Annotated in this window: 36 protein-coding genes and 2 pseudogenes; 12 read left to right on the forward strand and 26 right to left on the reverse strand. The window is 64.6% G+C overall.

The window, feature by feature from the left end; translation table 11 throughout:
* Positions 1–215: 215 nt before the first annotated feature.
* On the forward strand, positions 216–2,783 hold the full coding sequence (locus ASE31_RS29365; RefSeq protein WP_057206584.1) for an ankyrin repeat domain-containing protein: 2,568 nt from the start codon (positions 216–218) through the stop codon (positions 2,781–2,783).
* Positions 2,784–2,793: 10 nt separating this feature from the next.
* Here the strand turns inward: ASE31_RS29365 and ASE31_RS29370 are convergent, their stop codons facing one another.
* Complete coding sequence (locus ASE31_RS29370) at positions 2,794–3,981, reverse strand: hypothetical protein (protein ID WP_057206586.1); 1,188 nt, start codon at positions 3,979–3,981, stop codon at positions 2,794–2,796.
* Complete coding sequence (locus tag ASE31_RS29375) at positions 3,978–4,907, reverse strand: LysR substrate-binding domain-containing protein (RefSeq protein WP_057206588.1); 930 nt, start codon at positions 4,905–4,907, stop codon at positions 3,978–3,980. Before ASE31_RS29375 ends, ASE31_RS29370 begins: the two co-directional genes overlap by 4 nt.
* Before the next feature lie 201 nt (positions 4,908–5,108).
* Here ASE31_RS29375 and ASE31_RS29380 point away from each other — a divergent pair, with 201 nt between their 5' ends.
* The gene (locus ASE31_RS29380) at positions 5,109–5,936 is read left to right on the forward strand and encodes a sulfite exporter TauE/SafE family protein (RefSeq protein WP_057206590.1); all 828 of its coding nucleotides are present in this window, start codon (positions 5,109–5,111) and stop codon (positions 5,934–5,936) included.
* A gap of 9 nt (positions 5,937–5,945) precedes the next feature.
* Here the strand turns inward: ASE31_RS29380 and ASE31_RS29385 are convergent, their stop codons facing one another.
* The 4 genes from ASE31_RS29385 to ASE31_RS29400 form a co-directional block, all read right to left on the reverse strand.
* Positions 5,946–8,045: a UvrD-helicase domain-containing protein gene (locus ASE31_RS29385; RefSeq protein ID WP_057206593.1), complete on the reverse strand. Its 2,100-nt coding sequence runs from the start codon at positions 8,043–8,045 to the stop codon at positions 5,946–5,948.
* Between the two features lie 220 nt (positions 8,046–8,265).
* Entirely contained in the window at positions 8,266–8,757 is a 492-nt protein-coding gene (locus ASE31_RS29390; protein ID WP_057206721.1) for a nuclear transport factor 2 family protein, read from the reverse strand.
* Between the two features lie 92 nt (positions 8,758–8,849).
* Entirely contained in the window at positions 8,850–9,251 is a 402-nt protein-coding gene (locus tag ASE31_RS29395; RefSeq protein ID WP_057206596.1) for a nuclear transport factor 2 family protein, read from the reverse strand.
* 4 nt (positions 9,252–9,255) lie between these two features.
* Positions 9,256–10,077 (reverse strand): MBL fold metallo-hydrolase, encoded by an 822-nt coding sequence (locus ASE31_RS29400; protein ID WP_057206598.1) that lies wholly within the window; start codon positions 10,075–10,077, stop codon positions 9,256–9,258.
* 177 nt (positions 10,078–10,254) lie between these two features.
* Here ASE31_RS29400 and ASE31_RS29405 point away from each other — a divergent pair, with 177 nt between their 5' ends.
* Positions 10,255–11,208, forward strand: coding sequence for a LysR family transcriptional regulator (locus ASE31_RS29405; RefSeq protein WP_057206600.1), 954 nt, complete (start codon positions 10,255–10,257; stop codon positions 11,206–11,208).
* 11 nt (positions 11,209–11,219) lie between these two features.
* Here the strand turns inward: ASE31_RS29405 and ASE31_RS29410 are convergent, their stop codons facing one another.
* The 4 genes from ASE31_RS29410 to ASE31_RS29425 all read right to left on the reverse strand — a co-directional run bounded on the left by ASE31_RS29410 (position 11,220) and on the right by ASE31_RS29425 (position 15,998).
* Positions 11,220–12,584, reverse strand: coding sequence for a S9 family peptidase (locus ASE31_RS29410; RefSeq protein WP_057206602.1), 1,365 nt, complete (start codon positions 12,582–12,584; stop codon positions 11,220–11,222).
* A complete protein-coding gene (locus tag ASE31_RS29415; RefSeq protein ID WP_057206604.1) occupies positions 12,584–14,458 on the reverse strand; it encodes a hypothetical protein in 1,875 nt (624 codons plus the stop codon). The genes ASE31_RS29410 and ASE31_RS29415 overlap by 1 nt, the downstream gene beginning before the upstream one ends.
* A 204-nt stretch (positions 14,459–14,662) precedes the next feature.
* Positions 14,663–15,346 (reverse strand): TetR family transcriptional regulator, encoded by a 684-nt coding sequence (locus ASE31_RS29420; protein WP_057206607.1) that lies wholly within the window; start codon positions 15,344–15,346, stop codon positions 14,663–14,665.
* A gap of 103 nt (positions 15,347–15,449) precedes the next feature.
* The gene (locus ASE31_RS29425; protein ID WP_162261449.1) at positions 15,450–15,998 is read right to left on the reverse strand and encodes a hypothetical protein; all 549 of its coding nucleotides are present in this window, start codon (positions 15,996–15,998) and stop codon (positions 15,450–15,452) included.
* 286 nt (positions 15,999–16,284) lie between these two features.
* Between ASE31_RS29425 and ASE31_RS29430 the strand changes: the two genes are divergently transcribed.
* Complete coding sequence (locus ASE31_RS29430) at positions 16,285–17,313, forward strand: purine nucleoside permease (protein WP_057206612.1); 1,029 nt, start codon at positions 16,285–16,287, stop codon at positions 17,311–17,313.
* Positions 17,314–17,444: 131 nt separating this feature from the next.
* Here ASE31_RS29430 and ASE31_RS31345 read toward each other — a convergent pair whose 3' ends face one another.
* From ASE31_RS31345 to ASE31_RS32305, 3 genes and pseudogenes are all read right to left on the reverse strand, one after another.
* On the reverse strand, positions 17,445–18,170 hold the full coding sequence (locus ASE31_RS31345; RefSeq protein ID WP_082604430.1) for an Abi family protein: 726 nt from the start codon (positions 18,168–18,170) through the stop codon (positions 17,445–17,447).
* On the reverse strand, positions 18,148–19,329 hold the full coding sequence (locus tag ASE31_RS31350) for a DUF262 domain-containing protein (RefSeq protein WP_082604431.1): 1,182 nt from the start codon (positions 19,327–19,329) through the stop codon (positions 18,148–18,150). Before ASE31_RS31350 ends, ASE31_RS31345 begins: the two co-directional genes overlap by 23 nt.
* Positions 19,330–19,919: 590 nt before the next feature.
* Positions 19,920–20,708, reverse strand: a pseudogene (locus ASE31_RS32305) (IS5 family transposase).
* A 192-nt stretch (positions 20,709–20,900) separates the two neighbouring features.
* On the opposite strand from ASE31_RS32305, the gene ASE31_RS29435 reads away from it, so the two are divergent.
* Positions 20,901–21,806: a TIR domain-containing protein gene (locus ASE31_RS29435; RefSeq protein WP_082604433.1), complete on the forward strand. Its 906-nt coding sequence runs from the start codon at positions 20,901–20,903 to the stop codon at positions 21,804–21,806.
* Between the two features lie 102 nt (positions 21,807–21,908).
* Here the strand turns inward: ASE31_RS29435 and ASE31_RS29440 are convergent, their stop codons facing one another.
* The 7 genes from ASE31_RS29440 to cyoA form a co-directional block, all read right to left on the reverse strand.
* Positions 21,909–22,508 carry a response regulator transcription factor gene (locus ASE31_RS29440; RefSeq protein ID WP_057206613.1) on the reverse strand — a complete coding sequence of 200 codons (600 nt, stop codon included), beginning with the start codon at positions 22,506–22,508 and terminating at the stop codon, positions 21,909–21,911.
* 118 nt (positions 22,509–22,626) lie between these two features.
* Entirely contained in the window at positions 22,627–23,973 is a 1,347-nt protein-coding gene (locus tag ASE31_RS29445; RefSeq protein WP_057206616.1) for an ATP-binding protein, read from the reverse strand.
* A 9-nt stretch (positions 23,974–23,982) separates the two neighbouring features.
* Positions 23,983–24,780: an SURF1 family protein gene (locus ASE31_RS29450; protein WP_057206617.1), complete on the reverse strand. Its 798-nt coding sequence runs from the start codon at positions 24,778–24,780 to the stop codon at positions 23,983–23,985.
* Between the two features lie 123 nt (positions 24,781–24,903).
* Positions 24,904–25,353: a cytochrome o ubiquinol oxidase subunit IV gene (gene cyoD, locus ASE31_RS29455; protein WP_057206618.1), complete on the reverse strand. Its 450-nt coding sequence runs from the start codon at positions 25,351–25,353 to the stop codon at positions 24,904–24,906.
* On the reverse strand, positions 25,354–26,013 hold the full coding sequence (cyoC, locus tag ASE31_RS29460; protein ID WP_057206619.1) for a cytochrome o ubiquinol oxidase subunit III: 660 nt from the start codon (positions 26,011–26,013) through the stop codon (positions 25,354–25,356). It abuts the gene before it with no gap.
* Positions 26,006–28,015 carry a cytochrome o ubiquinol oxidase subunit I gene (cyoB, locus tag ASE31_RS29465; protein WP_057206620.1) on the reverse strand — a complete coding sequence of 670 codons (2,010 nt, stop codon included), beginning with the start codon at positions 28,013–28,015 and terminating at the stop codon, positions 26,006–26,008. The genes cyoC and cyoB overlap by 8 nt, the downstream gene beginning before the upstream one ends.
* A gap of 24 nt (positions 28,016–28,039) precedes the next feature.
* Complete coding sequence (gene cyoA / locus ASE31_RS29470; protein ID WP_057206621.1) at positions 28,040–29,104, reverse strand: ubiquinol oxidase subunit II; 1,065 nt, start codon at positions 29,102–29,104, stop codon at positions 28,040–28,042.
* A gap of 267 nt (positions 29,105–29,371) precedes the next feature.
* Here cyoA and ASE31_RS29475 point away from each other — a divergent pair, with 267 nt between their 5' ends.
* Positions 29,372–30,712 carry an MFS transporter gene (locus ASE31_RS29475; RefSeq protein WP_057206622.1) on the forward strand — a complete coding sequence of 447 codons (1,341 nt, stop codon included), beginning with the start codon at positions 29,372–29,374 and terminating at the stop codon, positions 30,710–30,712.
* Between the two features lie 237 nt (positions 30,713–30,949).
* Here the strand turns inward: ASE31_RS29475 and ASE31_RS29480 are convergent, their stop codons facing one another.
* Positions 30,950–31,813, reverse strand: coding sequence for a LysR substrate-binding domain-containing protein (locus ASE31_RS29480; protein WP_057206623.1), 864 nt, complete (start codon positions 31,811–31,813; stop codon positions 30,950–30,952).
* A gap of 165 nt (positions 31,814–31,978) precedes the next feature.
* Between ASE31_RS29480 and phnD the strand changes: the two genes are divergently transcribed.
* From phnD to phnY, 6 genes are read left to right on the forward strand one after another with little or no spacing between them, the layout of a single operon-like run.
* Positions 31,979–32,857, forward strand: coding sequence for a phosphonate ABC transporter substrate-binding protein (gene phnD, locus ASE31_RS29485; protein ID WP_057206624.1), 879 nt, complete (start codon positions 31,979–31,981; stop codon positions 32,855–32,857).
* The gene (gene phnC, locus ASE31_RS29490) at positions 32,854–33,678 is read left to right on the forward strand and encodes a phosphonate ABC transporter ATP-binding protein (protein WP_057206625.1); all 825 of its coding nucleotides are present in this window, start codon (positions 32,854–32,856) and stop codon (positions 33,676–33,678) included. The genes phnD and phnC overlap by 4 nt, the downstream gene beginning before the upstream one ends.
* Positions 33,675–34,490 carry a phosphonate ABC transporter, permease protein PhnE gene (gene phnE / locus ASE31_RS29495; protein WP_057206626.1) on the forward strand — a complete coding sequence of 272 codons (816 nt, stop codon included), beginning with the start codon at positions 33,675–33,677 and terminating at the stop codon, positions 34,488–34,490. The genes phnC and phnE overlap by 4 nt, the downstream gene beginning before the upstream one ends.
* A complete protein-coding gene (gene phnA / locus ASE31_RS29500; RefSeq protein WP_057206627.1) occupies positions 34,490–35,734 on the forward strand; it encodes a phosphonoacetate hydrolase in 1,245 nt (414 codons plus the stop codon). The genes phnE and phnA overlap by 1 nt, the downstream gene beginning before the upstream one ends.
* 12 nt (positions 35,735–35,746) lie before the next feature.
* Positions 35,747–36,856, forward strand: coding sequence for an iron-containing alcohol dehydrogenase PsrA (psrA, locus tag ASE31_RS29505; protein WP_057206628.1), 1,110 nt, complete (start codon positions 35,747–35,749; stop codon positions 36,854–36,856).
* Positions 36,853–38,298, forward strand: coding sequence for a phosphonoacetaldehyde dehydrogenase (gene phnY, locus ASE31_RS29510; protein ID WP_057206629.1), 1,446 nt, complete (start codon positions 36,853–36,855; stop codon positions 38,296–38,298). The genes psrA and phnY overlap by 4 nt, the downstream gene beginning before the upstream one ends.
* A gap of 140 nt (positions 38,299–38,438) precedes the next feature.
* Here the strand turns inward: phnY and ASE31_RS29515 are convergent.
* The 5 genes and pseudogenes from ASE31_RS29515 to ybgC all read right to left on the reverse strand — a co-directional run bounded on the left by ASE31_RS29515 (position 38,439) and on the right by ybgC (position 41,430).
* Positions 38,439–38,641, reverse strand: a pseudogene (locus tag ASE31_RS29515) (type II toxin-antitoxin system VapB family antitoxin).
* Between the two features lie 174 nt (positions 38,642–38,815).
* A complete protein-coding gene (gene tolA, locus ASE31_RS29520; protein ID WP_057206630.1) occupies positions 38,816–39,808 on the reverse strand; it encodes a cell envelope integrity protein TolA in 993 nt (330 codons plus the stop codon).
* Positions 39,809–39,873: 65 nt separating this feature from the next.
* Complete coding sequence (locus tag ASE31_RS29525; RefSeq protein ID WP_057206631.1) at positions 39,874–40,296, reverse strand: biopolymer transporter ExbD; 423 nt, start codon at positions 40,294–40,296, stop codon at positions 39,874–39,876.
* A 4-nt stretch (positions 40,297–40,300) separates the two neighbouring features.
* On the reverse strand, positions 40,301–41,005 hold the full coding sequence (tolQ, locus tag ASE31_RS29530; RefSeq protein WP_057206632.1) for a protein TolQ: 705 nt from the start codon (positions 41,003–41,005) through the stop codon (positions 40,301–40,303).
* On the reverse strand, positions 41,002–41,430 hold the full coding sequence (gene ybgC, locus ASE31_RS29535) for a tol-pal system-associated acyl-CoA thioesterase (RefSeq protein ID WP_057206633.1): 429 nt from the start codon (positions 41,428–41,430) through the stop codon (positions 41,002–41,004). The genes tolQ and ybgC overlap by 4 nt, the downstream gene beginning before the upstream one ends.
* Positions 41,431–41,534: the final 104 nt, after the last annotated feature.

The following is a 41,534-nucleotide window of genomic DNA, read 5'->3' on the forward strand; positions in this document are numbered from 1 at the left end:
GTTGAACTGTACGCCGCAGGTGATCAAAGAAAAACCACCCAGTCGCGAACTGACTGTTCCAGTATTGGAAATAGTCGAGGCTGCGGGTACGAGGTGTGCGGAAACAGGAGGGTCATGTTGCAGACATGCCATTGCCTTGTTTTTGTCATGCAAATGTCATGATGGGGGCGCATCCTCATCGCATAACAACAACAAAAAGAAATGGAGGGACATCCATGGCAAGAGAGAACAACCCCGAAAACATAGACACCCTGGCCAAGCGCCTGGGAATGCTGCTGTTTAGCGGGCTATTCGCAGCGGCCTTTGGTCTGGGCGGCTACTTCGCGGGGCTCCAGCCCCTGGCGCAGACGCTCCGGGCGGCGCTGGAGGTGCGCAGCTGGCATCCGGTGGCGGCCCAGGTGCTGGGCACCGAGCTCAAGCGCCACACGTCCAGCGATGGCACCACCTACCGGGTGCAGGCCCGCTACCGCTACGAATTCGCGGGCCGGCAGTACGAGGGCACCCGCGTGGGGCTCGACCCCGAGGCCGGTGCCGACAACATCGGCGACTGGCACCAGCACTGGCACGGGCTGCTGCAAAGCGCCCAGTCCCGTGGGCAGCCCATCACCATCATGGTCAACCCGCAGGCGCCCTCGCAGGCGCTCATCGACCCTTCCATCCGCTGGGCGCTGCAGATGTTCCGCGTGCCCTTTGCCCTGGTCTTCACGGGCGTGGGGCTGGTGGCGGCCTGGTTCTTCGTGCACATCCTGCTGGGCGGGGGCGGCAGGAAGCCGGAGGCCGAGCTGGGCGCTGCGCCCGAGCCCCTGAAAAAAGGCGCGGCCAGCAAGTCGGCGGGCGCCACCTGGTTCTTCACCGTCTTCTGGTGCGGCATCGCCTTCCCCATGGCCGCCATGCTGTGGACCAGCGGCAGCGCGCCCTGGTTCGCCAAGGCCTTCATCTCGATCTTCGTCATGGTGGGGCTGGTGCTGATCGGCCTGGCATTGCACCAGACGCGCCAGGCCTGGCGCTATGCGGGCACAGCGCTCACGGCGCTGCCAGCCCGGCCGCGCGCCGGCCACCCGGTGGAGCTGACGCTGCTGCTGCCCGAGCGCGCCGCTGCCCACCAGAACGAGAACCGCCCGCAGCTGCGCCTGGCCCAGTACCGGGTGGACGAATCGGGCTCGGGCTCGCCCGAGCGCTGCGTGGAGTCATTCACCGAAGCGGCGCGCATGCAGCGCACGGCCGATGGCGGGCTGCGGCTGGCCGCGCGCTTCGATCTGCCGGCCGATGCGCCCCCGCACGGCAGCCAGCGCTCCGGCGAGCGCGTGGACTGGCGGCTGGAGCTGCTGCACGGCCCGGACGGCTCGGTGGAGCTGACCTACGACCTGCCCGTGCAGGCCGCGCCGCGCGGCTTCGAGGGTGGCGGCGATGAACTGCCCGACCGCTTCGACCGGCGCGCCGCCTGGAAGCAAGTGGTGCCCATTGCGCCCCTGAGCGAAGCCGAGGTCGCGAACGAAGGCCCCCTGCCTTTGCCCCCGGCAGTCACGCTGCAGGAGACCCGAGAGGCATGGACCTACCAATTCAGCCAGAGCGGCTGGCGCTGGGCCGCCGGCCTGGTGCTGGCCGGCCTGGCGCTGGAGGCGGCGATCAACGGCCGCCTGAGCGCGCAGGGCCTGGTGCTGCCCCACGGGTTCTTCGCGGCGGGCGCCTGGATCGGCCTGGCCGCCTTTGCCCTGCACGCCGCCACCCGCCGTTGGAGCCTGACCGTGCAGGACGGCGGCATCACCGCGCGCCGCCACTCCTGGCTCTGGTCGCGTGCCGACACCGTGCCCGGCGATGCCAGCCGCACCCTGGCGCACAAGCTGCTGTACACCACGGGCAGCGGTGCCAGCGAGCACCGCTACCACGCCGTCTACGCGCGTGGGGCAGGGGACACGCTGGTACGACTGACCCCCGGCCTGGGTGGCGAGGCGGCGGCCACGGCCCTGGGCCATTCGCTCGCGCAGGCCTGGGCGCACCGGCGTGGCCGCTTTGCGGCCGGCATGCAGCGGCCCGCTCGGGCTCAGTATTCCCGCCCGGCCTGGGGCGCGCTGCTGGTGCTGGCCCTGGTGGTCTGGTGGGTTGTGGGGCCCAAGGTGGCTGGCATGGCGCGCCGCACGCCAGCGGCTGAGGCGGCTGAGGCGGCTGCGCCCGCCGTGTCGTACTCCGCCGTAGACGGCCGTCTGCTCGACGCCCAGAACGCCGGCGACGCCGCCGCCCTGCGCGCCGCGCTGGCGGCCGGCGCCAACCCCGACCTGCTGGCGCCCAACGGCTCCAGCGTGCTCATGCTGGCCGCGCACCGGGGGCAGATGGAGCACATCGAGGCGCTGCTTGGCGCCGGCGCCAAGCCCGACCTGCGCCAGACGCAAAAGGACAGCGAACTGGGCGACACCGCGCTGCTGCGCGCCTTCTACGGCGGCAACCTGGCTGCGGCCCAGCGCCTGGTGCAGGCCGGGGCCGGCCTGTCGGCCCGCAACCGCTGGGATTGGGGCCCCGTGCACATGGCCGCGCAAAGCGGCTGCATCGCCTGCCTGGAATGGCTGGCTGCGCAAGGCCAGCCGCTCGATGAACCCGCAATGGCCAGCCGGGGCGAAACCCCGACCATGCTGGCCGCCGGCCGGGGCCGGGTGGAGGCGCTGCAGTGGTTCGAGGCCCGGGGCATCGACCTGGCGCGCAAGGACCCCCATGGCAAGACCGCGCTGGACTGGGCGCGCTTCAAGCAGCAGGCTGAAGCGGAGCAGTGGCTCTTGGAGCGAGCGCGCTGAGCGCGGCAGCCTATGCTTTTCGCTTCACCTGCGCACGCAGGTACGCCAGCAGCCGGTCTACCCGTTGCACCATTTCCTTCTTCATGGCGGCAGGCGCCGTGCGCTCTTCATGCGCTCGTTTTTGCTGCGCCATCTCCTGGAACTGCTCGCCACCATACAGCCAGGCACTGACCAGCGCGGCGTAGCCGAAGTTCTTCTGGGTGTGTTCCGCCAGCGTCTTGTGGCCCTGGGGGTTGCCGGCCAGCGGGAACACGGTGGTGCCCGACAGGATGGCCTGCATGCCCAGCGGCGTGCGGGTCATCTCCAGAATGGGCCCCACCGGGTCCTGCACCTCTTTCACCATGCGCTGCAGGTCTGCCGAACCCTTGATGGGGAAATAGGCATAGGTGTCCTGAAAAATCCCGACATAAAAATTCAGCTGGCGCCGGAAGTACATCTCGTCATGCTCGGGAAAGACGGCCCGCAGGATGTTGGCGATTTCTTCACTGAACACATTCACGTCGATGGTCAGGCACGGCAGGTGGTTGGTGTTCGACGTCAGCAGCGTCACGCCCTGCCCACCCGCCGGGGTGGGCCGGAAATACGTCGCCTCCGCCTGGGCGTGGTAGTACGGCACCTCGATCGCCTGCCGGGGTGATATGAAGCCGTGCTGTGGCAGCATCGACGAGAGCACCGAGCGCATCTCGTCGCGCGCCGACGCAAGTGCCATGGACAGGGGCGCTCGCGCGGGCGCTGCGGCGGGCGTGGAGGCCGGTGTGGGAGTGGGGGCGGGCGTGGCCGAGTCCAGGGGCGCGTTCTCCAGCACCCGCATCGCCTGTGTCCAGAAGTCGGTGCGCTCCGGCGGCAGCACGCGGTGGGGCGCCACCAGCGCCAGGCCCACCTGGTCGTCCAACACCGTCAGGCCCAGCGCGTTGGCCCGCTTCACCACGGCGCCCAGCAGCTTCATGCGGTTCTCGGCGGGCAGGGAAAACGTCCACACGGCCTTGCGGCAGTTTTTCGCATCGTTGACCGGATCGCCGTCCCAGGGCGCCTCGCCGCAGTCCTTGTAGGCTGCCATCTGCGCGGCCAAGGCCGCGAACTTCGGGTTGGGCCCGGGCTCCAGCAGCTCCAGCCCGAACCAGTTGCGCAGGGCTTCCTCGTACGAGGTCGGAGGGGCCTGGCCGGCCGGGGGTTCCCAAACGCGAAGGTCGTAGCTCATGGTGCGGGTGTGAAAGAGGGTGGGGCGGTTTCAGAATTTTGCGCGATGGGCAGCAGATGGTGCACCAACTGCTGCGCATGCTGTGGCAAATCTTGCAGTTTGCGCAGGCACAGCACCAGTTGCCGGTCGGCCCAGGCGTCGGTCAGGCGCACGGCCTTCACATGCTGCGCGCGTGCGTGGCGCATGGCTGCCGCGCGGGGCAGTATGCCCACGCCCACCCCCAGGCCGACCAGCTGGCACACCGCCTCGAACTGGCGCAGCCGCACCCGGTAGCGCAGCCGCTGGCCCTGGCGCTGGGCGTGGCGCACCACCAGGGCCTGCAGCGCGCTGCCTTCGGCCAGGCCGATGAAGTCCAGGTGCGCCACCTCGGCCAGTGCCACGCTGCGGCGCGCGGCCAGTTCGTGCCCCTGCGGCACCACCAGCACCAGCGGGTCGGGCCGCAGCACCCGCGTGGCCAGGCCTTCCAGGTCCACGGCATCGGACACCAGGCCCATGTCGCACAGGCCCGCGCGCACCGCGTCGGCCACCTCCTGGCTGGAGCGCTCGTCCACGTCTACCGAGATGCGCGGGTGCCGCGCCAGAAAGCCCGCAATCGCCTGCGGCAGGTATTCGCTCAGGGCCGAGCTGTTGCACAGCACGCGCACATGGCCCGCCAGGCCAGCGCCGTACTCGCCCAGGTCGCCGCGCAGCTGCTCCATCTGCTGCAGCACCAGCCGTGCGTGGTGCAGCAGAGTGTGGCCCGCGGGCGTGGGCTGCACGCCGCGCTGCTCGCGCAGCAGCAGGGGCACACCCAGCGCGTCTTCCATGCCGCGTATGCGCTCGCTGGCCGATGCCAGCGCCATGTGGCTGCGCTCTGCACCGCCGGTGATGGTGCCGGCCTCGTGCACGTTCAAAAACAGCCGCAGGTCGGTCAGGTCAAAGCGCATGGGCCACAACGTACCACAACGGCCTTCGGCCCAGCCTGAGGCTGGGTGCGCCGCATTCCGCATTTTCAGGCGCGCCCGCCTTGCCAAGAATGGCGGCCATGGCCTGCTGCACCGTGCGGGCCGCCGAAGAATGTCCGCGATGAATCCAGCACAATTTCAAAATTGTCCTACATGCCAGGGCCTGCGGGCGGGGCCGCAACCATGATGGCCGGCCTGTTCGGTGGGGGCTCCTGGGCCTGGCTGGCGGGCGCGGTGGCCGTCTTTCTGGTGGCCGGCGGCGTCAAGGGCATCGTCGGCCTGGGGCTGCCCACCGTGTCGATGGCCCTGCTGGCGATGCTGATGGCGCCGGCCGAGGCAGCGGCACTGCTCGTCATGCCATCGCTGATCACCAACCTGTGGCAACTGCGCCCATGGGCCACGCTGGGGCCGCTGCTGCGGCGCCTGGGCGGCATGCAGCTGGGCATCTGCGCAGGCACCTGGCTCGGGGCCTGGGTGCTGGGGGCGCCGGCCGGTGCGTGGTCGCGTGCATTGCTGGGTGTGGCGCTCATCGCCTATGGCTGCTGGGGCCTGGTGGGTGCGCGCCTGGCGGTGCCGCCCCGGGCCGAGCGCTGGCTGTCGCCCCTGGTGGGCTTTGCCACCGGCTGGGTCACTGCCGCCACCGGCGTTTTCGTGGTGCCTGCGGTTCCTTACCTCCAGGCACTCGGCCTCCAAAGGGACGCGCTGGTGCAGGCCATGGGCATCTGCTTCACCGTCTCCACCATCGCGCTGGCGGGCGGCCTGGCGCTCAACGCCAGCTACCCGGCATCCGCCCTCGTGCTCTCGGCCTGGATGCTGCTGCCCGCGCTGCTGGGCATGGCCCTGGGCACCCGCATCCGCCAGCGCCTGTCGGCGGTGTGGTTTCGGCGCTGCCTGATGGTGGGGTTGCTGGCGCTCGGCACTTACATGGTGGTGGATGCCCTGGCATGGCACGGCTTCGCCTCGCACGATGGCGAAGGCGCACTGCGCATGGGCCGCGACAAGGCGGCGTAAAGGGCGGGCCTAAACCGGCCCCGGCCACACCGGCTTGGCCGCGCTCTCCAGCACCCACAGCGCCGCCCGCGCCCGCGTGGTGGCCACGTAGAGCATGTTGCGCTCGCGATAGGCTTCCTGGTGCGATGCGGGGCCGGGAAAGCGCCCGCGCTCCACGAAGGGCACGGCCACAAAGGTGAACTCGCGGCCCTTGCAGGCGTCCACGCTCAAGAGGCGCAGGCTGATGGGCTCCTGGCTTTGGTGCATGGCGATGCTTGTCGTCACCAGCAGGGTGAGGCGACCCAGCAGCTCCGCCACCGGCAGGCCATGCGCCAGGTGGGCCAGGCTGGCGAGGCTGGCCAGGCAGGCGCTGCGCTCCGTGCCGTTGATGGGCGCATCGGCAAAGATGCGCCGCACCAGCGGGTGCTGGCAGAAGGCGCCGGCATCGGCCAGCACGGCGGCCCGCGCCGCAGCGGGCAGGGCCATGATCTCGGCGCAGGCATCCTTGAGCTCGGGCGCATTCGGGTTCAGCGTGCCGTGCGCGATGTAGCGGCGCATGCGTGTGGCACCGCTGTACAGCGTGGCGGCCAGCTTGCTGCCCTCGTCGGCGCCGGGCAGGTCGGTCCAGCCTGCGTTGTCGAACTGGCCCTGGGCCAGCAGGTCCACGTCGGCGGCGCCGCTGCGCGCCGTGCGGCGGCCATAGTGCAACAGGCCCTCCACGGCGGCGCCCACGATGCCCGGGGTCAGGTAGCGCTCGTGGCCGTCATCGCCCTGCAACGCCCACATCAGCGCCAGCGCCAGTGCCACCTCGCGGCGCAGGTAGAAGGGGCTCATGCCCTGGCAGCCGTAGTGCACGCCCTCGTGGCCAAACACCCATTCGAGCAGGATGCTGTCCTGCGGGTTGCGCAGCACCACGTTCAGCGAGCTGTTGTGCTGTGCGCCCTTGTCCCCCTTGCTTTCCTGCAGCGCGCCCCAGCCATTGACGATCTGCCCATGCAGCTCCACCAGCTGCGCGGCGCAGTGCTCGTCGCTGTCGTAGGTGAGGTGGGCAAACGCGTCCGAGCTACCGGCCACGGGCGCAAACTCCACGCCGAACAGCGGGTTCAGCGCTGCGCAGATATCGGCGCCAAAGCGGCGCGTGGTGTTGATGGTCAGCACCTGCGTATCGGCCGGCAGGCACTCGCGCACGCGCTGCATGCCGCTGCCGAACACTGAGAACGAACCCTCGTGGATGTGCTGGTTGAAATCCCCCGCGCCCACGAAGAAGCCATTGCTGCCCTGCACCAGCTTGCGCAGCACCGTCAGCGCGCCCTCGTCCAGGTCGTGCAGCTCGTCGAACAGCACGGCGCTGTAGCGCTCTTGCAGCCATTCAAACGGCTGGTCCCAGTCCAGCGCAGAGAGCTGGCGGCACAGCTCGAAGGTGCAGTCGCCCTCGGCATAAAAGCGCGGCTCGTGGTTCATGCCCACGCGCATGCGCTCGTACTGCCCGTACAGGCGGCACAGGCCGTAATCCAGGTCGCGGTCTTCGCAAAAGGCGCGCAGGTCCAGGCCCGAGTCTTCCACCTCGCGCGCCAGCAGCCGCTTCTTGGCCAGCGCCTCAAAGGCCAGAAAGGCATCGATGTCCACGTTCTGGCCCAGCATGGCGTCGTCGATGCCATCGCTGCCGCCACCACTGTCACTGTTGCGCTCCAGCTCCAGCCGCAAGGCCTCTTGCGCCTGCAGTATGAGAAAGCGCCGCCGCACCGGGTCGTCCAGCTTCTCCACCGGGTCGCCCTGTTCCTTGAGCACCTGCTCGCACAGCTGCTCCATGGTCAGCACCTCCATGCTGCGCGGCACCGCGCCGTGCAGCTGCAGCATGCGGTCGCGTATGGCAGTCACCCCGGCGCGTGAATACGCCAGCACCAGAATGCGCGGTGGCGCCGCGTCGCGCTGGCCCTGCAGGCTGGCCAGCAGGTTGCAGGCCTTCATGCACAGCGTGGTCGTCTTGCCCGTGCCCGCCAGCGCGCTGATGATGATGGCCGGCGCCGTGGAGTCCAGCACACGCCGCTGCTCGGCGGTGGCCGTGATCCGGGCGTGGGCCCAACTGCGCGCAGGCGGCTTTGGCGGAATGGGCGAATTGTGCACAGGCATGTCCGGGAGAAAGGGGTGCCATTGTCACTGACCCGGTCAGGGCCGTTGGCGGCAGCAACCCTTGCTTCCCCCGGCGAATCGCCATCCCCAGCGCATTCCGCGCGCTACCGTAGCCTCATACGGATTGGCATTCGATCGTATGGCTAGGCGGGAGCCGCAGACAGTGCTGTGGCACGGCAAGGCGAACCAACGACGCTAGACGATTGAAGGCCAATTCGTATCACTGACGCAGGGCCGAATCCCAGTGCTCCACGATCTTCCCGTTCTCGATGCGGAACATGTCGAACCAGGTGGTGGTGTACTTCTTCGATGCGTCCTTCGGATCGGGGTACTCGCGCACGAAGCTGAGCGTCACCAGATCACGCTCGGCCGTGATCGAAACCAGGGGAGCCTTGATCCGGTCCTCCACCGGCTTGGGGCTTGCATGCCGGCTTGAAATGAAGCCAACCAGCGCGGCCCGGCCGTTGGGCACGTTGGGGTTGTGCTGGATGTAGCCCTCGGCCACGTATTTATCTACCGAGCTCACCTGGCCCGACTCAAAGACCTCACGCCAGAAGTCGTACACCAGGCGCTTGTTGGCAGCGATCTTGGGGTCGCTGCTGGCGAGCTGCGCCGCCTGGTCCGTGGCGGGGCTGACAGGCGTCTGGGCGAATGCGGGCGCCCCGAGGGTGATGGCCAGCGCGGCGATGGCAAGCAGTTTTGAATGGTGCATGGTGATGTGAATGGTTGCGATGGTGATATCTGCATGCGCCTGCCATGGCAGCCGCATGCAGGTGGTGGACTTGGCCAGCCCGGCAAAGTTTCTTACGGCGCGTTGCCCATTGCCTGGCGCACCAGCAGCGTGTCGGTGAATTGCTCGAAGGCCATGATCTGGCCGTCCTGCACCTTCCACACATGGGCCACCCGCGCCTGCATTGCCTTGCCCGTGGCGCGGAAGGTGCCGTGGTAGGTGCCCACCCCGATCACCTGGTCGCCCGCATCGATCAGGGTTTGCAGCTCGAACCGGTAGCCGATCCAGTCGCGGCCCAGCACGGCAAACACGTTCTCGGCCACCGCCTGCGGCCCCACCCAGGTGCCCGCGCACGGAAACCCGGCCATCTCGGTCCAGCGCACCTGGGGCGACACGTTGGCCATCATCTCCTGCACATTGCCCTGGGCCGACGCGGCGTAATGCGCGCGCACGATATCGATAGGTTGGGTCGTCATGGCTTCAGCCCCACTTCATTTCGCCGGTGGCCACCTTGGCGCCGATCTGCAGCGCCACGCCCATGCCGGCGTCCGGGTAGCGCTGTGTCATGGCGGCGATCAGGGCGGCACTGTCGGCCGCCTTGGCCAGCTCTTGTTCAAACGCCAGCAGGTAGTCGAGGGTGTAGGCAAGTGCCGTTGCATCGGCAGCCGCAGTGATCGCCATGTGCCCTGGCACCACCACTGCCGGCTGGCGCGCGGCCATGGCGTCGAGGTTGCTGATCCACGCGGCACGCGCATCGGCGCCCTGCGTGTCTGCCGTCCACACGTGCACGCCCGAGAACACCAGCACCCCGCCGAAGACGGCGTTGAGCGACGGCACCCAGACATAGCGGCGATTGGCCAGGCCGTCGGCATTGGCGATGTCGATGGTGTGGCCTTCCAGCGAGAGGCTTGGGCCGTCAAAGGCCTCGGGCATCACGATGTCTGCCAGCGCCTGCGGGCCGTTGTCCTTGAGCTGCGGGCCCCAGGTGGCCAGCTTCTTTTCCACATTGGCCTTGATGGCGGCAATGGTGGCCGACGCAGCGATCACCCTGGCATTCGGGAAGGCCGCCTTGATGGGCCCCAGGCTGAAGTAATAGTCCGGGTCGCTCTGGCTGATGTAGATGGTCGTGAGCTTCTTGCCGCTGGCCTTGATGGCCTCGGCCAGCGCCTTGCCATCGGGCAGCGTGAAGCCGCCGTCGATCAGCACGGCATCGCTCGTGCCAGAGATGAGCACCGGCGCGCGGAAGAATCCGTGCTCGCCAGCGGGGAAATGTTTCCACGTCAATCGGGTCGTATCAGCCATGGCGTTTCACTCCTGAAAATCAACCATCGCGACGCCTGCGGCGGTTGCATTGTGGATCACTGATTGCAGCTTGGCGCAGCTCTTTTTGCGGGCAGTTGCCGGCCCGGTGGAGAAGCGCTGGGCCCATGGTAGGCACTATCGATTGACTCTGAAATACATACATGCTAAACACAATGTATGCTAAAAACATACAATCAGGCCGACAACAGCCTGGGCGGGCTGGGCAACCTCAGGCGCCTGGCCTACTTCGTGGCGGTGGTGGAGACGGGCTCTTTCACCGCTGCAGCCGAGCGGCTGGGCATCACCAAGGCCGTGGTCAGCCAGCAGGTGGCCCGGCTGGAGAGCGAGTTTCGCACCTCGCTGCTGGTGCGCACCACGCGCAAGGTGCAGCCCACCGAGGCCGGGCAGGCCTTCTACCTGCGCTGTGCATCCATCCTGCACGAGGCCGAAGACGCCTTTGGCGAACTGGCCGAATCATCGGCAGAGCCATCGGGCACGCTGCGGCTCACGGCCCCGTTCGACTATGGCGTGGGCGTCGTCGTGCCGGCCATCGTCGCCTTCATGCAGCGCTATCCCGCCTGCAAGGTCGACGCCATCATGAGCGACCAGACGCTGAACCTCATGACCGGCAATATCGAGCTGGCCATACGCGTCGGCTGGCTCGCCGAGACGGGCCTGCAGGCCCGCAAGATCGGCGCGTTCAGGCAACTGCTGGTGGCGCCCCCTGCCATGACGCGGCAGGTGGCAACGCTCACGCAGCCGGGCGAGTTGGTGGGGCTGCCCTTCGTGGCCAACACCGCCTTGCGCGACAACCTGCGGTGGGATTTCGCGCGCGACGGGGCCGAACGCCAGGCGGTGACCATGCAGGCATCCATCTTTCTCGATGCCACCCTGGCCGTGCGCGAAGCCGTGTGCCAGGGCGCCGGGCTCTCCGTGCTGCCTGACTATGCGATTGCAGACCACCTTGCCACCGGCCGCCTCATCCAGGTGCTGCCGCAGTGGGAGCTGCCCTCGGGCGGCATCCACGCGGTGTTTCCGGCCGCGCGGTTTCGCCCGGCCAAGGTGCGCGCGTTTGTGGACCTGCTGGCGGGCAGGGAGGCGGTGCGGCAAGGCGCCAGCTCAGCTCCTTAGCAGCGCGATGCTTACCGGCACCCCGCCGCCCGCATATCCTCCGACCCGACCCGCGCCGTGCTGCCTGGCTTGGTGATCGCGCAGCGCGACTTGAAGTAGAACGACAGCCGGTCGCGCACCGGCGTGCCGCCCACCAGGTAGGGGCGGTTGCCCTTCATGACCGAATCCCCTGCCGCCGCCTTGTCGTACAGTCCCTGGCTGATGTTGTGCCGGTCGGCCGAGTCGTCGAAGGTTGGCGCCGTGAGCCGCCGGAACGCATCGGCCGCCAGCGCCGGGTCGTGCGCGCCTTTCAGGTAGCGGTCGAACCAGGCCAGCGTGTAGTAGTTGATGACCGATTCACCATACCGGCTGGCCGGCCCGCCAAACAGCGAGAAGTCCAGGTGCGTGCCCGCGCGCAGCGCCACCAGCATGGTGTCCACCCCGGCGCCCTTGAGCTCCTGGTAGCCCAGGTCCTTGGGGTGGGGCTCGGCCCCACGGCCCCGGCCGCCCTGGGTATTCGTCTTGGCGGGCTCGGGCGCTTCGGTGGTGGGGATCACCTTGAAGTAGTAGTCCGCCCCAATGCCCAGCGCCGGTGTGCGAATGGCGACGTCCGCCGGTGGGTCCATGCCGATCTTGTCGACCCAGCCGGTCTTGAGTGCCGTGAGGTTGTCCCACGACACGATGGCGCCGATGCGCTTGTCGGTTTGCCCGATCAGGCTGGCCGTGCTGCCGCCTTGCGAGTGGCCCGCAATACCCACCATGCGCGCGTCCAGCTCCTTCCCGTGCGGGAAGGCACCGCCGGCCAGCGGGGCGGATGGCGTGGCCAAAACCCAGTCCACCACGCTCTGCGCGTCGGGGCCGTGCGTGCCCATGGGGGCAGTGGTTTCCAGCGCGATCGTCATGTAGCCCGCCTCGGCCAGCACCTGTGCGGCCGAACGGTGCAGCCGTTTGGAGCTGTAGCCGCCATGCACGATCACCACCGCAGGGTAGGGCGGCTCGAAGGCCTTGAGGCCTGCCGGCATGCCCCTGCAGGTGCCTGCGGAGCAGGGCCGGTAGATCTCCACCGCAATCGGTTTGCCCGATGCGGATGGTGTGCTCGCCTCGGTGTACCGAAAGCGCTTGTCGGCATGGCTGGCCGGGTTGCGATAGGCGTCGAGCGCAGGCGTCTTGCCCGGGGTGAACAGCGAGGCGGGTTGCTGCGCAAAGTCGTCGATGCGCTGGCGTGCGCAGGCCATATTGTCGGCATCGCGCTGCTTCCACTCGGCCGAGCCGGGAGCGGGCGATTCGTGCTGCACCGGGCCCAGGCAGTCCAGCGGCGCGGGCTCTGCCGCATGGGCAGCAGCGCCCAGGCCGCCCAGGGCCAGCAGTGCTGCTGCGGCAAGGCCACTGCTGCGCATCACTTGGCACCCCCGGCGCTCGCGTTGCGCTTCATGAACGCCGCCAGCGGCCGGATCACATTGTTCGTCGCATCGTCGTCGGCCGTCACGATGTCCACGTGCGAATAGCCCTCGCTCATGTGTACCTCAAAGCCGCCTTCCACCCCGCCGTACTGGCGGTTGGCCACCAGTGTGGGCTGGCCGGCGGGCGTGCGCGCCATGCCGGCCTTGCAGCTGGCTGCGGCGCAGGGCGCAATCGCCTCGGCAAAGCCACGCCAGATGCCGGCCACGGGCGTGAGGCCATTGGTGCCGCCAAACGCGATGACGGGGATGTCGATCTTCTTCGCCTGCGTCTGGTTCACGATGTCGGCCCGGCCGCGCCCGCCCTGGCTGGTGGGCAGCGACAGGGCGCTGGTATCCAGCCCCAGGTTGGCGCCGCCGCTGCCTTCGGCATTGGCGAGCAGCAGGCCCGAGCTGGGGTAGTACCAGTCGCTGTAGGTGGTGTTGCCCACAAACAGCGCGCGCGACATGCGCTTGAGGTTGGTGGGCTCCACCTCCTTGCCCCAGGCGGGCGGGTTGGCCACCAGCGTGGCCGGCTGCGGGCCGAAGTCTCGGTAGGCCGCTGCGGGCAGCGGGTCGGTGTTGTCCAGCCAGGTGCGCAGGCCGTCGGCCCGCGCCGGGCCCAGGGCGCCCATCGACACCGAATAGAACACGGTGCGCTGCAGGTTGTCGTCGTCCATGAAGGTGCCGATGGCCGCGCCCGCCGTCACCCCGAAGTCGCGCTTGGTGAAGTCTGCCACGCGGTTGTACACGTTGTTGCCCGCCACGCCCCCCTGGTCCGCCTGCAGCAGCGCCTGCGTGCCGTTGACCGTGCCCTCAAAGGCCATCTGCATGCCCGCGATCTCGGTCGATGCGCTCACGCGCGGCGTGAGGCCCGGGCGCGACACAAACCCTGGCTCGGCCCCCGACGCCACCGCCGCATACAGCCCGCCATCGGCCGCGCGCACCACCGCATCGAGCTGCGCCGCCGTGGGCGCGCTCGTTGCCAGCGCACCGCCGGGGCCCTCAAACAGCACCAGCCCCTTGAGCTTGGCGTAGCCCGGCTGCGCAGGCCCTGTGCCCGTGAGGTTGAAGTCCGTGGCCGCATAGCGCGCCACAAAGCCCGTGCCCGCCGAATGCCCGCCCAGAAACACATTGCCATTGCGCGCCACCGTGTGCGCTGCGGTCACCACCGCATCCAGGTCCAGCGAATGCACCTGCGGCGTCCAGTCCGCCAAAAACGGGATCTCACGGCTTTCATGGAACACCGCGCGCCGGCTCAGCTTGGCCGGCAGCGGCAGCCCCAGCTCGCCGCCGTACAGAAAATTCAGGCCCAGCGCCGCATCGCGCTCGCGCTCGGCGATCTGCAGGCCCTCCATGTCCTGCAGCGCCACGGACCGGCGGTCCACCCCCCACACCTCCACCACCGCCTGGTGGTCGACCCACATGCGGCGCACCAGGTTCTCAGCCAGGATCAGGTAGCTGTGCGACGCCGCCAGCGTGCCCGGCATCGCCACCAGCACCGCATCCACCGGCTTGCCCGCATTGGCCGCCAGCCCATAGCGCGTGTAGCGCACCCGGTTCAAATCCGGCCCCGCCGCGCCGAACTGCGTGGCCAGCTTGCTGCCCGCCGTCACCGTGACGCCTGCCGTGCCCGGCGTGCGCGCCGCCTTGGCGCGGCTGGCCAGCTCGTGCGTGCTGATGGTGAACTCGCCGGAGGTGGCGCCGCCATCCACCAACGCCTGCCCGCCACCGCCGCAGGCCGTCAGCGCTGCGGCAAGGGTCAGGCTCAGCAACGTGCGGCGCAGGGGCGCGCCGACGTGGTGGTTGCCGATATCTCTTTTGTTCATCTGCATGCCTGTCTCCTTGATGGTTGTGTGAGGCGGTGGGTAAAAAATGGGCGCAAGCTAACGCTGCAGGTGCGTTGCCCAAGCAACGCACACGCGTGTCAACATCAGCAGGGAGTTAAGCGGTTAAGAAAGCCTCTCTGGCTAGGCGCTTCTGTCGCAGACAGTACGTTCAGTACGGCAAGACAGAACAACGACGCCAGGGAGGCTTTATTAGCCGCTCAACCCAGCCACCAGATAAGTCAAAAACTCTTCTTGTTCGCGCGCTTCGTTGCCAGGCATCGAAAGTTCCATGGCTCCAAAGGGCGAGCGCCGCATGTAGCTGCGGTACGAGATGCCGTAGTACACGGCGTTCATGGTCAGCAGCAGCCGAAACTGGATCGTCTCGCGCCCCACAGCGGGCATGAGCGCCTGCAGCCGCGCCAGGGTCAGCTCCAGCGTGCGGCGGTGCAGGGCGGCCGATATTTCCTGCCCCTTCTCGCCATAGTCCCACCCCAGCCGGCCGATGAAGTTGACCGCATCGCGCCCCAGCGCGGGCTCGCCCAGCATGGCGATCACGGGGCCAAAGGCCGCCTCCACCACATCGCGCACGGTGTAGCCCGGCTGGTCCGCCAGTGCCTGCAGCCGCGCACAGGCCCGCGGCTCCAGCCATTGCTGCAGAAAGTGGGTGATCGCTTCGATCAGCTCATCGCGCCCGCCAAAGTGGTAGTGCAGTGCCGAAGGGTTCTGCGCCCCCGCCGCGATCACGATGCGCCGCAGCGACACGGCGTTCATCCCCTCGCGCGCCATGAGGTGCATGGCTTCTTCGATCAGGCGGGTGCGGGTGGCCTGCGGGTCGGTGGGGGAGGGGGCTGGCGGCGAAGGATCATCGGCAGGCAATGCAAGGGCAGGCGTCATGGGGTGAATAATGCACTTGAATTAATTCATGTGCATTAGGGCTTGCCCTCACCGTGCCGCTTTGGCGGCGAATGCAGTCGATGCTCCTTCTGCAACAGGCTCCTTACGCCACTTCCTCTTGGTAGTAACCCAACAGTAGCGCTTGAAGCTCTGGGGGGAGGTGCGCATTGAATCGGTCTGCTTCATGTTTGGACAGCGAAAAGCCCTCCGCATAAAGGACCGCAATCCAGGTGGGCTCGATGCGCCTTAGCTCTGGTTCCCGCTCTTGCCCCAGTGCGTACCGCATTGCGTTGACCACTTGCTTGTTCTGCGCGATTTCCAGCAGCTTGGCACGCTGGCGGCTGGTTCCAATGGCCGATGTGAAAAGCAACGCACGAAGCTGGGTCAGGTTGTGCTTCCATGATGCGCGCAGGGCTTCATCGTCGTCCGACAGGTCGACGATGCGGGTCAGGGCGTGGGTATACCGGGTGAGGTCAGAGCGCTCTTGCAGAGCGCTGATCGATTCACGCACCAACTGCGGCTTGGCCGAAAGGAGCAGCTTGGAGCCGGCATCAAATGCAGCCCACTGGTCCCATCCCTTCCAGATGATGCAGCGGATGAATTCTTCAGCCGATTTGGGCTTCTGCAAAAATTGATCGCTGTAGGGGTGCATGTCGGGAGAACCGTGGTTGCCGCCGGGTTCGCGGCAGCACTTGGAGTCTAGCCGCATGCTGGTTTTCTTGGATCGAGATGGGGTAGCTGTTCGCTTGCCGTCGTTCCAGGGCGCCGCCGCTCTTGGAAGATTGCGGACCAAGACGGTAAAGTGATTGCCTCCATGATCGCGCGCTCCTGCCTTGCTGAGCCATCACCGAATTCAGGCCCAAAATGGCAGAGTTCTTGCGTGTCCCATGGCTTGTGCCAACGCGCAGCATGTCTTTTTCCTAGCTAAGGTGCCTTCGATGCTCTTCCCCTCTTTCCACCCCGCGCGCTGGCTCCTGCTGGCCCTTGCTGCGCTGTCCATTTCCGGCTGCGCGACATCGCCCTCGGCCACCAGCACCGCACCCATCCGCGTCAAGGTCTTCGTCGCCGCCATGTTCGAGATCGGCAAAAACACCGGCGACCGCGCGGGTGAGTTCCAGCACTGGTACGAGCGGTATTGGAAAGAGGCCACCCCCATCACCGTGCCCGGCGCGCTGGGCCCCGTGTACTGCAACGCCGACGGCGTGTGCGGCGCCGTGCTGGGCATGGGCAAGGTCAACTCGTCGTCGTCCATGCAGGCCATTCTGCTCAACCCCCAATTCGACTTTGCGCAGGCGTACTACGTGATCTCCGGCGTGGCCGGCACGCCGCCGCAGCGGGGCACCATTGGCGACGTGAGCTGGGGCACATGGCTGGTCGACTACGACCTGGGCCACCGCTGGGCGCCTGAAGAAAACAAGGCCGGCGAGCCCACCTTCATGCCGCGCAAGGGCTATGAGGAATACCGCCGCTTTCAGCTGAACCCCCTGCTGGTCGACTGGGCCATGAACCTCAGCGTCGATGCACCGCTCAAGGATTCAGAAGGCGCCCGCGTCTACCGCCAGCGCTACCCCGACGAGGCCGCCCGCCGCGGCCCCAGCGTCATCACCGGCACCCACATGACCGGCGACACGTTCTTCCACGGCCCCGGCATGTCCAAGCAGGCCCAGTACATCGCCAAGCTTTACGGGGCTGACGACTACGTGATCACCGAGATGGAAGCCGCCGCCATTGCCCTGGTGGTCAAGCGCACCCACGGCACCGACCGCCTGTTGAGCCTGCGCGGCGCGGTCAATTTTGACCAGGGCAACCCCAAGGAAACCACGCTGCAGCATCTGGACCCGGCACCGGGCGAAACGGCCGGGGGCTTTGCGGAAACGGTGGAGAACGTGGCGCTGGTGGGCACGCGGGTGGTGGACCATATCGTGCGGAATTGGGGGCAGTGGCGGGGCGGGGTGCCGGCGCGGTAGAGCCTACCCAATTTATTCGGATCTCTTTTGATACTAGAGATCTTCTGCCAGACCTCGCTTTTCGAAACCCAAGCCCAATGGAATCAACTACTTAGGCGGCTTTTCTCGAAACTTCAGAGGGCGGACCTTCCCTAATCCGCTCTCTCGTCGTTTGCCTGTAAAAATCTCCCATAGAGTTCAATGAATATTTTATCTATTAGTATCAACATGAAGAAAAATAAAAAATAATTCTCGTATTTATATTTTTCATCTAGTAAAGTCTTCAGTGTTGGCAAATTGTGTTGATAAGAAGATGTGTTGTGAGCTATTCTGTTTCTTTGTCGGTATAAGTGGTCTGTGTATAAGGATCTTAGGGCGGAGTCTGTGAAAATTTCGTTATCACTTGCGATGTGACTTGGTTTGATTGATGTAAGGATTTTCTTGAAGTCAAGAAATGCAGCCTGCGCCCAAATGGCGAGGTTAGTTTTCTCAAATGTCTCTATTATTTCTTTGGTCGCGTATTCAATCAATTCCTTTCTGTTGCTAAATACTTCATTGATCTGAAGATCATGCTTTTTTGCGATCTTTGTAAGGTCTTTGTAAATGGTATTTTTGTCTGGGTAGCTTGAGCATTCTCCCAGCGGCTTCTTGGTGAATTCATACCGGTATTCGAAATCAATGGATGCCACGTCCCAGCAAATGCACTTCATTTTTTGCTCTTGAAAGCCCGTCATTTTTATAAATATGGATTGCATGACATAGTCGCACAGGGAAAAGGTTTCAATGCCCGATCCAATTCCTGCGCTTGCTGATACAGCATCCCTGAGAATTTTTGATATGGGCGAAAATATAAAGTCAGAGTGCGTTCTTGATGGCATATTTGTTGTATAGCTTTATTGATTCATCGATTCTCAGTCGCAAATATTTTAGATGGCCCGGAGCTCTTACGTGTTGTGCATCTTTTCTAAGTTCGGTGATATTTGATTCGATATTTTCTTTCAATTCTTTGATTTTATTTTTATCAACAGTTTTGCCTAGAAAAACAGTGGTATAAATAAGTCCAAAGAAATACATGTCAAGATCAATGATGGATGAGAATTTTTCATAAATTTTCATTTCATCTATTGTGCTTTGCAGTGTTGTAAGCCGCAAGTCATATTGCTTTCCAGGGAAAATGCTGGAGAATTTTCCATATCTTCCGTCGCTGTCACTGATCGCGGAGTATATGTACTCTTCGTAATATTTCTCCATGATCTGCTTGTAGCTTCGAGCAACGTATTCTGATCCCCCATCTTTGTTGTATTGTGATAGCAAAGCCAAAAATCTTACGAAATCGATTTTTGTTTCTCCGCTGAATCCTTTGATAACGAAATTCTGTGTAAACCTTTTGGTGAAGAACTGTGTCAGGTCTTTATCCAGAAAGTACAGTGATGCCCGGCTCTCTTGGGGTAGAAGTGTTTCCCCTTGAATGTTTATGTTCCTAAAAACAGAAGAGTAGTATTTTTGTTGTATCTTCTCATCATTTGTCGATGGGACCAAATAAGAAAATCCAAGAAAATTCTCTTCAAAGAAATTTTCTTTTATATTGAGATTTGTTTTTTTGTAATTTCCATCTTGGATTTTTTTAAGGATTTCTTGTTTGCTAGATGCCTTTTCCGTTAGCTTGTGAAACGTCCACTCGAAAACGTTGTCGAGTAGCTCGCCGGGCTCACTATCATCGTTTTCACTAGCAAATATTTCAATGGTTTTTTTGTATGTCTTTTCATCCGGATACAAATCAAGATATGCTAGCAAAATACTTGTTAGTCGTTGCTGTCCGTCCAAAATGAGATTTTGACTTGTGTCGCCTATTTTAAATGCGCCAATCGTGACTGGTGGTATAAATTGCTTATTGCTAAACGCCTCAATTAAATTTGCTACCTTGTTCTCGTTCCATACGAAATAGCGCTGATATTCTGGTAGTGCGATATTTTTCTTTAAAATTAGATTTATCCAATGCTTAAGTGAGTACTGTCCGTAATAAACTCTATTTTCCAATTGTTTCTCCTATGGGATTTTGTGAGTGTTCGACGCCATTTTCTTTAGACTCGATGTGATTGATATTGAAGAAAAACTTAAAGACTAAATTGAGTTCCTCGTCGCGAATGCTTCGCGCAGTTGCAGGGTACGGCATCAAAGTGCCTCGATAGGAAGGCGATCTCTTGTCTATTCATGCGCTGGCTGGATGAAGCGGCTCATTTCTGTCATTGTCACTATCTGCAACGATCTGGCAAAGAATGCTTTGCTGCTCATGGCGTTGATGCCACAGCAAGCCTGTACTGGTGCGCTCCAATGGGCTACGTGGCCAAGCTGCTGAACTCATGGCCTCGCTGTTGCCATGCGCTATCGGCATGCGAGACCGCTTGAACGCCTATGGCGCTCCATCTCCGAGAAAGCGAACTTTGGCTCGTCTGCCAGCACCTCGTGGACCCGCTTTCGTCCCAGCGTCTTGAGAAAGCTAGATCGCTTGGTCCCGTCCACCTCGGTATCGCCCTCGCGTGTGCCAGAGGCGGACTCGATGTGATCGGCGTTGGATAGCTTGGCCAACCGCGGCAGGCACTGATCAAGCAGCTTCAGGCCAAGGGTAGCTAACACGACCTCTCAACAAGCCGCGAGCAGATGACGGCTACGGCCAATTTCATAAACGCCTCGTGGATGTCCAGTTGCCGTTCAAAGTGGATGCGCAGCTTGCCGAAACCTGCAAATCACACATGGGTTCTCTCCACTACCCAGCGATGCTTGCCCAGGCGCTTGCTGCTTTCTAGGCCCCGCTTGGCAAACCTGCTTGATATGCCGTGGCCGCGCAGGTGTGCTGTGCAGTTGGAATAGCCATCCCTTGGCGGCGTGCAGTTCGGAGGGCCAACGCCTGAGCCTGCCGCGCAGTCTTCGAACTTGTGGCAGAGAATCAATGCACTTATCGAACATCATGCGGCCGTGCCGGTTGGCGCCACTGACCAGCACTACTACTAATAGGATGCCTCGGGCATCTACGACGATGTGCCGTTTGCTTCCGAGCTTCCCTCGTCCTGTAGGGTTGGGGTCTGTTACTTCGCCCCGCCCGGGCCTGAGATCGATGCGCCATTGATGCTGGCACGACTCCTATCCATCTGATCGTGCTCGCGCAGACGCACGAGCATGGCTTGGTGCAGCTTGTCCCACACGGCTGCGGCATTCCGATCCCTGGGCCGTCGCCAGCAGGTCATGCCGCTGCCGCACCCAATAATTGAGGAAGGTCCTCCCGGGAGATGCCTGTTTGCCGCATGAACAGGATGCCTTTGAGGGTGGCTTCGCTGATGACTTTGAGGCTGCGGGGGGCGCCTATGACAAAGGGGATGCAGCTGTTGCCACAGTTTTTTGTTAACGGGGCATCGAGACATGAACTGTCAGGCGTACCTGCTTTCGATGTCGCTTTTGCAAGGCGTGTTAGCCGCTCTCGGTGGCAAGGCGGGCGCCATTTGCATCGTGCAGGCCTCGTCCCACGCAAGATCGAGAAGATGCCGGAGCAAAACAGGTGATGTTGAACACACTGGGACTACAAGAATAGGGCAATGTCAGGTACATTGCCTGACATGGATAAGCCAGCACTCTTCATAGCCTCGTCTGTCGAGGGCCTACCGGTAGCAAATGCCATCAATGAAAACCTTGATCGGGATGTGCATTGCACCATTTGGCAACATGGGACATTCAAGCTTGGCTCTGATGGCCTAGGTGATTTGATCCGAAAGTCATCTGCCGTGGACTTCGCTGTGTTTGCATTTACGCCGGATGACGTTACTACGATGCGGAAAAAAGAGGTCGCAGTGGCTCGCGACAACGTGGTGTTTGAGCTTGGTTTGTTTATTGGATCGATTGGGAAGGATCGCTGTTACGTTATCAAGCCTCGGAACGTTGAGATGCATCTTCCGTCTGATCTTGCTGGCGTGACAGCAGCCAGTTACGACGCAGACCGGCCAGATGGTGACATTGAATCAGCCCTTAACGTTGCCTGCTCCCAAGTTCGGCGCCGAATCAAGGAGTTCGGTATTTTACCCAGATCATTTAGCGAAGAGATTCGAAAGCCAGGGCAGCATTTGTCAAACCCTCCAGACTACAAGTTAAACGGTGTTGACCTTGAGTTTCTTGCCCAGTGTGTGCAAAGTCATGTGGCCTACCCTATTGGCCTTGCGTACGGAATTATAAGCAGTCGCATAAAAAAGCCAGATTACATGATTTCGTTGGCTGCGGTGAAGCTCGTAAGGCTTGGTTATATCGAGAAGTCCATAGAAAATGATGACCGTGACGGCGGGCAGTACTTTGCTTACCGGGCTACCGAAGACGGTCTGGATACTTTTCTGAAGAGCGAAGGTGAGTACGCCGAACTAACGTTGGAGGCATTGGCAAGAAATCGTACGATTCAGCGCGCACCGCCTCCTCGGGTGCCTCCCTCGATCCACGTTGATGGTTTTGATGACATGGATAAGGACATTCCTTTCTGACCCATTGAAATAGCTTCTGTCATGCTGAGGCTTGCGAAGGAGGTCCACGAGGCTACGCTCCATACCGGTACCTGGTTTGTGAGCATCGCCATTGGGTGGGTGTCAGCTCACCTGCTGCTTCTCCAACTTCCGCGCCAACGTCCTCCGGTGCATCCCCAACCGCCGCGCCGTCTCCGAAATATTGAACCCCGTCTCCGCCAGCACCTCGTGAATCCGCTCCCACTCCAGCGTCTTGAGCGAGCTGGAGCGGTTGGTCACGTCCACCTCGGTATCCCCGGCCTTCAAGCCAAACGCGGCCTCGATGTCGTCGGTGTTCGACGGCTTGGCCAGGTAGTGGCAGGCGCCCAGCTTCACAGCCTCCACCGCAGTGGCGATGCTGGCGAAGCCGGTGAGCACGACGATGAGCATGGCTTCGCTGGCGGCGTGCAGTTTTTGCACGCAGGCCAGACCGGATGCGTCGCCCTTGAGCTTCAAGTCGACCACGGCGTAGCCGGGGGTGTGCTGGGTGAGCAAGGCTTCCACCTCGGGCAGGCTGGCGGCCTGGAGCACGCGGTAGCCGCGGCGCTCGAACGAGCGGGCCAGGGTGCGGGCAAAGGCCTCGTCGTCTTCGACGATGAGCAACTGGGGCTTTTCCTTGGCATCCTTGGAGGGTGGATCTGCTGCGGGGCTGCTGCTGCTGCTGGCGGTGGTGATTTCGTCCATGGCGGTCGGGCTCGGGTTTTGTACTAGTACGAATTCAACTTTGACTGGCTACAAAAGCTGCTTGTTGGTCTGGTTGGTTGTCCAGCCAATCCATCCAACGCACGCTAATCCGTGGCCATCACACCGGCCGGTGGCCGCGCGGCATCGCCACGGCTGCCAGCGGCAGGCGAATGCTCACTTCGGCCCCGCCCTCGGGGGCGCGGTTGCGCGCCGTAACGCTGCCGCCCAGGGTGCGCGCCACGTTGACCACCAGGTACAGGCCCAGGCCGCTGCCGGGGCGCTGCTTGGTGGACTGGTAGGGCTCGCCCAGGTGGTCCAGCATGCCGGGCGCAAAGCCGGGGCCTGCGTCGTTGACGGTGATGCACAGGGCGGGCACATCGGCCTTGTCGTCGCGGGTGATGAGCAGTTCCACCCACTGGGGCGAGGCGTCCCTTGCATTGTCCAGCACATTGAAAACCATCTGCTTCAACGTGGTGTCCGACACCATGGGCGTGTCGTCGCCAAAGTCGTTGCGGTACGAAAACGCGGGTATCGACCGCGTGGTGCGCCATTCGTCGGCCAGGGCGTCGACAAACGTTCTCACGGTGGTCTGGGCCGACTCTTCGCCGCGCGCCTCGCCGGCCGACAGCAAGATGCCGCTGACAATGCTCTTGCAGCGCTGCACCTGCGTGCGCATTTCTTCGATGTCCTCGCGCAGCACTTCGTCGCCCATCAGCTCCTGGTCGTGCTGCCAGTCGCCCAGAATCACGGCCAGGGTGGACAGCGGTGTGCCCAGCTCGTGCGCGGCGCCCGATGCGAGCAGGCCCATGCGCACGATGTGCTCTTCTTCCACCCGGCGGCGGCGCGCGGCGGCCAGGCGGGCGTCGCGCTCGCGCAGGTTCAGGCTGATGCGGGTGATAAACACCACCACCAAAATCGCGTTGAGCACGAAGCACACCAACAGGCCGATGACGTACAGGCTCGACAGGCCCTGGTGCAGGTCTTGCGGCAGCTCCAGCGGCAGGTGGTGGGTGGCCAGCACGCAAAAGCACACGGTGGTGATGACCACCATGCTCCAGATGTAGGCCCCGCGCAGCAATATGGCGCCCAGCGCGATCTGCAGCAGGTACAAAAAGACAAAGGGGTTGCTGGTGCCGCCGCTCAAATACAGCTGGGTGGTGAGCACGGCCACGTCCACCAGCAGGGCCAAAAAAAGCTCCACATTGCGCACCTGCACCCCCGTGCGCAGGCGCAGCAGGCTGACCACGTTGAACACGGCCAGGCAGCCCACCACCATCAGCATCTGGTGCAGGGGGATGGTCAGGCGCAGGCTGTGGTGCGCCACCTCGATGGTGAAGACCTGGCCAATGACGGCCATCCAGCGCAGCTGAATAAGCTGCTGCAGGTTCTTGATGCCGGCGGCGGCATCGGCAGCGCGCGGGTTGCGCAAGAACTCGGCGCTCTTGGCGATGCGTAGAAGGGGCATGGTGGGAGTCTACCGGCGCCGCTCGTAGCGCACCACGAACCAGCCCGCGCCCAGCACCATGAGCGCCAGGCCGTACCAGGTGAGGGCATACACCGCATGGCTGTTGGCAAAGCGGATGGTGGTGAGCCCCGCGCGCGGCCAGGTGCTGCCCGCCGTGGTGGCAGCGGTGCCGGCCACTTCCACCGCCTCGGCGGTCGGGTTGGCCACGCCGCGCGTGGGCAGGCCGGCGTCGATGAAGAAGGGGGCGGGGCGGGGCAGTTGCAGTGCCCGGGCGATGGCCGCGACGTCGCGCGAGAACCAGCGCTGCTCGGCGGGATCGTTGCTGCGCAGGAAGCCGCCCTTGGGTTCGGTGATGCGGATGAGGCCCTGCACGGTGGGGGGGGCGGCGTCATCGACCTTGCCTGCCCACTCTGCGCGCTGGTCTTGCGGGATGAAGCCGCGGTTCACCAGCACCTGGGTGCCGTCGCCCTGCTGCAGCGCGCTGATGACCCAGAAGCCCGAGCCCAGGGCCGTGACGGCCTGGGTGAGCACGGTCTTGCCGGGCAGCCAGTGGCCGGTGATGGTGACGGGCAGGTATTCATGCCCTGCGGCGTTGATGCCGGGCCAGTCAGCGGCCGGGGGCAGGGCCACGGGGGCGGCGTGCACGCGCTGGTCCACGCGCTCGATGAGGTCGAGCTTCCACACCCGCCGCTGCACCTGCCAGGTGCCCAGGGCCACAAAGCCCAGGAAGAGGGCGATGCCCAGCACCAGCAGCACGGCGCGGCGCAGGCGCCGAGGGGCTGCGTGGTTTGCGTGGGTTGAGGTCATGGGGATTTCCTTGGCTTGGTCGATTGCACGGCCCCAAAACGGCTGCGGCCGCTGTGGGCGGCCGCTTTGCAAGGGGTTGCGCCCCGCCCCGCATCGTCGTGGGGCGTGGCGGCGCTGCACCCATCAGGGCGTGTGATGGCTGGCTGCCGCGCCGGCTTCGCTCTGGGTGGGCGGGGTAGGGGTGGGGTGGTCGGGCATCATGTTGGCGTTCATGTGGAACATGACCCAGAGCGTGCCGCTGATGGCGATGGCCACGAAGACCACGGTGAAGATGGTGGACAGCAGCGTCCAGCCGCCCTCGACCTTGCCGTTCATGTGCAGGAAGCAGACCATGTGCACCAGGATCTGCACCACCGCGAAGCCGCCGAGCACGAGGATGGCGGTGTTGCGGTCGGCAATCACCTTGGCCATGACCAGCCAGAACGGGATGGCGGTGAGGATGATGGACAGCACGAAGCCGACCATGTAGCCCGAGAAGGTGCTGTGCGGGCCCACGTCGCCATGGTGGTCGTCGTGGTGATCGTCATGGCCGTGGCCGTCGTGGGCGTTGGCGGTGTGTTGTGCGGCGCTCATTTACAGCACTCCCATCAGGTACACGAAGGTGAAGACGCCGATCCAGACGACGTCCAAGAAGTGCCAGAACATCGACAGGCACATCAGCCGGCGCTTGTTCTCGTGGATCAGGCCGTGCTTCTTGATCTGCAGCATCAGCACCACCAGCCAGATGAGGCCGAAGGTGACGTGCAGGCCGTGGGTGCCGACCAGCGTGAAGAAGGCCGACAGGAAGGCGCTGCGCTGCGGGCCCGCGCCCTGGTGGATCAGGTGGTGGAACTCATACAGCTCCAGCCCCAGAAAGCACAGGCCGAACACGCCGGTGATGGCCAGCCACAGCAGCGTGCCATTCACGTTGTTCTGCTGCTTCTTGATCATCGCGAAGCCGAAGGTGATCGACGACGCCAGCAGGAAGGCGGTGTTGATGGCCACCAGCGTCAGGTCGAACAGCTGCGCGCCGGTGGGGCCGGCGGCGTAGCTGCGGCCCAGCACGCCGTAGGTGGCGAACAGCGCAGCGAAGATGAGGCAGTCGCTCATCAGGTAGAGCCAGAAACCGAGGGCGGTGCCGTTCTCGGGATGCGGCTCGTGCGCCAGGTGGTACTCGCGGCGCGCCAGCGTGGCGCCCGTGGGGCCGCCCGCCGTGATGGCGGCGGCAGCTTGGTTGTAGGTGATATCAGACATGGCTGGCACGCAGTTGTTGGGTACGCAGGTTTTCGGTCTCCGTCACTTGCGCGGCGGGGATGTAGAAGTCACGCTTGTAGTTGAACGTGTGGATGATGGCCACCAGCACCACGCCCGCGAACGACAGGCCGGCCAGCAGCCACATGTGCCAGATGAGGGCGAAGCCCAGCACCAGCGACAGCGCCGAGATGATCACGCCCGCGCCGGTGTTGGCCGGCATGTGGATGGGCGCAAAGCCGGTGAGGGGGCGCGCGTAGGCGTGCTTCTTCATGTCCCACCAGGCATCGATCTCGTACACCTTGGGGGTGAAGGCGAAGTTGTAGTCCGGCGGGGGCGACGAAGTGGCCCACTCCAGCGTGCGGGCGTCCCATGGGTCGCCGGTGTGGTCGCGCAGCTGTTCGCGCTTCAGGTAGCTCACCACGATCTGGATCAGCAGGCAGGCGATGCCCAGGGCGATCAGGAAGGCGCCGAAGGCGGCGATGACGAACCAGATCTGCAGCGACTGGTCTTCGAAGTGATTGGCACGGCGGGTGACACCCATCAGGCCCAGGATGTACAGCGGCATGAAGGCCACGTAGAAGCCCACCACCCACAGCCAGAACGAGCACAGGCCCCAGAAGCGGTCGAGCTTGTAGCCAAAGGCCTTGGGGTACCAGTAGTTGATGCCGGCGAACAGGCCGAACAGCACGCCGCCGATGATCACGTTGTGGAAGTGGGCGATCAGGAACAGGCTGTTGTGCAGCACGAAGTCGGCCGGGGGCACGGCCAGCAGCACGCCGGTCATGCCGCCGATGGCGAAGGTGACCATGAAGGCCAGGGTCCACAGCATGGGCAGCTCGAAGCGGATGCGGCCCTTGTACATGGTGAACAGCCAGTTGAAGATCTTCGCGCCCGTGGGGATCGAGATGATCATCGTGGTGATGCCGAAGAAGGTGTTCACGCTGGCGCCGGAGCCCATGGTGAAGAAGTGGTGCAGCCACACCAGGTACGACAGGATGGTGATCACCACCGTGGCGTAGACCATGGAGGTGTAGCCGAACAGGCGCTTCTTGCAGAACGTGGCCACCACTTCGGAGAAGATGCCGAAGCAGGGCAGGATCAGGATGTACACCTCGGGGTGGCCCCAGATCCAGATCAGGTTCACGTACAGCATGGCGTTGCCGCCCAGGTCGTTGGTGAAGAAGTTGGTGCCGGCATAGCGGTCCAGCGACATCAGCACCAGCGCTGCGGTGAGCACGGGGAAGGAGGCGACGATGAGCGCGTTGGTGCACAGGGCTGTCCACGTGAAGATGGGCATGCGCATGAGGTTCATGCCGGGCGCGCGCATCTTGATGATGGTGACGATCAGGTTGATGCCCGAGAGCGTGGTGCCCACCCCGGCGATCTGCAGCGCCCAGATGTAGTAGTCAAGCCCCACCCCCGGGTTCTGCGCCCCCAGGTTCGACAATGCCAGCCAGCCGGCGGTGGAGAACTCGCCCAGGAACAGCGACACCATCACCAGGATGGCACCGGCGGTGGTCATCCAGAAGCTGAAGTTGTTGAGGAACGGGAAGGACACGTCGCGCGCGCCGATCTGCAGCGGCACGAGGTAGTTCATGAGGCCCGTGACCAGCGGCATGGCCACGAAGAAGATCATGATCACGCCGTGGGCGGTGAAGATCTGGTCGTAGTGGTGCGGCGGCAGGTAGCCCATGTTGTCGCCAAAGGCCATGGCCTGCTGCAGGCGCATCATCAGCGCGTCGGCAAAGCCGCGCAGCAGCATGACCACGCCCAGGATCATGTACATGATGCCGATCTTCTTGTGGTCGATGCTGCAGATCCAGTCGCGCCACAGGGTGCCCCACAGGCGGAACTTGGTGATGCCGGCCAGCACGGCCAGGCCACCGAGCACGACGCCGATGAAGGTGATCAGCACGATGGGCTCGTGCGCCATGGGTATCGAGTCCCAGGTGATTCGGCCCAGGGCCCAATGCGGTGGTGCGGTAACGGGTGAGGTGGACATGTTCGTCAGTCTCTTAGGCGCGGATCATTGGCGGGAAAGGGTGCGGTCATAGACCGTGGCGTGGCGCGCTTCGAGTGCCGCCACGATCTGGCCGGCGTTGTCGACTGTGCACACGTCCTGGGGCAGGTTGATGCCCATGGCCTTCATGTAGGCCTCGCCGCCGCGCTCGTCGATGGTCATCATGTGGTGCATGCACATCTTGCCTTCTTCGACGCAGCGGTTGAGCACCTTGTCGTACAGGCCGTCTTCCACGCTGGCAAAGCGCTGCACGGGGTCGCGCTCGCTGGGCTTGACGAGGTTCAGGTAGGTGGCTTTGTCCAGCGCCTTGCCTTCGGTCTTGGCCTTGGCCACCCACTGCTCGAAGTCGCCCTGGCTCAGGCCGTGGAACTTGAAGGTCATGCCCGAGAAGCCCGAGCCGCTGTAGTGCGAGGCGATACCGGGGTACACGCCGGGCTTGTTGATCACGGCGTTCAGCTCGGTCTGCATGCCGGGCATGGCGTAGATCATGCCGGCCAGGTCGGCCACGTAGAACGAGTTCATCGTGGAGGTGGCGGTGAGCTTGAACAAAATGGGGCGGTCCACCGGGGCGGCCAGCTCATTGACCGTGGCAATGCCTTGCTCGGGGTAGAAGAACAGCCATTTCCAGTCCATGGCGACCACCTGCACCACCAGGGGGGTGGCCTGCGCTTCGAGCGGCTTGGTGGCCGAGATGCGGTCCAGCGGGCGGTAGGGGTCGAGCTTGTGGGTGCCGATCCAGGTCAGCGCGCCCAGGGCGATGATGATCAGCAGGGGCACGGTCCAGATCACCAGCTCCAGCGTGGTGGAGTGGTGCCAGTCGGGGTCGTAGTCCGCTTCGGTGTTGGCGGTGTTGGACTGGCGGTACTTCCAGGCGAACCACAGCGTGAGGGCGATCACCGGGACGATGATGATCAGCATCAGCAAGGTGGCCTGCACGACCATGTGGCCTTGCTGCGAGGCGACGTCGCCTGCGGGGTTGAGGACGACAGCCTTGCTGCAGCCGGCGAGGCTGGTGGCTGTGGCCGCCAACGCAAGCCATGCCGGCCCGCGAAGTTGGGGAAGTTTGAACATGTGATGGGCCCAACAAAGGCGTTTAGGGGTAAACGCGAATGACAATTTGCCGCTCAATGTAATAGAGCAGGTAAATTTGTCCATTGGACATTTTGTCCAAGGTCAAGTTTTTGCCCCATTCCGGTGCCAACGGCGCCATGCCTTGACCCCGTCGTGAGCACACTATGGCATTTGTCCTGCAAGAGCGTCAGTGAAAGCTCACTTGCCGCCAGGGGGCCTTGGGTGTAAAACGTGGGTGTATCAGTTACACAACAAGGAATTCCGTTCATGAGCAGTCCCGCCTCTGCTATCTACCCAGCGAATGGCTTTGAAGAAGGCCACGACTCTCTTTCCCGCGCGGACACCCATGAAGACGTCACCCCCAGCGAAATCGCGGTGGGCGTGATCATCGGACGCTCGTCCGAGTATTTCGACTTCTTCGTTTTCGGGATCGCCTGCGTGCTGGTTTTCCCGTCGTTCCTGTTCCCCTTCATGTCGCGCCTGGATGGCACGCTGGCCTCCTTTGCGCTGCTGGCCGTGGCCTTCGTCGTGCGGCCCATCGGTACGGCCATCTCCATGGCCATCCAGCGGCGCTGGGGCCGGGGCACCAAGCTGACCATTGCGCTCTTCCTCTTGGGAGTGTGCACGGTGGGCATGGCCTTTTTGCCGGGCTACAAGGACCTGGGCACCACGGCCATCGTGGCGCTGCTGATTCTGCGCATCGGCCAGGGCCTGGCGCTGGGCGGCTCTTGGGACGGCCTGCCGTCGCTGCTGGCGATGTCGGTGCCCAAGCACCGCCGCGGCTGGTACGCCATGATCGGCCAGCTGGGCGCGCCCGTGGGCTTTGTGCTCGCGGCCGGCCTGTTCGCCTATCTGTACGCCAACCTCACGGTGCAGGAGTTTCTGGCCTGGGGCTGGCGCTATCCGTTCTTCGTGGCCTTTGCCGTGAACGTGGTGGCCCTGTTCGCCCGCCTGCGCCTGGTGGTGGGGCAGTCGTACACCGAGCTGCTGCAGGACCGTGAGCTGCAGCCCGTGCCCGTGCACGAGGTGATGCGCGACGAGGGCGGCAACGTGCTGCTGGGTGCCTTTGCGGCGCTGGCCAGCTTTGCGCTGTTCCACCTGGTCACCGTGTTCCCGCTGTCGTGGATCACGCTGTACACGGACCAGCCCGTCACCCAGATCCTGGGCGTGCAGATCGTCGGCGCCTTCCTGGCGGCCGGGGCCATCATGGTTTCGGGCTGGCTGTCTGACCACTTGGGCCGGCGCAAGCTGCTGGGCGGCATGGCGGTGCTGATCGGTGTGTTCAGCTTCATGGCACCCGTGCTGCTCAACAGCGGCGAGGTGGGCAGCACCATGTTCCTGCTGCTGGGCTTTGTGCTGCTGGGCCTGTCGTACGGCCAGGCCTCGGGCACGGTGACGGCCAATTTCTCGCCCAAGTACCGCTACACGGGCGCCGCCCTGTCGGCCGACCTGGCCTGGATCATCGGCGCCGCCTTTGCGCCCCTGGTGGCCCTGGGCCTGTCGGCCCAGTTCGGCCTGCTGGCCGTGACGGTGTACCTGCTGTCGGGCGTGGCCTGTACGCTGGGCGCCCTGAACCTGAACCGCCGCATGGAGCGCCGCGACCGATAAGAGCGGCTAACAAAACTCTTCTGGCGTCGTTGCAGCGTCTTGTCGTACTACCCGTACTGCCTGCGACGCTGCGCCTAGCCAGAACCGCTTCGCTGAGTTTTGTTCTCCGCTCTCACGTAGTTACATAAGAGAGAGCGAGGGGCGGGCCCACGGGAGGGCGGCCCCGCTGAGAAGCGATGCAAGAACCCGGTGGCTGCCTTGGTGGTCACCGGGTTTTTTGTTTTTCGGAACCTGTTTTCAGGACTCGCGGCCGATGATCTCGAAGAACGCCCGGATCAGGCGCATGTCCCGGCGCTCGGCCAGGCAGACCACGTGGGCGTAGGTCTTGATCTGCGCGTCGCTGATGCGCACCGCGTGCAGGCCCGCGCCGGGCACGTATTCGACCTCGGACACCGCCGCCACGCCCAGGCCCTGCAGCACGGCCTCGCGGATGATCTCGCGGCTCGCCACCTCCATCACCACCGTGGGTTGCACGCCTGCGGCCTTGAGGGCCGACTCGATGGCCTTGCGCGTGGTGGAGCCCTGCTCGCGCAGGATCAGCTTTTCGCCCTGCAGCTCGGCCGTGCGGATGCTGCGCCGGCGCGCAAAGCGGTGGTTGGCGTTGCAGAAGATCACGATGGGGTGCTCGCTGTAGGGCACCGAGACGAAGCGCTTGTCCTTGAGCACCTGTGCCAGCACGCCCACGTCGGCCGAGTAGTCGAGCAGGCGGGTCAGCACGTCTTCGGAGTTGCCGGTACCCACCGAGATGTTGATGTCCGGGTAGCGCTGGTTGAAGGCGGCCAGCATCTTCGTGACATGCGAAGGCCCCACGGCGGCCACGCGCAGGTGGCCCGAGCGCAGCTCGCCGGCATCGCGCAGCACCTGCACGGCCTCGTGCTCCAGCCCGAAGATCTGGCGCGACAGCTGCAGCAGGCGCTCTCCGATCTCCGTGGGGCGGATGCGCCGGCCGGTGCGGTGGAACAGCTCCACCTGGTACAGCTCCTCCAGTTGCTTGACCTGGGTGGTCACCGTGGGCTGGCTCACGTGCAGTGCCTGGGCCGCGCGCGTGAAGCTGCCCTCCGTGGCCACGGCGTGGAAGGACCTCAACTGTGTCAAGCGCATGACATTTTTCTCCGTGTTATCCCGGGCCAACTATAGATTGAATGAATGCAACGGTGAAAAAAGTTGAATTTGCAAGATAGTGGCGCAGCGCCGACAGTAGCGCCATGCGTCGGGCCACCGAGGCATGCGCAAAAGAGGTTCACACCCAACCCGTAGGAGACAACGATGAAATTCACGCGCCGATCCCTGCTGGCCAGCACATCCATGCTGCTGGCTCCACCGCTCCTGGGGCTGGGAGCCTCCGCCCAGACGCCCAATGTCCTGAACGTGGGGCTGATTCCCTCGGAGGACTCGCGGGCCATGATCGCCAACAGCCAGGCGATGATGGACATGCTGTCCAAGTCGCTGGGCATGCCGGTCAAGCCCTTCGTGGCGGCCGACTACAACGGCGTGATCGAAGCCCTGCGCTCCAAGCGGCTCGATGTGGCCTACCTGGGGCCCTTCTCGTACGTGATGGGCACCACGGTGGCGCCCATCGAGGCCTTTGCCGTGGCCGAGACCAAGAAGGCCGGGCGGGCCTTCTACCACGCGCTCATCGTGGCCCACAAGGACAGCGGCATCAAGACGGTGGCCGACCTCAAGGGCAAGACCTTCGCCTTCGTGGACCCGACCTCCACCTCGGGCCACCTGTTCCCCAAGGCCGGCCTGATGAAGGAGGGCTTCAACACCGACAAGGACTTCGGCCGGGTGATCTTCTCGGGCTCGCACGACTCGAACGCCGTGGCGGTGCAGAACAAGAAGATCGAGGCCGTGGCGATTGCCGACCGCATCCTGGACGCCGCCATCGCCAAGGGCCTGGCCAAGCGCGAGGACCTGGTGGTGGTGTGGAAGTCGGACCCCATCCCCGAGTCGCCCACCGTGTGGCGCAAGGACCTGGACCCCGCGCTCAAGAAGCGCGTGCAGGCCGCCTTCCTGGATGTGAAGGATATCCCGTGGTCGGACCAGGGCATGCTCAACGGCTTCCACCCCACGAACGACAAGGCCTACGACATCATCCGCGAAACGGCCAAGGTCCTGAACCTCGACCTGAGGGCCATGAAATGATCAAGATCCGTGGCCTGAACAAGCGCTATGGCGACTTCGATGCACTCAAGGGCATCGACCTTGACGTGGCCCCCGGCGAGTTCCTGGTCGTGCTGGGCCCCTCGGGGGCCGGCAAGTCGACGCTGCTGCGCTGCATCAACCGCCTGGCCGAGCCCACGAGTGGCGAGGTCCACATCGACGGGCAACTGGCCCAGCCCGGCGGCGCGAGCCTGCGCGCGCTGCGCCGCCAGGTGGCGATGATCTTCCAGCACTACAACGTGGTGCCGCGCCTGTCGGTGCAGAAGAACGTGCTGACGGGCCGCATGGGGGCCATGCCTGCCGTGCTGTCGTGGCTGCAGTGGTTTCCGCGCAAGGATGTGGCGATTGCCCTGGAATGCCTGCGCCGCGTGGAGCTGCAGGACAAGGCCGAGCTGCGCACCGACACGCTCTCGGGCGGGCAAAAGCAGCGCGTGGGCATTGCCCGTGCGCTGGCCCAGCAGCCCAAGGTGATCCTGGCCGACGAGCCCGTGGCCAGCCTGGACCCCAAGACCTCGCGCACGGTGCTCAACTACCTCAAGCAGGCCAGCCGCGAGCTGGGCATCACCGTGGTGTGCAACCTGCACCAGATCGACTATGCGCGCGAGTTCGGCGAACGCATCGTGGGCGTGTCGGGCGGGCGCATCGTCTATGACGGCGGGCCCGAGGGCCTGACGGACGAGGTGCTGCGAAAAATCTACCCCGGCCTGGACGAGGGCGATGCGCGCAGCCGCAGCACCCCTTGCGTGGCGGCCACAGCCGCACCCGCGCTGCGCCAGCTGGAACTTGAGGAGGCAGGAGCATGAACATCGGTTCTTACACCTTTCTGGTGGCCCGGCCCAGCGGTGGCCTGGGCTGGTGGCCGCGCATCGGCATCGGCGCGCTGTTCGTCGGCGTGCTGTGGTGGGCCGCGCGCGGCGCGCAGGTCAGCTTTGGCGAGCTGGGCAAGGGCCTGCCGTGGATCGGCGACTTCATGGGGCGCATGCTGCCACCCAACTGGGCGTTTCTGGACAAGCTGATCGTCCCGGCGATCGAGACCGTGCAGATCGCCGTGTGGGGCACCTTGCTGGCCGTGGTCCTGGCGGTGCCGGTGTGCTTCTTTGCGGCGCGCAACCTCACGCCGAACGTGGTGGTCTACCAGCTCACGCGGCAGCTGTTCAACTTCACCCGCGGGGTCAACGAGATCATCCTGGCGCTGATCTTCGTGGCGGCCGTGGGGCTGGGGCCGTTTCCGGGCGTGCTGGCCCTGGCGGTGCATGGCGCGGGCATGCTGGGCAAGTTCTTTGCCGAGTCCATCGAGGAGATCGACCAGGGGCCCATCGAGGCGCTGCGCTCCACCGGGGCCGGTGCCATACAGACCATCGTCTTTGCCGTGCTGCCCCAGGTGGTGACCGCATGGATCGCCGTGGTGCTCTACCGCTTCGAGACCAACCTGCGCCAGGCCACCGTGCTGGGCATGGTGGGCGCGGGCGGCATCGGCTTCGAACTGGTGGGCAGCATGAAGCTGTTCCAGTACCAGGACACCGCCACCTGCATCGCCGTGATCATCGCCATGGTGATGGTGGCGGACTATGTATCGACCCGGCTGCGTGCCTGGATTCAAAAAGGAGCCCGATGATGAATGCCGCTGTGATCGACTTTGTGCAGGCCAATGGCCGGCAGTACGCCAGGCCCGCCGCACCGGTGGTGGTGGTCTGCGTGGATGGCTGCGAGCCCGACTACCTGACCCAGGCCATCCAGGCCGGCGTCGCGCCCTACCTGGCGCGCATGCAGGCCCAGGGCGGCTCGCTGATCGGGGACTGCGTGGTGCCCAGCTTCACCAACCCGAACAACGTGTCCATCGTGACCGGCGTGCCGCCCTCGGTGCATGGCATCTGCGGCAACTACTTCTACGACGTGGCCGCCGACCGCGAGGTCATGATGAACGACCCCGAGTACCTGCGCGCCCCGACGCTGCTGGCCGCCTTTGCCGATGCCGGCGCGCTGGTGGCGGCGGTGACGGCCAAGGACAAGCTGCGCACCCTGCTCGGCCACGGCCTCAAGGGCATCTGCTTTTCGGCCGAGAAGGCCGACAAGGCCACGCTGGCCGAATGCGGCATCGAGAATGTGCTGGAGCTGGTGGGCAGGCCCGTGCCCTCGGTGTACAGCGCTGATCTGAGCGAGTTCGTCTTTGCGGCCGGCGTGCGCCTGATGGAGACCCGCCGGCCGGACCTGATGTACCTGTCGACCACCGACTACGTGCAGCACAAGTGCGCGCCCGGCACGCCGGAGGCCAATGCCTTCTACGCGATGATGGACGGCTACCTGCAGCAGCTCGATGCGCTGGGCGCGGTCATCGGCCTCACCGCCGACCATGGCATGAGCCCCAAGACCGATGCCGCCGGCAAGCCGCGCGTGGTCTACCTGCAGCAGGAGCTGGATGCACAGCTCGGTGCGGGCAGCACGCGGGTGATCCTGCCCATCACCGACCCCTACGTGGTACACCACGGCGCCTTGGGCTCGTTCGCGACCATCTACGTGAATGCCGGCGCCACGCTGGAGGGCGTGCGCAGTGCGCTGCTGGCCCTGCCGGGCGTGGAGGTGGTGCTGACACGCGAGGAGGCGGCGGCCCGCTTCGAGCTGGCGGGTGACCGCATTGGCGACCTGGTGGTGGTGTCGGACCACCTCACGGTGCTGGGCACCAGCGCGGCGCGGCACGACCTGAGCGGGCTGACCGTGCCCCTGCGCTCGCACGGCGGCATCTCCGAGCAGAAGGTGCCGCTCTTGTTCAACCGGCCTTTGAGGGGTGTTGCCCCCGGCCGACGGCTGCGCAATTTCGACGTGTTCGACCTCGCGCTGAACCACGCATTTTCTTCCGTCTAGAGGTTCCCTTCCATGCCACATGAATACTTCAACCCCGTACGCAGCGTCTACGGGGCCGGGGCACTGTCGTCCCTGCCCGGGCTGCTGGCCGGACGGCGCGCGCTGCTGGTCACCTTCCCGGAGGCGCGCCAGCTCGGCTTGGTGGCGCGCATCGAGGCCCTGCTGGGCGACCAACTGGTGGGCGTGATCGACGACGTGCGGCCCAACCCCGACGTGGCCGAGCTCGCGGCGCTGTACGACGCCTTCTGGTCCGGCGACAGCGCTGCGGCCGAGGTGATCATCGCCGTGGGCGGGGGCAGTGCCATCGATACCGCCAAGGCCTTGATGGTGGCCACGCCCAGCGGGCGCTTTGCCGAACTGGTGGCGCTGCTGGCGTCCGGGGCCAGCTTTACCCCGGCCCAGACCAAGACGCTGATCGCTGTGCCGACGACGGCCGGCACCGGCAGTGAGGTGACGCCCTGGGCCACCATATGGGACCGCGGGGCGCAGAAGAAATACTCGCTGCACCTGCCCGAGACCTGGCCCAGCATCGCGCTGATCGACCCCGAGCTCATGCTGTCGCTGCCCGCCTCGGTCACGCTGCAAAGCGGGCTGGATGCGCTGTCGCACGCGCTGGAGTCGATCTGGAACGTGAATGCCAACCCGGTGTCCGACACCTTTGCGGTGGCGGCGGTGCACGAGATCCTGGACGCGCTGCCGCAGCTGATGGAGCGCCTGGATGATGCGGCGCTGCGCGGGCGCATGGCGCTGGCGGCGCTGAAGGCCGGCATGGCGTTCTCGAACACGCGCACGGCGTTGGCGCATTCCATCTCCTACGAGATGACGCTGCGCTATGGGTTGCCGCACGGCATTGCTTGCAGCTTTCCGCTGCCCATGGTGCTGGAGCGCGCCATAGGCCAGAGCCCCGAGCGCGATGCGGTGCTGGAGCGCGCGCTGGGTGCCCTGGATGCTGCGCCCGGCCGGCTGGTGCGCTTCATCGAGACATTGGGCGTGAGGACGCGCTTTGCCGACTATGGCGTGAGCGACGACCAGGCGCAGCAGATGGTGGCGCACGCGCTGACCGGCGCACGCGGCAAGAACTTCATCGGAACGACCACGGTACCCTTCAAGGAGGCAGCATGAGTTGCATCATGGAAAGCGCGGATTTTCGCGCAGAGGCATTGCGCATCGGTGGCGTCAAGGTGCGCACGGAGCGCAGCATCGACGTCGTCAACCCCTACAGCGGCGAGCGTGTGGGCACGGTGGCCATGGCCAGCGTGGAGGACGTGCGCCGGGCGATGGACATCGCCCACGCCTATGTGCCCACGCTGTCGCGCTACGAGCGCTCGGCCATCCTGAACCGTGCGGCGGCGCTGCTGCGCGAGCGCACCGACGAGGCATCGAGCATCATCACCGCCGAGTCGGGCCTGTGCAAGAAGGACAGCACCTACGAAATCGGGCGTGTGGCCGACGTGCTGAACTTCGGCGCCAACGAAGCCTTGCGCGACGATGGGCAGGTGTTCTCGTGCGACCTCACGCCGCACGGCAAGAAGCGCAAGGTGATCACCACGCGCGAGCCGCTGCTGGGCGTGATCACCGCCATCACGCCCTTCAACCACCCCATGAACCAGGTGGCGCACAAGGTGGTGCCCGCCGTGGCCACGAACAACCGCATGGTGCTCAAGCCCTCGGAGAAGGTGCCCCTGTCGGCCTACTATTTTGCGGACCTGCTGTACGAGGCCGGCCTGCCGGTGGAGATGCTGCAGGTGGTGACCGGCGACCCGCGCGAGATTGCCGACGAGCTGCTGACCCACCGCCATGTCGATCTGGTCACCTTCACCGGCGGGGTGGCCATCGGCAAGTACATTGCGTCGAAGGCTGGCTACCGGCGCATGGTGCTGGAACTGGGCGGCAACGATCCGCTGATCGTGATGGACGATGCCGACCTGGACAAGGCCAGCGATCTGGCGGTGCAGGGCTCGTACAAGAACTCGGGCCAGCGCTGCACGGCGGTCAAGCGCATGCTGGTGCACGAGAAGGTGGTGGCCGAGTTCACCGAGCGCGTGGTGGCCAAGACCCGGGCATGGCGCTACGGCGACCCGATGGACAAGGCCAACGAGATGGGCACGGTGATTGACGAGGCCGCAGCCCGCCACTTCGAGACGGTGGTGAACGAGGCCATCGCCCAGGGCGCGCGCCTGTTGGCAGGCAATGTGCGCGAGGGCGCGCTGTACTCCCCCACGGTGCTGGACCGCGTGCGCCCGGAGATGACTGTGGTGCGCGAGGAGACCTTCGGCCCCGTGTCGCCCATCATCACCTTCAAGGACATCGACGAGGCGATCCGCATCTCCAACGGCACGGCGTTCGGCCTGTCGTCGGGCATCTGCACCAACCGCATGGACGATGTGACCCGCTTTGCCAAGGAACTGCAGGTGGGCACCGTGAACCTCTGGGAGGTGCCCGGCTACCGCATCGAGCTGACCCCGTTCGGCGGCATCAAGGATTCGGGCCTGGGCTACAAGGAAGGGGTGCAGGAGGCGATCAAGTCGTTCACCAACTGCAAGACGTTTACCTTGCCGTGGTGAGGGGGTGCCGGGCCGGTGTCGGAAGGTTCGGTGGCTGCCTGTGGGAGCTACCGGTCGCTACATGGCAGGAGCTGGCAGCTAGGCGCACCGCACTGATGGACGTGATCGACCTCGGACCGATGCACCGATCCGCACCTGCGTCACTGGGCAGCGCTTTCCGTGCGCCGGGCAATCTCGGTAGTGCCGGGCAAGGTGCCGCCCATGGACGCGAGCCGCTTGGCGGCTTGCACGCGCACAAAGGTCTTCATCGCCTCCCGGATGAGTCGGCCTTGTCCATCCCGGGTTCTGCAACCTGCAGCGCTTCCTCGTACAGGGCGTCATCGATCGTCACGGTCATTCGCATGCTGGTTCCTTTGAACCGCCATTTTGATGTGATTTTGCGTCAAAAATTGCATCAGCACAGAACGCAAACCTGTGAGGCCGCATACCAATGGAACTCCTTGGGCGTCGACCAGTACCTTGACTTCGACCCTGCTCACCAGTGCGCTGGAACGCGGCCGGGATAGGTCGGGGCCTGTCAATCCTGCGGTCTGAACCCGATGGTCAGCGAGGGCGGCACGCGCCCGTCCACGTCGCGCGGCAGGGTTTCGGTCTTGTCCAGGGCGCGCAGCACGGCATCGTCCCAGGCCTTGTTGCCGCTGGACTGCACCAGGCGCTTGCCGACGATGGTACCGTCGGGCGCCAGGCGCACCTCGACCTCGGCGCGCGGGTTGCCCGATATCGCGTCGGGGTAGACGATGTTGGGCTTGACCTTGGCGGCCACGCGGCCGCCGTAGCCGCCCGAGGGGCCTGCGTCGCGTTGCGCGGTGCCCGTGGATTTCTCGTTGCCTTCGGAGCCCGCCAGCCCTTGCATGCGGCGCAGGTTGGCCTCGCGCTGGGCGGCGAGTTGCTTGGCTTCGGCCTCGGCGCGCTGTTTCTTCGCTGCGGCCTCCTTGGCTTCCTTCGCGTCCTTGGCGTCTTCGGCTTTGCGCTTTTCTTCGGCGAGCAGCTTCTTTTGCCTTTCCTGCTCGGCGGCCTTCTTTTGCTCGGCGAGCTTTTCCTTCTTTTCCTTTTCGAGGCGCTCTTCGCGCTCGTCTTCCTTGCGCTCACGCTCGCGCTTGTCGCGCTCAAGCTTCTCGGCGCGGGCCTTTTTCTCCTGCTCCAGGCGCTTTTTCTCGCGCTCGATGGCGATGTCGGCCTCGCGCGTATCGGGCTCCACGGCGCGCGGTGGCGGTGGGGGAGGAGGAGGGGGCACTGGCGCGGGCCGGGGCGGCTCGGGCGGCGGTGGCACGGGGGGCGTTGGCGGGGTCGGGGGTGTCGGCGGCGTCACCTCAGGGGGCGCCGCCTGTTGGGGCACGGCGGCCCACAGTTCGGCCTGCACGGCGGGCTGGTCGGAGCTGGCCTTCCAGTTGACGCCCCAGGTGAGTGCGCCGATCAGCGCCAGATGCACCAGCACCGCCAGCGAGATGGCTCGCAGGCGGGCAGGGGGTGCGGGGGGCGCAAACTGGTCGCGGTCGTCTTGGGCGTGCATGGAGGGAGTAGAGCGTGTACGTCGTCTTCGGTTCAGTCAATCAAGGAAGGCGGGGCACTTCGGCTTCAGCCGCCCTGTTTGACGGAGAGACCTACGCGCTGCACACCGGCTTTCTGCAGTTCGGACATGGCCTTGACCACGTTGTCGTATACAACGCCCTTGTCGGCCGTAATGATGACAGCCGTCTCTTTTGTCTGGTCTTTCTGCCAGCGCAGCGCGGCTTCGCCGATCTCGCGCTGGCTCATGCTGCGGGTGGCCTCGGGGGTCTTGAGCTGCAGCGAGCCATCCTTGTTGACGATGACCTGCGCCACCACCTTGGGCAGGTTCTTGCCCTTGCCCACGCTGGGCACGTCGACCATGCCGGGGGTTAGCATGGGGGCCGTCACCATGAAGATGATGAGCAGCACCAGCATCACGTCGATGAACGGGACCATGTTGATCTCGTTGATGGTGCGGCGGCCTCGGCCGCGGGATGCCATGGCGGGCATGGTGTCAGTGCCCCGATGCCGAGACGGGTTGCTGCGCGCCCAGGTTGCGCTGCAGGATGTTGGAGAACTCTTCGATGAAGGTCTCCTGGTGTGTGGCCACGCGGTCGATGTCGCGCGCGAAGCGGTTGTAGGCGATGACGGCCGGGATGGCGGCGAACAGGCCGATGGCGGTGGCCACCAGCGCCTCGGCGATGCCGGGGGCCACGGTGGCCAGGGTCACCTGCTCCATGCCGGCAAAGCCGGTGAAGGCGTGCATGATGCCCCACACCGTGCCGAACAGGCCCACGTAGGGCGACACCGAGCCCACGGTGGCCAGGAACGACAGGCTCGACTCGACCACGTCCATCTCGCGCTGGAAGCTGGCGCGCATGGCGCGGCGTGCGCCGTCCATCAGGGTGCCGGCATCGGTGATGCGGCGCTCGCGCAGTTTCTGGTACTCGCGCATGCCGCTGGCGAAGATGCGTTCCATGGGGCCGGCGTTCTTGGCGTTCTGGGCGGCGCTGGCGAACAGGTCGTTCAGGCTGGTGCCAGACCAGAAGTCGCGCTCGAAATCGTCGTTGAGCGACTTGATGCGCTTGAGCGCGAACAGCTTGCGGAATATGGCGGCCCAGCTGGCGACGGAGACGACCAGCAGCAGCAGCATGACGAGTTGCACCACCCAGCTGGCCTGCAGCACCAGGCTGAGGATGGACATGTTTTGGGAATTCATGGTGTTGTTGAGAGTTGTTCCAGAAGGGTGCTCGGTATTCTCGCGGGCCGCAGGGTGGCGGCGTCCACCCAGCCGATGCGGATGGTGCCTTCGCTGAGCAGTGCGGGCGGATTTTCGGTCATGTCGTGCTCTGGTTTCAGGAGCGCTTGCTGCAGTATTGTCAACGATGCGCGGCCGGCCTCTTGCAGCTGGGCAGTAACAATGAGTTCATCGTCCAGCCTGGCAGGCCGCAGGTAACGTACCTGGCTGTGGGTTACGACAAACATGCCGCCGGTTTGTTCCCTGAGGGCTTGCTGGCCGATGCCGAGGGAGCGGAGCCATTCGGTGCGGGCGCGTTCGAAGAACTTGAGGTAGTTGGCGTAGAAGACTATTCCGCCCGCGTCGGTGTCTTCCCAATAAATTCGGATGGGGAATTCAAAGGCCATTTGCTTGCCTCTTGTGTTGTGGTTGCTGTGTGCTTTGGTTGAGGGCGGAGGCCGGGGTGTGCGCCCGGCGGCGCAGTAACTTTCTCTTGCGTCGCCAAGAGAAA

It is taken from the genome of Acidovorax sp. Root217 (assembly GCF_001428645.1).
Lineage (GTDB): Bacteria > Pseudomonadota > Gammaproteobacteria > Burkholderiales > Burkholderiaceae_C > Acidovorax.

Bases quoted from the DNA above. Each gene is read 5' to 3' on its own strand.
- ASE31_RS29365 (WP_057206584.1), top strand. From the start codon at position 216: ATGGCAAGAGAGAACAACCCCGAAAACATAGACACCCTGGCCAAGCGC.
- ASE31_RS29370 (WP_057206586.1), bottom strand. From the start codon at position 3,981: ATGAGCTACGACCTTCGCGTTTGGGAACCCCCGGCCGGCCAGGCCCCT.
- ASE31_RS29375 (WP_057206588.1), bottom strand. From the start codon at position 4,907: ATGCGCTTTGACCTGACCGACCTGCGGCTGTTTTTGAACGTGCACGAG.
- ASE31_RS29380 (WP_057206590.1), top strand. From the start codon at position 5,109: ATGATGGCCGGCCTGTTCGGTGGGGGCTCCTGGGCCTGGCTGGCGGGC.
- ASE31_RS29385 (WP_057206593.1), bottom strand. From the start codon at position 8,045: ATGCCTGTGCACAATTCGCCCATTCCGCCAAAGCCGCCTGCGCGCAGT.
- ASE31_RS29390 (WP_057206721.1), bottom strand. From the start codon at position 8,757: ATGCACCATTCAAAACTGCTTGCCATCGCCGCGCTGGCCATCACCCTC.
- ASE31_RS29395 (WP_057206596.1), bottom strand. From the start codon at position 9,251: ATGACGACCCAACCTATCGATATCGTGCGCGCGCATTACGCCGCGTCG.
- ASE31_RS29400 (WP_057206598.1), bottom strand. From the start codon at position 10,077: ATGGCTGATACGACCCGATTGACGTGGAAACATTTCCCCGCTGGCGAG.
- ASE31_RS29405 (WP_057206600.1), top strand. From the start codon at position 10,255: ATGCTAAAAACATACAATCAGGCCGACAACAGCCTGGGCGGGCTGGGC.
- ASE31_RS29410 (WP_057206602.1), bottom strand. From the start codon at position 12,584: ATGCGCAGCAGTGGCCTTGCCGCAGCAGCACTGCTGGCCCTGGGCGGC.
- ASE31_RS29415 (WP_057206604.1), bottom strand. From the start codon at position 14,458: ATGCAGATGAACAAAAGAGATATCGGCAACCACCACGTCGGCGCGCCC.
- ASE31_RS29420 (WP_057206607.1), bottom strand. From the start codon at position 15,346: ATGACGCCTGCCCTTGCATTGCCTGCCGATGATCCTTCGCCGCCAGCC.
- ASE31_RS29425 (WP_162261449.1), bottom strand. From the start codon at position 15,998: ATGCACCCCTACAGCGATCAATTTTTGCAGAAGCCCAAATCGGCTGAA.
- ASE31_RS29430 (WP_057206612.1), top strand. From the start codon at position 16,285: ATGCTCTTCCCCTCTTTCCACCCCGCGCGCTGGCTCCTGCTGGCCCTT.
- ASE31_RS31345 (WP_082604430.1), bottom strand. From the start codon at position 18,170: ATGCCATCAAGAACGCACTCTGACTTTATATTTTCGCCCATATCAAAA.
- ASE31_RS29435 (WP_082604433.1), top strand. From the start codon at position 20,901: ATGGATAAGCCAGCACTCTTCATAGCCTCGTCTGTCGAGGGCCTACCG.
- ASE31_RS29440 (WP_057206613.1), bottom strand. From the start codon at position 22,508: ATGGACGAAATCACCACCGCCAGCAGCAGCAGCAGCCCCGCAGCAGAT.
- ASE31_RS29445 (WP_057206616.1), bottom strand. From the start codon at position 23,973: ATGCCCCTTCTACGCATCGCCAAGAGCGCCGAGTTCTTGCGCAACCCG.
- ASE31_RS29450 (WP_057206617.1), bottom strand. From the start codon at position 24,780: ATGACCTCAACCCACGCAAACCACGCAGCCCCTCGGCGCCTGCGCCGC.
- cyoD (WP_057206618.1), bottom strand. From the start codon at position 25,353: ATGAGCGCCGCACAACACACCGCCAACGCCCACGACGGCCACGGCCAT.
- cyoC (WP_057206619.1), bottom strand. From the start codon at position 26,013: ATGTCTGATATCACCTACAACCAAGCTGCCGCCGCCATCACGGCGGGC.
- cyoB (WP_057206620.1), bottom strand. From the start codon at position 28,015: ATGTCCACCTCACCCGTTACCGCACCACCGCATTGGGCCCTGGGCCGA.
- cyoA (WP_057206621.1), bottom strand. From the start codon at position 29,104: ATGTTCAAACTTCCCCAACTTCGCGGGCCGGCATGGCTTGCGTTGGCG.
- ASE31_RS29475 (WP_057206622.1), top strand. From the start codon at position 29,372: ATGAGCAGTCCCGCCTCTGCTATCTACCCAGCGAATGGCTTTGAAGAA.
- ASE31_RS29480 (WP_057206623.1), bottom strand. From the start codon at position 31,813: ATGCGCTTGACACAGTTGAGGTCCTTCCACGCCGTGGCCACGGAGGGC.
- phnD (WP_057206624.1), top strand. From the start codon at position 31,979: ATGAAATTCACGCGCCGATCCCTGCTGGCCAGCACATCCATGCTGCTG.
- phnC (WP_057206625.1), top strand. From the start codon at position 32,854: ATGATCAAGATCCGTGGCCTGAACAAGCGCTATGGCGACTTCGATGCA.
- phnE (WP_057206626.1), top strand. From the start codon at position 33,675: ATGAACATCGGTTCTTACACCTTTCTGGTGGCCCGGCCCAGCGGTGGC.
- phnA (WP_057206627.1), top strand. From the start codon at position 34,490: ATGAATGCCGCTGTGATCGACTTTGTGCAGGCCAATGGCCGGCAGTAC.
- psrA (WP_057206628.1), top strand. From the start codon at position 35,747: ATGCCACATGAATACTTCAACCCCGTACGCAGCGTCTACGGGGCCGGG.
- phnY (WP_057206629.1), top strand. From the start codon at position 36,853: ATGAGTTGCATCATGGAAAGCGCGGATTTTCGCGCAGAGGCATTGCGC.
- tolA (WP_057206630.1), bottom strand. From the start codon at position 39,808: ATGCACGCCCAAGACGACCGCGACCAGTTTGCGCCCCCCGCACCCCCT.
- ASE31_RS29525 (WP_057206631.1), bottom strand. From the start codon at position 40,296: ATGCCCGCCATGGCATCCCGCGGCCGAGGCCGCCGCACCATCAACGAG.
- tolQ (WP_057206632.1), bottom strand. From the start codon at position 41,005: ATGAATTCCCAAAACATGTCCATCCTCAGCCTGGTGCTGCAGGCCAGC.
- ybgC (WP_057206633.1), bottom strand. From the start codon at position 41,430: ATGGCCTTTGAATTCCCCATCCGAATTTATTGGGAAGACACCGACGCG.